This is a genomic window from Klebsiella sp. CN_Kp104 (genome assembly GCF_040064515.1).
Lineage (GTDB): Bacteria > Pseudomonadota > Gammaproteobacteria > Enterobacterales > Enterobacteriaceae > Klebsiella > Klebsiella aerogenes.
The window spans coordinates 112,492-170,162 of the sequence record NZ_JBEAII010000002.1 but is presented as its reverse complement, the minus strand read 5'-3'; the positions used below and the strand labels follow the sequence as shown (position 1 = coordinate 170,162).

The window sequence follows — 57,671 nt, the reverse complement described above, 5'->3', positions numbered from 1 at the left end:
CAGGTCTGCACCAGTCGGTCGGTAACGGCGCCATGAGTAATGCCATCACGGAGATTGATAACACCGACCTGGTGTTTATCTTCGGTTACAACCCGGCGGATTCCCACCCTATCGTGGCGAATCACGTCATTAACGCCAAACGCAACGGGGCGAAAATCATCGTCTGCGACCCGCGCAAAATTGAAACCGCGCGCATCGCCGACATGCACATCGCGCTGAAGAACGGCTCGAATATCGCGCTGCTCAACGCCATTGGCCACGTCATTATTGAAGAGGATCTGTACGATAAATCCTTCGTCGCCAGCCGTTCCGAAGGCTTCGAGGAGTATCGCAAAATCGTCGAAGGTTATACGCCGGAGTCGGTGGAAGAGATAACCGGCGTCAGCGCTCAGGAGATCCGCGCCTGCGCCCGGATGTACGCCAGCGCCAAATCCGCCGCCATCCTGTGGGGCATGGGCGTCACCCAGTTCTACCAGGGCGTGGAGACCGTACGGTCGCTGACCAGCCTTGCGATCCTTACCGGCAACCTCGGCAAGCCGAGCGTCGGCGTCAACCCGGTGCGCGGGCAGAACAACGTCCAGGGCGCCTGCGACATGGGCGCACTGCCGGATACCTATCCGGGCTACCAGTACGTTAAGTTCCCGGAAAACCGCGAGAAGTTTGCCAGAGCCTGGGGCGTCGACAGCCTGCCGGAACATACCGGTTATCGCATCAGCGAGCTGCCGCACCGCGCCGAACACGGCGAAGTCCGCGCCGCCTACATTATGGGCGAGGATCCGCTGCAGACCGATGCCGAGCTTTCCGCGGTGCGCAAGGCGTTTGAACAGCTGGAACTGGTTATCGTCCAGGATATTTTCATGACCAAAACCGCCGCCGCGGCCGACGTCATCCTGCCGTCCACCTCGTGGGGCGAGCACGAAGGCGTGTATACCGCAGCGGACCGCGGCTTCCAGCGCTTCTTTAAAGCGGTGGAGCCGAAGTGGGATCTGAAAACCGACTGGCAGATCATCAGCGAAATCGCCACCCGGATGGGCTATCCGATGCACTACAACAACACCCAGGAGATCTGGGATGAGTTGCGGCATCTGTGCCCGAACTTCTACGGCGCCACCTATGAAAAAATGGGCGAGCTCGGCTATGTCATGTGGCCATGCCGCGATGAGTCCGACGCCGACCAGGGGACGTCGTATCTGTTTAAAGAGACATTCTCTACACCGAGCGGTAAAGCCCAGTTCTTCACCTGCGACTGGGTCGCGCCGGGAGATAAACTCTCTGAACAGTATCCGTTGGTGCTCTCAACGGTGCGCGAAGTCGGCCACTACTCCTGCCGTTCGATGACCGGCAACTGCGCGGCCTTAACCAGGCTTGCCGATGAACCCGGCTATGCGCAAATCAACACCGCCGACGCCGAACGGTTAGGTATCGAGGATGAAGCGCTGGTGTGGGTCAATTCGCGTAAGGGTCGCATCATCACCCGCGCGCAGGTCAGCGATCGGCCGAATAAAGGCGCAGTGTACATGACCTACCAGTGGTGGATCGGCGCCTGTAACGAGCTGGTGTCGGAGAACCTGAGTCCGATAACCAAAACGCCGGAGTACAAGTACTGCGCGGTTAACGTTGAGCGGATTGCCGATCAGCGCGCGGCGGAACAGTACGTGATCGACGAGTACAACAAGCTGAAAGCCCGCCTGCGCGAAAGCGCGATGGGTTAAGGTTCGACGGCCATACCCGATATCCGGAAACCCTCCCCGGTGGCGCTTACGCTTACCGGGGCTACCAACCAAATACCGAACCGTAGCCCGGATAAGGCGCTATGTGCCGCTATCCGGGAATCCTCCCCCGGTGGCGCTTACGCTTACCGGGGCTACCAACCGAATACCGAACCGTAGCCCGGATAAGGCGCTGTGCGCCGCTATCCGGGAACCCTCCCCCGGTGGCGCTTACCGGGGCTACTAACAAAACAGAAGCCCCGTTACAAGATCACGATTTAATCGCGTGTTGAATGGAATCAATAATCGGCTGATAGCCGGTACAGCGGCACATATTGCCTTCTAATACATCCTTTATTTGCGCTTCGTCCGGATGCGGCTCTTTGGTTAATAATTCGGTGGCGCTGACCAGTACTCCCGGCGTACAGAACCCGCACTGCACGCCGCCCTTCTCAATAAATGCATCCTGTAATTTTTGCGTAATCGGATTATCGTTTAACCCTTCGAGCGTCTCGATCTCCGCTTCATCACACTGTTCGGCCAGTACCAGACAAGAACAAACGGCGTTACCGTCCATCAGCACCGTGCAGGCGCCGCATTCGCCAATCGAACATCCCTCTTTGGTGGCGGTAAGATGCAATGTATCCCGCACCAGATCCAATAGGCGCATATTGCCTTCTACTTTTGCTTCCACCAGCTTGCCGTTTACCTTCACTTTAATTGTGCTCATAGCTCTATCCTGTACAGGGCGCTCTGGCGCCCTGATTGAATCATTAAATCCCTGAGGCCCGTTGCGCCTCGGCCATCATGTCGCGGAACATATTAACGAACACCGGCTGCTTATATGCCGCCGACCAGCGCTTACCGATGGCCGCATAGATAAGCTTGTCCAGCACCTCGCAGGCGCTGTTAATCGTGTCGCTATTTAACGGTTTCCCTAGCAGGCAGCGTTCAATATCCAGTAACCGCTGCGGCTTACTGAACAGCGCGCCGTCCACCAGACGGCAGTAGCTCACCGTGCCATCATCAGCAAAATCGAGCAGCGCGCTCAGGCTCTGACGGGTGATGTTGAGCGCGTTGCGCCGCCCTAACTGGTGATAGAAACCTTTAGCCCGCGGACGCGCCGGCGGCGGCAGTATCACTTTGGTCAAAAGTTCATCCGGCTGGCGCTGGGTCTTGTAGCCGGACAGCAAAAACTCGCCCAGACCGAGGGTGCGTACGCCATTTAGCGAGCGCAGCTCGATGCGCGCGTCATAGAGGATGGCAGGTGGAATGGAATCGCCGCAGGGCGCGGCGTTGACGATATTGCCGCCGATGGTGGCGCGATTACGGATCTGGTGCGAACCGACGGTATGACAGGCCTGCGCCAGCAGCGGGTAACGTTCGCGCAGCAGCGGATGATCGGTAATACGGTTAAAAGTCATCGCCCCGCCAATGATGACCTCATGGCTGACCGGATCTTCGCTCACCTGCGTCAACTCCGGCAGACGGGAAATATCAACCAACCGCAGCGCGCGGGTTTGCAGACGCCCCTGCACAATCACATCGGTACCGCCGGCGATAGCCGTTACGCCCTCTTGCGCCAGCAGGGTTAACGCCTCCTGCAGGCTTTTCGCGCGAGTCACTTCCACGTCAGTGAGGCGCAGCACCTGCTTCTTGTTTTCTGCCTCCAGCATCATTTCGCTTTGGCGAACCGGCTTTTTCAGGTTGTAACCGAGGATCACCTGTTCGAGGGTCAACGGTAATTTATTAAACCGCGTCTCGAGGGCAAAACTCACCGCGTTATTGATGGCCGCCGCCGCGAGTTCAGTAGCTGGCTCGCCGATCCCCTTCGCCCCCAGAGGCCCAGCGATATCCGGGTTTTCTACGCCGATAATTGTCATCGGCGGAATATCTTTCATCGTCGGCAGCAGGTAGCTGTCGAAGTTTTCCGATTTGACCTGGCCATTTTCAATGTTGAAATCTTCCAGCAGCGCGTAGCCAAAACCCTGCGCCACCCCACCGTAAACCTGACCTTCAAACCCCACCGGGTTGAGTACCCGGCCCACGTCATGGGCGGCGGTAACATGCAGCAAATCGGTTTTACCGGTGCTGGTATTCACCCGTACCTCCGCCACCTGGCAGCCGTAGACCCAGGTAAAGTACGGGCTGCCGCAGCCTTTTTCTTCATCCCAATGAATGGGCGGCGGCACAAACCAGCCGTACTCGGTCAGGCTGACGCTGGCCCATTTGGTTTTATTAACCGCGGTTTTGAAATCAATACGCCGTTCACTGTCCTGGACGTTGATGATAAAGCCATCCTGCCACAAGGTTTCAGCCAACTCGCGGGTACCGATGCTGTCGCCGACGACGCTGAGAATGCGGCGTTTTATCTTGTCCGCGGCGTCAAGAATCGCCCCACCGCCGACCATAGTCCCACGGGTTGCCGCCGTCGATCCGCCGTCGCCGATAACCGAGGTCGGCGGTTCCATAAAATGCAGTTCCGATAGAGGAATACCAAAGGCTTCCGCGGCGATTAGCGACATCGCGGTTTGCAGACCCTGACCGTTTTCAGAAACCGATGTCGCCAGATTGACGCTGCCGTCCTCATTCACCTGAATGAGCGCCGTCGAGGTATCTACCCCTTCCGCGCCGATGGAACAACCACGGTAGCTCAGCGCCAGGCCAATGCCATAGCGATAAACGCCGCCTTTTTGGTTCAATTCACGATAGTGCTGGCGTTTTGCCGCAAATTCCGAGGCATTCACCGCCTTACTCAGGACTTCAGTCGCCGAGACGGTGTGTTTATCAAACCGCTGCCCGGTGACCGAGGTATCGCCCTGACGCAGCGCGTTCACTTCACGCACCGCCACCGGCGAGAGATTGAGCACTTCGGCAATTTCATCCATAAAGGATTCGTTGGCGTAAACCACCTGTGGTGAACCGAAACCACGCATCGCCGAGGTATAGCTGTTGTTGGTATAGACGGCTTTAACGTCGATATGGACGTTATCAATATTGTACGGCCCAGCGGCCTGCACCGAAGAACGCCATGTGACGAACGGGGAGGACGCCGCATAGCCGCCGCTGTCGGCAAGAATATCGATTTTGATCGCCAGAATGCGTCCGTTGTCGTCCACCCCGGCGCGATACTTCATTTTATAAGGGTGGCGCTTACAGCTTTCGATAATGGACTGCTCGCGGGTGTAGGTAAATTTCACCGGACGACCGGTCAGGCGCGTCATCAATGCGGAACGGCAGGCCAGATGATCGATGATGTCATCTTTGCCGCCGAACGAGCCGCCCATCACCGCGCGTTTGACGTTAATCTGGCTCTGCGGGCAGCCCATAAACTTAGCCACGAAACTGCGTACGCGGTGCGGGTTCTGAATGGAGCCGGAGATAATCAGGCTACCATCGGTGGGATCAAGCCAGGTCAGTACGACTTCCGGTTCAATGTAAGCGTGTTCCTGGAAGCCCACTTCATATTCACGTTCAATCACGTGACTGGCTTCGGCAAAGCCTATGGCGATGTCGCCCTTAACGGTGTGGTGATGGGCGGCGATATTATCGCTGCGCTCCGGGTGAATTCGCCGGGCGTCCGGCGCCAGCGCGGCTTCTACGTCCGTTAGCGGCTCATAGGGCGTATAGCGCACATGTATTTTATCCGCCGCTTCGCAGGCGGCTTCATAACTGGTTGCCGCCACCACAGCGACGACATCGCCGTGGAAGACTACCTCGTCTTTGACGATAGGCAGATAATCTTTGACGATAATCCCCACGACCGGAGTACCGGGAATATCTTGCCAGGTGGCAATTTTTACCACGCCTGCAACATTCAGCGCCTCGCTAAGATCTATCGCCTCGATTTTCCCGGCGGGTATATCCGCAAAGCGGCAAACGCCATACAGCATGCCCGGTAAGGTAATATCGTCGCCATAAACGGCCGTTCCTTTGACTTTCGCCAGTCCATCCACGCGCCGTAGCGGCGCTGAAGGTGAAGCACACATAACAGTCCCCTCAATGATTATCCGTTGCGGGCAATCCCGGGTTTGCTAAACGTCGCGCTACCCATAACCCATGGGAAAAGCCTCATCACCGATAACAAATCCAAGATTTGTGCCAGAAATCAATGAGGTGCTACGTAAGCTTCGTTTTTGTGAGTCGCCGCGCAAAACACGGCTAAAGTGCGGAGAAAATGGCGCTACGAAGGCCGCGGCCCGCAGGCCAGAAACATTTCGCCGCCATTTTTATCAAAGTGATAGCCCGGTTTTCTCAAATTAATAATTTGCCCGTGTGCTAAACGGTATAGATACGGATCTCGTGTTCACGGAAAGCATCCCGGTATTTACGGCTGATGTTTTCCTCCACGACCAGCACGTCAATGGCGCTGCTTTCAGCTACCACAAAACGCGCGACGGCGGGGATTTTATCTGAGGTTAAGCCAACGATAATTTCACTGCACTGTTTGATAACCGCTTTCTTAAATTCACAATCGGCGTGATCAAAGCCGGTTAGACCTGACTCCGGAGCCATTGCGCAGCCGCCAATAAATCCCTGATCGAAGAGGATCCCCTGCACCTGGGCCACCGCCGATGCGCCGACACAACCGCCAGCCGCGCGTTGCACCAGACCTCCGAGCATCACAACCTCGTAAAGCGGTTTTTTAAGCAGAACCGCCGCAATTTCCGGGGAATTGGTAACCACGGTTAAGGCCAGTTCGCCCGGTAGCGCTTCCGCCATTGCCAGGTTGGTGGTGCCGGTATCAATAAAAATACAGCCGCCCGGTTTCACTAGCTGTGCGCATTTCTGTGCGATTCTGCTCTTTGTTGCCCTGTTTTTCTCTTTACGTTCGTTGTACTCCATGGATTCCGGCAGGGTCATCACCGCGCCGCCGTAGACTTTCTTACAATATCCGTCTTTGCTCAACTCATGAAGATCGCGGCGAATAGTGTGTTCAGAGACCTGTAAGCGCTGGGCCAGATCGGCGCAGACGACCCTACCGTCCTCCTGCAGGATCTGACAAATCAGCGCTTGTCGTTGCTGAGGGAAAGCTGCATAATCGAGCACAACAACTCCTTAAAATAAACATAACGAGCAGAAAAGAGCATAATCGTTCACTTATGCGCATGCTGTCAACCCGACCCTTTACGAGGTAAACCATGAAAGTTGCCCATATCGCCCTCTGGACCCGCCATCTTGAGCAGCAAGCACGCTTTTGGGTGGAGTTTTTTGCCGGTGAAATCAACGAAAAATACCGTAGTAAAACCAATCCTGGTTTTGAATCCTACTTTGTAAAAATTAGCTCTGACGTGGCCATTGAGTTAATGACCAAACCCGGTTTACATGACTCGACCCACGATAACAACCATACGGGATGGGTGCATCTGGCGATCGCCGTCGGCGGCACGGAACAGGTGAATGCGTTAGCCAAACGCGCTGAAATGGCGGGAATTTTAGTCTCTGCCCCACGCACCACCGGCGATGGCTATTATGAGGCGGTTATCAAAGACCCTGATGGAAACCTGGTGGAAATCGTCGCATAGTAAGGCAAATCCACATGAAGGAGTCGACCGTGGCACATTATCGCGTCATTGATAAAGCGAGCTGGCCTCGCCTGGATCACTTTACGTTCTACCGTACCTTTGCCAATCCCAGCTTCAATCTGTGCGTGCCGGTAGAAGCGCAACAGTTATACACCTGCGCGAAAGACCGGGGCGTTTCCTTCTTTCAACTGGCATTATTCGGCCTGTTGCGCGCGGCCAACGCCGTACCGCAGCTGAAACAGCGCCTGCACAACGACGATATCATCGAATATGACGCCATCTCGGTGATGACGCCAATCATGACCGCCAGCGAAGGTTTTCGCCAGGTATGGTGCGATAACGCCGCTGATTTCCCCGCGTTTAGCGCCGCCGCGACGCCGCGCATTGAGGCTGCAAGAAGCACCAACCCCTCACCGCTTATCGTGGAAGAAGAAAATTTCTTTTGTGCCAGTTGCCTGCCGTGGCTGCACTTCAGCGCCATGACCCATGCGGAATACTACGTGGGCGCGGCGGTACCCGCCCTGACGTGGGGAAAACTGAAAAATGGCATCATTCCGGTTGCCGGCCGGTTTAATCACGCTTTTGTTGATGGCCTGCACGCCAGCCGTTTTTATGCCGAAGTCGAATATTATTTCGCCAACCCGCAGGCCCTGTGGCTGCCGGTTGAGGCCGGCGATTAGCTGCCGCGGCATAAAGAACAATCTACTATGACTTCCCCGAAAACCGGCATTATATTGCCGGTTTTTTGCTAATGCGAAATGGCTATAAACCATAGCGTTTCGTTGTTAGACAGTATTCAGCGCGCCTCTTATCTTCGTCATGAATTGTAAATAACAACGCAATCATTTGATGAGGTAGCACTTTTGTCCAGATTACGGCAAGGATTAAAAACCAGACAAACGCGCTTCGCGCTGGCGCTGAAAGTGGCGCTGCTCGGTAGCATGGTGGCATTTTCTTCTGTCGCCAACGCCGACGATATTCTTAAAGAAGGGATCACTCCCGCAACTGATGCCAGCCAGATCCCGGCCAGCGCCAAACTGCGTAAAGACACGGTGGTGGCCGGCATTTCCGAACCGCAGGGGATCTTTAACCCTTACTTCTTCGTCAACGGTTGGGATGAGAACGTCACCAACGTTATTTTTTCACGCCTGATTGACTGGGACAGTCAGGGTAAGCTGGTGCCGGGGCTGGCTGAGAGCTGGACGGTGAGCGCGGATAACAAAGTCTATACCATCAAATTACGCCCTAACCTGACTTTCAGTGACGGATCGCCACTCACCGCGGAGGATGTCGCCTTTACGCTGACCGTTCTGCTCGACCCGAAATATGACGGCGATACCGATATCACTCTGGCCAATATCGCCGGCGGCGCGGAATATAAAGCCGGCAAAGCCGATAGCGTGAGCGGCCTGAAAGTTATCGATCCGCTGACCCTGCAGGTTACTACCACCCAGCCGGGCGCGACAACGCTGGCGAAAATCGGCGGTCCGGTATTATCGAAAGCCTGGTACGGCAAAGGGTATCAACGCGGAAATCTGGATTATCTGCGTTCTCTGCACGGAAAACCGCTGGGTAACGGTCCTTATGTCTACGATAAATATATTCCCGGTCAGGAGATTCGCTTCCACGCCAACACGCATTTTTATCGCGGTACGCCGCCAACGCTGCGCTTTATCTATCGCGTGACCAATCCGTCTACCAATTTCCAGCTATTTCAGACCGGCGAAACCGACTACGACGCCTTCACCTCGCGCCCGGATGATATTGAGCAGCTTAAGATGCTCGGTTTTGCCAATATCAACCTGTACGGCTCCAGCGACTACAGCCAGGTGGAGTTCAACCTCCATCGCCCGGCGCTGCAGGATAAAAAAGTGCGTCAGGCGCTGATTTACGGGCTGGACCGCCAGAAGTTAATCGACGTGGTGTATCAGGGATACGGCAAGGTAGCCATTGAACCGATCGCGCCTATTTCCTGGGCCTTCAATGCGCAGGGCGTCAACCCCTACCATTACGATCCGGTGCAAGCGAAAAAACTGCTCGATGAAGCGGGCTGGCTGCCTGGCGCCGATGGCATCCGCGTGAAAGACGGTAAGCGACTGGAATTGACCCTGCTGGCGAGCAAAAAAGTCATTAACGATGCGCTGATCCCAATTGCCAAAGAGAACTGGCGGCAGATAGGCGTGCTGCTGAAACCGCAGGTGGTTGATTTCAATGCGCTGATGGCGCAGCGCAAAGCGGGTAATTACGATCTGGCGTCGTTTAGCACCAGTACTCTCAACGATCCGCATGACGGCGTGTGGGACTTCTACAGCAGCGAGGCCAAAGAGTCGGGCTATCACAACGCTGAAGTCGATAAGCTTATCAATGCGGGCAACGCGGTGCTGGATGTCGAACAACGCAAGCCTATCTATCACCAGCTGTATCAGGTGCTGGCCGAGGATCCGCCGGTTATCCTGCTGGGATACCGGGAGATTCTTTCCGCCAGCAGCGCCCGGGTGACCGGCTTTAAGCCGGATATCTATAACGGCCTCACCGGCAGTTTGCCGGACGTGAAAATCGTGAAGTAAATACCCCAGCCGCCGGCCCCCCCGGCGGCTGATGTGAGAATGTTATGAAAAATTTCATCCTGAGGCGCCTATTGCAAACGCTGCCGATGCTGCTGCTGGCCTCCTTTATCATTTTTATGCTCTTTGCCAAAACCCCCGGCGACTTTATCGATGGCAACATTACCCTGACGGCCGCCCGCGCCGCCGAACTGAAGGCGATATACGGCCTCGACCAGCCGCTCTTCACCCGCTACCTTCACTGGCTGGGGCAACTGCTGCGCGGGGATTTAGGCTTCTCGCTGCAATACCAAATTCCGGTCAGCCAGTTACTGAACCAGTACATCTGGAACTCCTTCCTGCTGGCAAGCGTGGCGCTGGTCTTCTACTGGGGTATCGGCCTGACGGTTGGCGTAGTCTCCGCGCTCAGACCTAATTCATGGTTCGATCATCTGGTGAGTATCGCGGTGTTCGCCGCCATGTCCTTCCCCACCTTTTTCCTCTGCTTGCTGCTGATTAAGTGGTTTGCCGTCGACCTCCACTGGCTGCCGGTAGGCGGGATGACCAATACCGGTAGCGACGATAGCGGCTGGCGGTATGTGCTGCAGGTCGCCGCTCATCTGGTACTGCCGGTACTGGCGCTGGTGATGCTGCAGGCCGGCAGCCTGACGCGCTATTTTCGCGCCAGCATGCTTGACGTGGTGAAGATGGATTTCATTCGTACCGCCCGAGCTAAAGGGCTGCGAGAACGCACGGTTATCATGAAACACGCGCTGCGCAATGCGCTACTGCCGGTCATCACCCTGCTTGGCTTCGAACTGCCGGGATTGTTCTCTGGCGCCATCATTACCGAAAAAGTATTTAACTGGCCGGGCGCCGGGCACATTCATATCGATTCGCTGGCCGCTCGCGATTATCCGGTATTGATGGGGTTTACCCTGTTTCTGGCGGTGCTGACGATCATCGGTAATTTACTGGCCGATGTGCTCTACGCGTGGGCCGATCCGCGCATTCGAGTGAGGTAATGATGATAACTTCCCTGTTTGGTTACCGTCGCCGCCTGCGCCAGGCGACAATCCCCGCGCTTGCGCAAATAACCCCCTCTCCATGGCGTCAGGCATGGCGCCAACTGCGCCGCAACCGGATGGCGATGCTGTGTTTAATCCTGCTTGCGGTGATGGCCACGTGGTGCGTACTCGGACCGATATGGTCGCCGTGGAAAGATGACGCCACCGATGCGCTGATGGTCAACAAACCGCCCGGCGCCGAACACTGGCTGGGGACCGATTTTCTTGGCCGCGATATCTATACGCGTCTACTACTGGCCGGGCGCATTTCGCTGATAATCGGCCTGCTGACCATGCTGCTGTCGGTAACGCTGGGCTACCTGCTGGGAGCGCTGTCGGGCTACGTCGGCGGGCTCACCGATAAACTGATTATGCGGCTGGCCGATCTGGTGATGACGATCCCCAGTCTGCCTTTATTAATCGTCGCCGGCGCGATGCTCTCCGAGCTCGATTTTTCGCCGGATTCCCGCATCTGGATGGTGGTGATTATGCTCAGCCTGCTGGAGTGGCCAAAGCTGGCGCGGCTGGTGCGCGGGCAGTGCCTGTCGCTACGCGAGCGCGATTTTATGCTGGCGACGCAGGTACTGGGGTTATCAGCGCGCCGCCGCCTGTTTGGCCACCTACTGCCCAATACCATCCCGATACTGGTGGTGATGGCGACAATGGCGGTCGCTAACGCCATTCTGAGCGAATCGGCGCTGAGCTACCTTGGCCTTGGCGTAGTACCGCCGACGCCGTCGTGGGGCAATATGATGGATGCCGCCAACAGCCTGATTGATTTTCAGCGGCGACCCTGGCTATGGATGCCTCCGGGGATTGCCATCTTTATTACCGTCATTGCTATCAACGTGCTGGGTGACGGCCTGCGCGACGCAATGGACCCGAAAATGAAACAGAGGCTGAAATGAGCGCACCATTAATTTCTTTTAAGCAACTTTCGGTCTCTTTCGCTGCTGAAGGAAGCCGGGTGCGCGCGGTACAGGAGGTCTCTTTTTCGATTCAGGCCGGGCAAACGGTAGGTATCGTCGGTGAGTCCGGCTGCGGCAAAAGCGTGACCGCCATGTCGCTAATGGGCCTATTGCCTCCCCAGGCCGCGCGCATTGACGGCGGCGAGATCCTTTTCGAAGGACGCGATCTGCTCACGCTGAAAGCGCGTCACATGGCCGACCTGCGCGGCAACCAGTTGGCGATGATCTTCCAGGAGCCGATGTCGGCGCTCAACCCGGTACTGACCATAGGCGAACAGCTCTGCGAGCCGCTCATCCGCCACCGCGGCGACTCGCCGCAAGCCGCCTGGCAGCGTGCAATACACCTGTTGAACGAGGTGGGACTGGCGCGCAGCGAAAGCCTGATGGCGTACTATCCGCATCAACTTTCCGGCGGTATGCTGCAACGGGTGATGATCGCCATGGCGCTGAGCTGCGGGCCGCAATTATTGATAGCGGATGAACCAACTACCGCGCTGGATGTCACCGTGCAGGCGCAGATCCTGCGTCTGATACGTGACCGCGCGCGCGAAAGCCAGATGGCGATGCTGCTGATCACCCACGATCTGGGGGTAATCGCGCAGATGGCCGAAAGGGTCGTCGTAATGTATGCCGGGCGGATTGTCGAACAGGGAACCACCGTCGAGGTGCTGCGCCAGCCCCAGCACCCCTATACCCGCGGACTTATCGCCTCGCGTCCGGTGCCGGGCGCGCGCCGCCGCCGGCTTTACTCCATTCCCGGTCAGGTGCCGGATCTCGCGCAACTGCCTGCGGGCTGCGCGTTTGCCGATCGCTGCGAACAGGCAACCGCACGCTGCCGTCAGGACACCCCGCCACTTTTAGGGTCCTCGCATCAGGCGGCCTGTTTTTATAGTCAATTCGCGGAGTCGGTGGTATGAACCAGCCCTATTTAATTGAAGTTAATGGCTTGAAAAAGTATTTCCCGCTGCGCGACGGCCTGTTCGGCCAGCAGACCGGCGAACTGCGCGCGGTCGATGACGTCAGTTTTAATATCCGTCCGGGAACGATTTTCGGCCTCGTCGGAGAATCCGGTAGTGGTAAAACCACCGTTGGTCGAACCTTGCTTGGATTGTATGAAAAGACCGCCGGCAGCATTAAATTCCGCGGTCAGGAGTTATCCGAACTGTCAGCGGCGGCAATGCAGGCCCTACGACCGAAAATTCAACTGGTGTTTCAGGATCCCTATAGTTCACTGAACCCACGCATTCGCATCGGCGAGGCGATTGGCGAGGCGATGCTGCAGCATAAACTATGCACGCGCGCTGAACTCTATGAGAAAGTCATTGCGGTGATGAAGATATGCGGGCTGGCGCCTCAGCATTACCACCGTTTTCCGCATGAATTTTCCGGCGGTCAGCGGCAGCGCATCGGCATCGCCCGCGCGCTTATCCTCAATCCGGACTTTATCGTCGCCGATGAACCCATTTCCGCACTCGATGTGTCGATTCAGGCGCAGATTATCAATCTGTTTGCCGACCTGCGCGACGAGCGTGGCGTCACCTTTCTATTCATCTCCCATGACCTCGGAGTCGTGGAGCATCTGTGCGACGACGTGGCGGTGATGTACCTCGGTCAACTGGTGGAAACCGCCAGCCGCGATGCGCTGTTTAGCCGCCCTCTTCATCCCTATACCCAGGCGCTGCTGGCCGCGGTACCCACCCTCGATCCTGAAAGCGAACCACAGGCGGTCGTTCAGGGGGAAATCCCGGATCCGTCGCGCCCGCCTGAGGGCTGCCGGTTTTCGTCACGCTGCCCGCAGGCAAGTGACCGCTGCCGCAGTCAGGCGCCGACGCTTCGTGAAATTTCGCCTGGACACCTGGTCGCCTGTCATTGGGCAGGATAGTGATGACCAGCATGAGGCGAGGCATATTTTCTACGGAGTATAAAAATAAGAAAACATGACATTGTTAAGGTTATGCGCACGTCATATCTTCAAAGCGTGTACTTCACTTTAAGGAACACCCTTATGATTAAGCGTCGCACTCTCAAATCTGCACTTGCGGCGGTTATTTCGCTCGCCGTCCTTGCCGCACCAGTTTATGCCAACCCTGGTAATGGCAACGGGGGTGGCGGAGGTCATGGCAATAGCGGCGGAGGTGGCAACCACGGTAATAGCGGTGGAAACCACGGCAATAGCGGTAACCATGGCAACAGCAGTGACCACAGCAACAAAGGCCAGGGAAATGATAAGTCGAAAGAGGATCACGGTAACCGTAAAAACTACGGCAAACCCGACCATGTCGACTCTGATATTAGCTTCTCGCGAGCCCGTTCTCTGGCGGTGAATTATGGTCTGGTAGGTTATCAGGCGCTACCGCCGGGTATTGCAAAAAATGTGGTTCGCGGCAAACCATTACCTCCAGGTATTGCCAAAAAAACGTTGCCGGCATCTATGATTAACGATCTGCCTTACTACCCGGGTTATGAATGGCGTGCAGTAGGCGATGATTTAGTGCTGGTTGCGTTAAGTACCGCAATCGTCACTTCCGTCATTAACGGCGTTTTTGATTAATTTTTTCACCTTTCAGGCTACACGCCGAACGTCAAAAAGGCCCATCATCAGGATGGGCTTTTTTTTGCTTTATGCGACAGGGAATAATGAGGATCCAGACGGACTGGCGGAAAGCGCTAAGAATATTGCCGTGCAATGGATTTTACTGATTTGAGAGTAGAGAAAACCACGGGTTCGCCGATGTCTCTGGCCTACGTCAATGCCGCAGGGCAGCGTATTGCGCAGAGTGATATTCAAAGAGTGAAAGTCCAGCATTGCCCCCTGCTACCTCCCCTGGCTGTCAGCCAGGAACAGGTCCCGTTTACCGGGACCTGTTTCGTTTAGAGAGGTTATTCCTCCAGCGCGTAGGCGATGATATCGTCCCCGACGTCCGGCGAGTGGCTGGCGCCGCCGGCGGAAATCAGCACATACTCTTTGCCGGTTTTCGGCGATTTGTAGACCAGCGGCGCCGCTACCGCGCCTACCGGCAAGCGAGCGCGCCACAGCTCTTTACCGCTGGCGGAATCCAGCGCCCGCAGGTAGTTATCCTGGGTACCGGCGAAGAACACCAGGCCCGAGGCGGTGGAGGTTGGGCCGCCCAGCGTCGGCATCCCCAGCGGGATATGCAGATGGGTTTTCATCCCCAGCGGACCGGTATCTTCCACCGAGCCCATCGGCACCTGCCACAGTAGCTGACGGCTGTTCAGGTCAATAGCGCTCATGGTACCAAACGGCGGGGTATTACAGGGCACGCCCAGCGCGGACTGCAGGATGTCGATACGCACGCCGCCGTAAGGCCCGGCAACTTGCGGGCGAACGGTACCCATAAAGCCAGGGACTTCGTCGGTGGAGACTTTGTATTTCGCCATCTCTTCCTTGCGCACCAGCGACATCCGCAACGGCATACGCATATCGTTGACGAACAGCGTACCGGTACGTTCATCGATGGTGATGCCGCCCCAGTTCATGCCGCCGAGCAGGCTTGGCCACTCGATATACGGTTTCTCTGACGGCGGCGTATACATGCCAAGGTAGGTCGACTCTTTAAAATCGATACGGCACATCAGTTGGTCGAACGGCGTCACGCCCCACATTGATTTTTCGCTCAACGGCTCGACGCCTAACTGCGGCATGCCGGTAGAGAACGGCTGGGTGGCAGACAGATGTTCGCCCTCCGCCCCCTGATGAGCGACGGGCAGCTCTTCAACACGGGTCACCGGTTTGCCGGTGCGGCGATCGAGCACGTAAATCTGTCCGGTTTTGGTGGTCTGGATCAGCACCGGGACGTCCTCGCCCTGCTCGTTTTTCATGTGGAACAGTACCGGCTGCGATGGGAGATCATAATCCCAGATATCGTGGTGAACGGTCTGGAAAACCCATTTTGTTTTACCGGTACTGGCATCCACCGCCACCACCGCGGAGCCATATTTCTCTTTCGCTTCATTACGATCGCCGCCCCAGTAGTCCGGCGGACCGTTGCCGGTCGGCAGATAGACCAGATTCAGCTCTTTATCAAAGCCGGGAATGGTCCACACGTTCGGCGTTTCGAGGGTATAAACGCGGCCTTTTTCCGGGTCGGTGATATTTTCCGGCTTGCCAACATCCCAGGCCCAGACGACTTTACCATCGCGTACGTCAAAAGCGCGTACGACCCCGGATGGCTCGCCGTGTACGATATCGCGTACCCAGCCGCCCAGCACCGCAATATGCCCCATGATCACCGGCGTTGAAGTCGGATGGTAGCGTTTGCTGTTTTCGGTGTCGCCCATGCCCTGCTTCAGATCCACGCTACCGTGGTCGCCGAAATCAGCGCACAGTTCGCCGGTTTTGGCATTCAGCGCCAGCAGGCGCGCATCCACGGTCGATACCATGATCCGCTGCGGACACTGTTGCAGCGCCGGGCTCGCTTTTTCTTCCGCGCTGAGCGTATCGTCGCTCTGCACGTCATAGTAACCCACACCGCGGCAGGTCACATGTTCCGCCGTCTGCGCGTGCGGGTCAAAGCGCCAGCGCGCCTTGCCGGTATCGGCATCAATGGCGGTCACCACGTTGAGCGGCGTACAGGAATAGAGCGTATCGCCAATTTGCAACGGCGTATTTTCATCAACGCCAATGGCCGGGCCGGTCAGGCGGCGGCCTGTGTGGTAGGTCCAGGCGACTTTCAGCTTATGAACATTTTCCGGGGTAATATCGGTATACGGCGCGAAACGGGTGCCGGAGGCATCGCGGCCAAAGAACTCCCAGTTATCGCTTTTTGCCGCCTGCGTCGCACTATTGTCGCTCGCCGCTTTCGCGACGCCATTGTGGATGCCGCCGTGCGGATAGAACGCCGAAACCAGCGTCGCCAGCAGCGCGATAAAAATAACCGTGGCGCTCCAGTTCGCCAGACGCACGCGAGCCACCGGCATCGCCGCCGCCAGCCACAGGGCCAGCATTAGCATCAGCGCAGGAACCACCAGACGAGGGATCAGGCCCCAGTAGCTGAGCTGCACTTCATACAGCGCCCAGACCAGCGTTAACAGGAAGGTAATAACAGCAAGAGGCAGCGCGTATTGACTACGAGTGAAGTACCCAACGGCGATGATAAGATAAGCGAGACCGGCTAACAGATACCAGGCGCTGCCGCCGAGCGAGAGCAGCTTGCCGCCCCAGATAGTTAAGAAAATCCCAATGCCAAAACTCAGTAACACAAAAAGCAATCGGTAGATGGTGAAGAAAATCCTTCGACCATGACCTTTTTGTTCGTCCATATTTCATCCCATTCGACAGATGTCGATATAACCAAAGCATTTATTTTTAAAGCGCCGATCGATAAGCGATGCCGCTCAGCGCAGTTAACCTGTTGGTTGGACGCCCCAAACCAGGGCGAAGAACGTAAGAAAGTATATGGACATGTAAATTTTATGTAAAATTTAACCGCATAAAATGTTTAGAATTTTTTAATTCATAAAATGAATTTGATAGCTCTTATCGTTGAAAACTACGAAATACTCAGTCTGGGCACGGTATTAACGTAATGTGCGGCAATCGGCCGATGAGATGCATCGCCCTACGCTTTGCCCTATAATTGATGACGGTTAAAACTGAACTTATGTGGGTAACTCATGGAAATTGATCTCGACAACCTGGTCTTTAGCGGCCTGGAAGAAGCGGAAGAGCGTAACGCTGAACGCCTGGACGAAGCGGATAAAAAAGCGCAGGCGATTGTTGCCGATGATGATTGCGGCGATGCCTGCAAAATCTAATGATTAAACCGGCTAACCAGGCCGGTTTTTTTCGCCTGTAACTGCCTAAGCGGGCAAAAAGCCCTTTAGCGTTTCCAGCAGCGCCTGCGCCGCCTTCGACAACTGCATATGTCCGGCATGAATAACGCCAATACACTTTTCAATCGGCGGATCGCTTAACGGTAGACAAACCGCTCCCAGCGACTGCATCTGCGACTGGCATAACGCGGGCACCGCGCTGCCGCCCAGACCGCTGGCGACCATCCGCCCGACGGTGACCAACTGATGACTTTCCAGCGCCACGTCCAACTGGCTACCGCTACGCGCCAACTCTTCTTCCAGCATCAAACGCACCGCCGATGGCCGCTGCAGGGTTATAAAATCCAGGGTCAGCAGTTCACGCCAGCTCAACTGCTTTTTACTCGCCAAAGGCGACGTTTTCGGCACGATCGCCACAAAGCGATCCACCGCCAGCGGCGTAAACAGCAGATTGTTGCCGGGCGATGGCTCAAACGCGATCCCCATCTCCACCCGGCCTTCGCGCACCATCTCAATGACCTGCTCATTAATCACGTCATGCACCGTCACGTTGACTCCCGCATAGCGGTCGCGGAAGGCTTTAAGCACTTCCGGCAGCACGTTAGCGGCAAACGACGGCATCGCGGCGACGGAGATCTTTCCCCGCTGCAGGGTGAAACTTTGCCGCATCGCCTCTTCGGCATTATCCCAGTCCGCCAGCAGCTGGCGGGCCATCGGCAGAAAAGTTTCTCCCTCCTGGGTTAAGGTCACTTTGCGGGTGCTGCGCTGCAGCAATGCTCCGCCAAGCGCCTCTTCCAACCCCTTAATGGTCAAACTCAGCGCCGGCTGCGACAGGTTCAGGCGCTCGCTGGCGTGGGCGAAGTTAAGAGTGTGAGCTACCGCTAGAAACGCGCGTAACTGTTTGACACTCATTCTCATTTTTCTACCTGTTAACTAATTGAAAGAATTTAGTTAACGATAAATTAATAAAAAAACCAAATGAGTGGGTCACAAATTCAAAATTATCAAATCAGTCCGCGCCCTTAATGATAGAGCCATCGCAAGGCAGGAGAAAAATGATGGCAGGACTGGATAAGCGCGTCGCCAGCTATGAAGCGGCGCTGGACGGATTAACCGATGGCATGACGTTACTGGCCGGCGGCTTCGGCCTGTGCGGCATCCCGGAAAACTTAATCGCCGAGGTCAAACGCCGCCAGGTACAGGGCCTGACGGTAGTTTCTAATAACTGCGGCGTTGATGGCTTTGGTCTCGGCATGCTGCTGGAAACGCGCCAGGTACGCAAAGTCGTGGCCTCTTACGTTGGCGAAAACGCCCTCTTTGAACAACTGGTACTAAGCGGCGAACTGGCGGTGGAACTGACCCCGCAAGGTACGCTTGCCGAGAAAATTCGCGCCGGCGGCGCCGGGATCCCCGGATTCTATACCGCGACCGGTTACGGCACGCCGGTAGCGGAAGGTAAAGAGGTGCGTCAGTTCGACGGTAAACATTACATTCTCGAAGAAGCTATTCGCGGCGATTTCGCCCTTGTGAAGGGCTGGAAAGCCGACTGGTACGGCAACGTGGTTTATCGCCACACCGCGCAGAATTTTAACCCGTTGATGGCCACCGCCGGACGGATCACGGTAGTGGAAGTCGAAGAAATCGTCGCGCCGGGCGAACTCCCCCCCTCCGCTATCCATACGCCCGGTATTTATGTCGACCGGCTGATCGTCGGGCAATTCGAAAAACGTATTGAACAGCGCACGCTGCGCGCCGGAGGGAACTGATATGTTAACTCGCGAACAAATGGCGATGCGCGTCGCCCAGGAACTGCGCGACGGCGATTATGTCAATCTCGGTATCGGCATTCCCACGCTGGTCGCTAACTATATTCCTGCCGGTATTGAAGTGATGCTGCAGTCGGAAAACGGCCTGTTGGGGATGGGCGAATTTCCCGATGAGTCAACGATTGATGCCGACATGATTAACGCCGGCAAGCAGACCGTTACCGCGCAAACCGGGGCGGCAATTTTTGACTCCGCCCAGTCCTTCGCCATGATCCGCGGCGGCCACGTCGATCTCACGGTCCTCGGCGCTTTTGAAGTCGATGTCGCGGGTAATATCGCCTCGTGGATGATCCCGGGAAAAATGGTGAAAGGCATGGGCGGCGCCATGGATCTGGTGGCCGGCGCGCAAAACATCATCGTGGTGATGACGCACGCCTCGAAAAACGGCGAATCCAAACTGCTCCCGCAATGTACCCTGCCGCTCACCGGCGCGGGCTGTATTCGCCGGGTACTCACCGATCTCGCGCTACTGGAAATTAGCGACGGCGCCTTTGTTCTGCGCGAATACGCCCCTGGCGTCAGCATTGACGAAATTGCCCGTAAAACGGCGGGACGGCTGGTCATTGCCGATGACGTCCGCGAAATGCGCTTCACTAAGGAGGCAATATGAAAGAAGTCGCTATCGTCTGCGCGCTACGTACGCCAATCGGCAGTTTTCGCGGCGCCTTGTCTTCCCTTTCCGCCGTCGAGCTTGGCGCCGCCGTAGTGCGTGGTCTGCTTGAACGCACACAGCTACCGGCCAGCGCCGTTGACGAACTGATTTTTGGCCAGGTATTAACCGCCGGCTGCGGACAGAATCCGGCGCGACAAACCGCGCTGCGCGCCGGGCTACCGGTTGAAACTCCGGCCGTTACCGTCAATCTGGTTTGCGGTTCCGGGCTGAAAGCCGTGCAACAGGCGGTACAGGCCATTCGCAGCGGCGAGGCGGAGATAGTGATCGCCGGCGGCCAGGAGAGCATGAGCAATGCCCCATATCTGGTTCAGGGCGCGCGCGATGGCCTGCGCTTCGGCCATGCCAGCATGCAGGACAGCATGATTCAGGACGGATTATGGGATGCGTTTAACGACTATCACATGGGCATCACCGCCGAGAATCTCGCCGACGCCTTTGATATCTCCCGCCCCCAGCAGGATGCCTTCGCCGCCCTTTCGCAACGCAAAGCCGCCGCCGCGATAGCCGCCGGGCGCTTTCAGGCTGAGATAGTGCCGCTTAGCGTCCCTCAGGGTAAAAAAGCGCCGCGCATGGTGGACGCAGACGAACAGCCGCGCCCGGAAACCAGCGAACAACAGCTGGCGCAGTTGCGCCCTGCCTTTCGCACGGAGGATGGCAGCGTCACCGCGGGCAATGCCTCTTCGCTCAACGATGGCGCCGCGGCAGTCTTATTGATGAGCGTCGATAAAGCGCGGCAGCTTGGCTTGCCGGTGCTGGCGCGAATTGTCAGCTCTGCGGTGGCCGGCGTCGATCCGTCCGTGATGGGTATCGGCCCGGTAAGCGCTTGCCGGAAGGCGCTGCAGCGCGCCGGTTGGTCGCTGGACGAGGTGGATCTCATCGAAGCCAACGAGGCCTTTGCCGTACAGGCGCTGGCGGTTGGCAAATTGCTGGAGTGGGACAGCCAGAAAGTCAACGTCAACGGCGGCGCTATCGCGCTCGGCCATCCGATTGGCGCCTCAGGATGTCGCATTCTGGTTAGTCTGCTGCACGAGATGCAGCGCCGCGATGCCAGCAAAGGCCTGGCGACGCTTTGCGTCGGCGGCGGTCAGGGTATCGCGATGACCATCGAACGTTAACAGGAGCCACTATGTTTACACCACAACTGGCGGTACTGGGCGCCGGCCTGATGGGCGTCGGCATCGCCTGTCATTTTGCCCGCCACGGCCACACCGTACGCCTCTACGACACCGACCCGGCGCGCGTTAGCGAGATTCCAGGCGTCGCCGCCGCCATTTTGCGCGAGCTCGAAGAGTGCGAGCAGTTTGATGCCGCTCAGCGTACGGCGGTGCTCTCGCGCCTCTCCGGCACCACGGCATTAGGCGATCTTGCTGACGCGACCTTGCTGATCGAAGCGATTCCGGAACGTCTGGCGCTCAAGCACGCCTTATACCGCGAACTGGAAACCTTAATAGCCGACGAAGCCATTATCGCCAGCAACACCAGCGGACTACCGCCCGATCGGTTGGCGCAGGGTATGCGGCATCCGGAACGCTTGTTAATCGCCCACTTCTGGCATCCGCCGCATTTTATCCCGCTGGTGGAAGTGGTGCCGGGCAGCGCAACCCTGCCGCATCTCGCCAACCAGGTCAGCGATTTTTTATCCTCCTGCTCGCTGGAAGCGGTAGTACTCAACCGCGCCGCGCCGGGGTTCGTCGGCAACCGACTACAGTTCGCCCTGCTGCGCGAAGCGCTGCATATCGTTAAGAGCGGCATCGCTTCGCCGGAGGTGGTCGACAAAGTGATGCGCGCCTCGCTCGGCCGCCGCTACGCGATGGTCGGGCCGCTGGAAGCCGCCGATATGACCGGTCTGGCGACCGTCCAGGATATCTGCCAGCACCTGCTGCCGGAACTGGCCACAGGCAGCGACATGATGTCGCTGGTCGCCGACAAGGTTGCGCAAGGCGCTACCGGCGCCCGCAGCGGGCAAGGTTTTTATCGCTGGGATGAGACCCGGCAGAAACGAATACAGTCGCGCCGTGAGCATCAGCTGCGCTACGCCCTGAAACCGTAACTTCTCGTTTTGTACCCCGACAATAACAATGATAGTGAGGAGTCGTAATGAGTGTGTTGATTGTCCTGGCCGCGTTGGCATTACTGATGCTGGCTGCGTATCGTGGATACAGCGTTATCCTGTTTGCCCCTATCGCCGCGCTTGGCGCGGTCCTGCTTACCGACCCGAGCGCGGTAGGCCCGACCTTTACCGGCCTGTTTATGGAAAAAATGGTCGGTTTCGTGAAGCTCTATTTTCCGGTATTTCTGCTCGGCGCCGTCTTTGGCAAGCTGATTGAACTATCGGGCTTCTCGCGTTCCATCGTCGCCGCCGCGATTCAAATTCTCGGGCGTCGACATGCGATCCCGGTGATCGTGCTGGTCTGCGCCCTGCTGACCTACGGCGGCGTTTCGCTGTTCGTGGTGGCTTTTGCGGTCTATCCCTTTGCCGCCGAACTGTTTCGCCAAAGCGGAATCCCGAAGCGACTGATCCCGGCAACCGTCGCGCTGGGCGCATTCTCATTTACCATGGATGCCCTGCCGGGCACCCCGCAGATTCAGAACATTATCCCCACCAGCTTTTTTGGCACCAACGCCTGGGCCGCCCCCTGGCTTGGATTGATAGGTTCATTGTTTATCATCACCTTCGGTTTACTGTGGCTGGAACGACAGCGGCGTAAAGCGCTCGCGAATGGCGAGGGTTACGGTACCGATCTGCAAAACGAGCCGCAGACGCCGGATAACATCAATCTGCCGCATCCGCTGATCGCCATTGCCCCGCTGCTGCTGGTTGGCCTGCTGAACCTGCTGTTTACCCGCTGGATCCCGCAATGGTACGGCGCCAGCCACGAGCTAACGCTGCCAGGGCTTGCCAAACCCATCGTCACCGAGGTCGGCAAAATCACCGCTATCTGGGCCGTCGAGGCCGCGCTGCTATCCGGTATCGTCGTGGTGCTGGTGTTCGGTTTTCGTAATATTCGCGGCCGTCTGGCGGAAGGCAGCCGTACGGCGGTCGGCGGCGCGATCCTCGCGGCGATGAATACCGCCTCGGAATATGGTTTCGGTGCGGTGATTGCCGCCCTGCCGGGTTTTCTGGTGTTGTCGAAAGCACTGACCGCCATTCCCAATCCCCTGTTAAACGAGGCGATTAGCGTAACCGTACTGGCGGGGATCACCGGCTCCGCCTCCGGCGGGATGAGCATCGCGCTGGCGGCAATGTCCGATACCTTCGTGGCCGCCGCCCACGCCGCTAATATTCCGCTTGAGGTACTCCACCGCGTCGCTTCAATGGCCAGCGGCGGCATGGATACCCTGCCGCATAACGGCGCCGTCATCACGCTGCTGGCAATCACCGGCTTAAGTCATCGCCAGGCTTACGGCGGCATTTTCGCCATTACGCTTATCAAAAGCCTCGCGGTTCTGTTTGTCATTGCCGTGTTCTATTTAACCGGTATTGTCTGATGCCTGATTTAAGGAGTAACGAAATGAATTTGAACGGTAAAACAGCGCTGGTCACCGGCTCCACCAGCGGTATTGGTTTAGGCATTGCCAAAGTGCTGGCGCAGGCCGGCGCGCAGCTGGTGTTGAATGGTTTTGGCGACAGCACGAGCGCGCGAGCCGAGGTTGCCGCGCTGGGTAAAATTCCCGGCTATCACGATGCCGACCTGCGCGACGTCGGGCAAATTGAAGCGATGATGCGTTATACCGAAAGCGAATTTGGCGGCGTCGATATTGTGATTAATAACGCCGGTATCCAGCATGTGGCGCCAGTGGAGCAGTTCGCGGTGGAAAAATGGAACGATATTCTGGCGATAAATCTGTCCAGCGTCTTCCACACCAGCCGACTGGCGCTGCCGGGCATGCGCGAGCGCAACTGGGGGCGGATTATTAATATTGCCTCCGTGCATGGGTTAGTCGCCTCGAAAGAGAAATCCGCCTATGTCGCCGCCAAGCATGGGGTGATTGGTTTTAGCAAAACGCTGGCGCTGGAGACCGCGCGTACTGGCATTACCTGCAACGCGATTTGCCCCGGCTGGGTACTGACGCCGCTGGTTCAGCAGCAGATCGATAAACGTATCGCTGAGGGGGCCGACCCTGAGCAGGCCAGAGCGCAGCTGCTTGCCGAAAAACAACCCTCCGGCGAATTCGTGACGCCTCAGCAACTGGGGGAAATGGCGCTATTTTTATGCAGCGACGCCGCCGCGCAGGTTCGCGGCGCGGCGTGGAATATGGATGGCGGCTGGGTGGCGCAGTAATTATCTTCCCAACGGGGAGCCTGTCTGTTCCTCCCCGGTTGGTTCGTGCTATTCACCCTTCATATCAAACCGCGATTGAGCAAAGGCCTTGTAGACTTTATCGTTAGTAAACGGCGGGAAGGTCGCACTTTTTGCCGCCTCACGCAGCGCGGCACAATAGGCTTTATTTCCCTCAGCCGTATTCATCTTTTCCAGAGTGCCATCCTGGGCGAATTCTAAATGCAGGCGGCACTTTTTTCCCCGCCACGAGTAGCGGTCAGCAAGTTGCGACTCGAAGGCTTCTTTGATCCCCCTCGCCTGCTGACCATACTCATCCTCATCGCTAAAACGCCCGGAGTCACAGCTACCGAGGGCAGAGGTTTTATGACAATCCGACGGGTGTAGCGGCGCACAACCGCTTAGCGCAACGACTGCCGCGACAAATATCCATGCTTTTTTCATCATACATCCCTGTTGGTTTCAGCAATAAAAAACTGCCATTACTGTACCGCAAACCGGAACGATCGCAGCCTGCTATTTCTCAGGGGCAATAATCAAAACATCTCTAAAAATCGCTTCACTGTGCGCGAACGCTCGAAGCGCCGCCAGGCGATGGCAATATCGGTCTTGACCGGCGTCCCCTGTATCGATTGATAGCTGACGTTGGGCAGCGCGATACAGGTCATCGACTGCGGCACCAGCGCGAAACCAAATCCGGCGTTAACCATACTCAGCGACGATGAAATCTGCGACGACTGCCTGGCGCGGTTCATATCGATCCCGGCGCGCAGGCAGCTATTGAACACCAGCTCATACAAACCCGGCGCCACTTCGCGCGGGAAGAGGATCGGCGCGACGTCCCGCAACTGTTCCAGCGCCAGCGTCGGTTCCGCTGACAATGGATTATCGCGCGGGAGCGCAATGACCATTGGCTCTTCATCAATGATACGCAAGTTAAACGCCTTACTGCTTTCACACGGCAAACGGACAAAGGCGATATCGATCTCCGCCTCGCTCAGCGCCGCCATCAAATTTGCCATGTTGCCCTCCAGTTGATGGAGGATGACGCCTGGGTGATCGAGCTGAAAACGGTGCAGCAACGTGAAGATTTGTGGATGGAAAGCATCAGAACTGGTAATGCCTAACGACAGGCTGCCGTTCATTCCGCGGGCAATGCCCTTGGCCTTTTCCAGCGCCGCATCGCTCAGCGCGAGGATTTGGCAGGCATCTTCATAAAAGGACTCCCCGGCTTCGGTCAGCTCCACCCCGCGGGTTAGCCGACGCAACAGCGGAGTGCCAACCTCTCGCTCAAGCCGCTGAATTTGCTGACTTAACGGTGGCTGTGAGATACCCAGTTCTTTCGCTGCCCGGGTGAAGTGCCGCGTGCGGGCGACGGCGACAAAATAGCGTAGATAACGAAGTTCCATATCGAAAACGTCTCAAACCAGCATGGTTTCTATATTGGAACTGTGAGCTGAATCGGGTCAACCTTTATTTAACCTTTCTTATATTTGTTGAACGAGGAAGTGGCTCATGAATCATGCTTCAGATTGCACCTGTGAAGAGAGTCTGTGTGAAACGCTACGCGCGTTTTCCGCTCAGCATCCCGATAGCGTGCTGTATCAAACTTCGCTGATGAGCGCCCTGCTCAGCGGCGTCTACGAAGGTACCACCACCATTGCGGACCTGCTGAAGCACGGTGATTTCGGGCTCGGCACTTTTAATGAACTCGACGGCGAGCTGATCGCGTTTAGCAGCCAGGTTTATCAATTGCGTGCCGACGGCAGCGCGCGTAAAGCGCGTCCGGAACAGAAAACGCCGTTTGCGGTGATGACCTGGTTTCAGCCGCAGTACCGTAAAACCTTTGACCATCCGGTCAGCCGCCAGCAGCTGCATGAGGTTATTGACCAGCAAATTCCTTCCGACAATCTGTTCTGCGCGCTGCGAATCGATGGTCATTTCCGCCACGCCCATACCCGCACCGTGCCTCGTCAGACGCCGCCCTACCGGGCGATGACCGACGTGCTCGACGATCAGCCGGTTTTCCGCTTTAACCAGCGTGACGGCGTACTGGTCGGTTTTCGTACCCCGCAGCATATGCAGGGAATTAACGTCGCCGGCTATCACGAACACTTCATTACCGATGACCGCCAGGGCGGCGGCCACCTGCTGGACTACCAGCTCGACCATGGGGTATTGACCTTCGGCGAAATTCATAAGCTGATGATCGACCTTCCCGCCGACAGCGCGTTCCTGCAGGCCAATTTGCATCCCGATAATCTCGATGCCGCCATCCGTTCAGTAGAAAGTTAGGAGGTTCACATGGACAAACAGTATCCGCAGCGCCAGTGGGCGCACGGCGCCGATCTGGTCGTCAGCCAACTGGAAGCGCAAGGCGTACGGCAGGTCTTCGGGATCCCCGGCGCTAAAATCGATAAGGTTTTCGACTCGTTGCTGGACTCCTCAATCCGCATTATTCCGGTGCGCCACGAGGCCAACGCCGCCTTTATGGCCGCCGCGGTCGGGCGCATTACCGGCAAAGCGGGCGTCGCGCTGGTGACCTCCGGACCCGGTTGTTCCAACCTGATAACCGGGATGGCCACCGCCAATAGCGAAGGCGACCCGGTGGTGGCGCTGGGCGGCGCGGTCAAACGCGCCGATAAAGCCAAACAGGTACACCAGAGTATGGACACGGTGGCGATGTTCAGCCCGGTCACCAAATACGCGGTAGAAGTGACCTCGCCGGATGCGCTGGCGGAAGTGGTTTCTAACGCTTTTCGCGCCGCCGAACAGGGGCGCCCGGGCAGCGCCTTCGTCAGCCTGCCGCAGGATGTGGTCGATGGTCCGGTGACCGGCAAAGTCCTGCCCGCCAGCAGCGCGCCGCAGATGGGCGCCGCGCCTGACGAGGCAATCAATCAGGTTGCGAAGTTGATTGCCCAGGCGAAGAATCCGGTGTTCCTGCTTGGATTAATGGCCAGCCAGACGGAAAACAGCGCCGCGCTGCATCGTTTGCTGGAAACCAGCCATATTCCGGTCACCAGCACCTATCAGGCCGCCGGGGCGGTCAATCAGGATAACTTCTCGCGCTTCGCCGGGCGCGTCGGGCTGTTTAACAATCAGGCCGGTGACCGCTTATTGCAACTGGCCGACCTGGTTATCTGCATCGGCTATAGCCCGGTGGAATACGAACCGGCGATGTGGAACAGCGGCAACGCGACGCTGGTACATATCGACGTACTGCCCGCCTATGAAGAGCGTAACTACACGCCGGATGTCGAGCTGGTGGGCGACATCGCCGGCACGCTGAACAAGCTGGCGCAAAATATCGATCATCGGCTGGTGCTCTCGCCGCAGGCTGCTGAAATCCTCCACGACCGCCAGCATCAGCGCGAACTGCTCGATCGCCGCGGGGCGCAGTTGAATCAGTTTGCTCTGCACCCGCTGCGCATCGTTCGCGCCATGCAGGATATCGTGAATAGCGACGTCACGCTGACGGTCGATATGGGGAGCTTCCATATCTGGATCGCCCGCTATCTCTACAGCTTCCGCGCCCGTCAGGTGATGATCTCCAACGGTCAGCAGACCATGGGCGTCGCCCTGCCGTGGGCCATCGGGGCCTGGCTGGTCAATCCGCAGCGCAAAGTGGTCTCGGTCTCCGGCGATGGCGGTTTTCTGCAATCCAGCATGGAGCTGGAAACGGCGGTCCGCCTGAAAGCCAACATCCTGCATCTTATCTGGGTCGATAACGGCTACAACATGGTCGCCATCCAGGAAGAGAAAAAATATCAACGCCTGTCCGGCGTCGAGTTCGGTCCTATGGATTTTAAAGCCTATGCCGAATCCTTCGGCGCGAAAGGGTTTGCGGTGGAAAGCGCTGAGGCGCTGGAGCCGACGCTACGCGCGGCGATGGACGTCGACGGCCCGGCGGTGGTCGCCATCCCCGTGGATTACCGTGATAACCCGCTGCTGATGGGCCAGCTACACCTGAGTCAAATTCTTTAAGTCATCACAAAAGGAAATGGAAATGAAAAAAGTCGCACTTGTCACCGGCGCCGGTCAGGGCATTGGTAAAGCTATCGCGTTACGCCTCGTGAAGGACGGTTTTGCCGTGGCGATCGCCGATTACAATGACGTCACAGCGAAAGCCGTGGCGGATGAAATCAACCAGCACGGCGGCCGGGCAATCGCGGTCAAAGTCGATGTTTCCGACCGTGAGCAGGTGTTTGCCGCCGTCGAACAGGCGCGAAAAACGCTGGGCGGATTCAACGTCATCGTCAATAACGCCGGGGTCGCGCCATCAACGCCTATCGAATCCATTACGCCGGAGATTGTCGACAAGGTCTACAACATCAACGTTAAAGGGGTGATCTGGGGGATTCAGGCGGCAGTCGAGGCCTTTAAAAAAGAGGGGCACGGCGGCAAAATCATCAACGCCTGTTCGCAGGCCGGCCACGTCGGCAACCCGGAACTGGCGGTCTACAGCTCGAGCAAATTCGCCGTACGCGGTTTAACGCAAACCGCCGCTCGCGACCTGGCGCCGCTGGGTATTACCGTTAACGGCTACTGCCCGGGGATTGTGAAAACGCCGATGTGGGCCGAGATCGATCGTCAGGTATCCGAAGCGGCGGGTAAACCTCTGGGCTACGGAACTGCCGAATTCGCCAAACGCATCACCCTCGGCCGCCTGTCTGAGCCAGAAGATGTCGCCGCCTGCGTCTCTTATCTCGCCAGCCCGGATTCCGATTATATGACCGGTCAATCGCTGCTGATCGATGGCGGGATGGTATTCAATTAATAAAAAATAAGCTCTGACATGGTTTGCCCCTGCCTGTTCGCAGGGGCTTTTTTTCGTCTGTTACGGCTGCATTTTGCCGGGTAGCGGCTACGCCTTACCCGGCCTACCGTTCGCGCGGTCACTGCCATTTGTAGCCCCGGTAAGCGACAGCGCGACCGGGGAGCAGTGCAGAAAAAGCAAATATTTACCGCGCCTGCTGCTGCGCCTGAGCCAGTTGGCGGGCAATCGCCTCGCGGCGGGCATCGCCCTCCGGCAACAACATCAGCAACTGCTGTAGCGCCGCTACCGCCTGCGGATAGTCTTCATTACGTACCGCACTGAGCGCCAGCATCTCCAACACCGGCAGGTTTTTCGGCTGCCGCTGATGCAGATCGCGCAGCAACAGCTCGCCCATCCGCATCTGCGCGTTATCGCCCGCCCGCACCAGCGCGCTGGCGTAATCAAAACTTGCCGCCGGGTCATCCGGCGCCAGCTTATGCGCCCGCCCGAACGCGCCGATCGCCGTCTCGCCATCGTTTAGCAGCAGACCGAGCCGCCCAAGCAGTTGCCAGCCGGCGAGATCGTCAGGGCTAGCCTGCAGATGGCTGCGCAGCCCAAGCCTCAGCTGGGCCAACTCATCCATCCGCAGCGGCGCTGCGGTAGGATCTTTCGCCTGCGCCAGCAACGCGGGATAATGGCGCTCGCTCTGTCGCCACAGCAGCACCTGACCCACATCGCTGGTTTTCAGATACAGCCCGCCGCTGACGAAGACCAATAATAGCGCCCCCGGTAGCAGCAACCAGCGGCTAAGCGGCCGAACGCGCGTCTGTTCCTGCGGCGAGATATCCGCCAGCAACGTACGTTGCAGCTCGACGATCATCGCCTCATTACTATCAGTATGCTCCTGCTCTAGTTCGCGCAGTCGGGACTGGTACAGCGAGCGGTTAATGTCATTGCGATCCGCTGCTGTTTTCTGTTGCCGCGACCGGCGGTAACGCGGATCGAGCATACAGCACAGCCCACCCAGCGCCATCAGTACGCCGCCGTACCAGATCCAGCGCACGAACGGTTTGTAGTACAGACGCACCGCCCAGCTGCCATCATCCAACTCTTCTCCCAGCGCGGCGTAAAGATCGCGGGTAAACCCGCCGCTGATGGCCGCTTCGGTCATCATCATCCGGCTGGCGGTGTAAAAGCGTTTTTCGGCATACAGCGTGGCTTCCGGGCGACCATTGCGGCTGACGGCAATCACGCCCTCGCCGCCGCTCCAGTTCGGCCCAACGATATTACGCACGCCCTTGAAGACGAAGTGATAACGATGAATATCGAGGCTGTCGCCAGCCCGCATGCGGACATCGCGCTCGATGCTGTAGTTCTGGCTGAAGGTGATGCCAATGACGGTTACCGCCACGCCAACATGGCCGAGCACCATACCCCACTGGCTACGCGTTAAGGTACGCAGACCGCGCCAGAAACCGTGGCGATGCGTGGCCCGTTCATGGACTTCAATCAGCGCGAAGATAAGCACCCATAGCGCCATCATCAGGCCGATGACCGCCATCGCGGTGATGCGGTCCTGAAGAAGCCATGGTAACGCAAGTGAAAGTGACAACGTCACGACAAGTGATATCGCCAATCGTTTAAGCTGTTTACCTGGCTCATCGCGGCGCCAACGAATCAGCGGCCCCAGCCCCAGCAGCAGCGCAAACGGCGCCATCAGCGCGGTGAACATGGTATTGAAGAACGGTTCGCCGATCGATATCGTCCCCAGCCCCAACGCTTTATGCACCAACGGCAGCAGCGTGCCTAATAGCACCACCAGCATCGCGGCCATCAGCAGAATATTGTTGCCAAGCAGGAACGACTCGCGCGACCAGAGCGTATGTTCCACTCGCGCCCGCACTCGCCCACCTTTCACCGCATACAGCAGCAGCGAGCCGCCAATCGCGAGGGTCAACAAGGCCAGTATAAACATCCCGCGCGCCGGATCGGAGGCAAACGAGTGCACCGATACCAGCACGCCGGAACGCACAAGAAAAGTCCCCAGCAGGCACAGCGAGAAAGCCGCCAGCGCCAGCAGTACCGTCCAGGCGCGGAAGCTGCCGCGCTTTTCGGTCACCGCCAGCGAATGCAGCAAGGCGGTGCCGACCAGCCACGGCATAAACGAGGCGTTTTCCACCGGGTCCCAGAACCACCAGCCGCCCCAGCCCAGTTCGTAATAGGCCCACGCCGAGCCCAGCACGATCCCAAGTGTCAGGAACATCCACGCCGCCTGCGTCCACGGGCGCGACCATCGCGCCCACGCGGTATCCAGCCGCCCCGCCAGCAGCGACGCAATCGCGAAGGCGAAGGCCACCGAGAAGCCAACGTAGCCCATGTAAAGGATTGGGGGATGAAAAATCATCCCGATATCCTGCAGCATAGGATTGAGATCGCGGCCATCTACGGGATACAGCGGCAGGCTGCGGCTGAACGGATTGGAGGTGAACAGGATAAAAAGCAGGAAACCGAAGGCGATCATTCCCATCACCGCCAGCACCCGCGCTACCGCGTCGGGTGGCATCTGGCGACTGAAGAGCGCGACGGCGAACGTCCACACGCTGAGCAGCAGCACCCACAGCAGCAAAGAGCCTTCGTGCGCTCCCCAGGTGGCCGCCACCCTGTACCACACCGGCAGCGCGCTGTTGGAGTTTTCCGCCACATAGCGCACGGTGAAATCATTGATTACAAAGGCATGCACCAGCAGCGCAAACGCGCCGATGATGCAGATAAACAGCGCGCAGGCCAGCGGCCGGGCTAATGCCATCAGCCATCGTTCCTGGCGCGCTGCGCCCCATAGCGGAAAGATACTTAGCAGCAGCGCCAGCCCTGCCGCCAGACACAGCAGATAGTTGCCCAGTTCCGGCATCATGGCTGTGTCCCCTGTTGTTCAGGTGTCATCACGTTTTTTACCTCAGGCGGGGCGAATCCAGTGCCCCGCCCCGGCCCAGTTACTCTGCAGCAGCCGGCAGTTTCGAGACGTCGGCGTTACCTAACGCCTTCTCATCGCGAATCATCGACTTATCTTTTCGTACTTTCGCCACATCGCTGGCGCTCACCGGCGGCGCGTTGTTGCCCCAACTGGTGCGGATGAAGTTGACCACATCCGCGACCTGTTGATCGTCAAGACGCCAGCCGAACGATGGCATGGTCAGGTTCGAGACCGCATCCTTCACCGCCGGCGTGGTGTTGCCGGTCAGAATGATGTGAATCAGCGAGGTCGCATCTTCGGTCTGCACCACCGGGTTGCCTTTCAACGACGGGAACGCGCGTTTATAACCGACGCCATCGGTACGGTGGCAGGCGGCACAGTTATCGACGTACAGCGCCGCGCCGGTTTTGCTGTCATCGCCTTTCCACAGATCTTTCGCCACGCTATCTTCCACCGGAGCTGGCGTCTGTTTACCGCCGCGCGGCGGTAACGACTTCAGATAGCGAGCAATAGCGGTGATATCGTCATTCGAGAGATACTGCAGGCTGTGCTCAACCACGTCGCTCATGCCGCCGAAGACCACGGATTTATCATTGCGCCCGGTTTTCAGGAACTCGGCCAGTTCGGCCTCGCTCCAGCTCCCCAGCCCGTCGCGATTTTCACCGCGCAGGCTGGATGCCACCCAACCGTCAATCGGCGCATTGCTACCCGCCAGGTAATCATCGCCTTCGCTTTCGCTAAGCGCTTTTTCCTGCATCGTCAGGCTACGTGGGGTGTGGCAGGCGCCGCAGTGGCCAAGCCCTTCCACCAGGTAACGGCCGCGCTCCAGTACCGGGTCCACCTGCGGATTGGCGACAAAGTCGCTCGGGGACGGAGCGAAGATGCCGCGCCAGAACGCCAGCGGCCAGCGCATCGACAGCGGCCACGGAATGTCCGTATCTTTGTTAGCGACATTTACCGGCTCCACGCCGTGCATAAAGTAGGCGTACATGGCGCGCATATCCGCTTCGTTGATACGGGCGAAGGAAGGATACGGCATCGCCGGATAGAGCGTTGAGCCGTCTTTACGCACGCCTTTACGCACCGCGTCGTCAAACTCTTCGAAGGTATAACCGCCAATACCGTGCGCTTTGTCCGGCGTGATGTTGGTGGAATAAATGGTGCCGATCGGCGTTTCCATCGGCAGACCGCCGGCAAAAGGTTTGCCCTCTTTACCGTTGGTGTGGCAGGCCACGCAGTCGCCGGCGCGCGCCAGATATTCGCCCTGCTTAATCAGATTGCTGTCCGCAGGCGCCTCTTCGGCGAACGCCGCGCAGCTTAACGCACCGAGAACCAGTGCCGATAACCATTGCATTTTCATGATTTGCTTTCCCTTATGCCTGCACCAATGGACCCGGATTTCTCAGGTACTGTTCGCGGATAGCCTTCGCCGACCAGTAGGCCAGCGCGGCAACGGTCCCCGTCGGGTTGTAGCCCAGCCCCTGTGGGAAAGCGGAAGCGCCGATGACGAAGACGTTATGCACGTCCCAGCTCTGCAGATAACGGTTCACTGCGCTGGTTTTCGGATCTTCGCCCATCACCGCGCCGCCGTTCATATGGGTGGTCTGGTAGCTGGTGGTGTCAAAGTGGCTATTGGCGTTTTTCGGGCTGCCGAGCATATATTTCGGCTTCATCGCTTTGGCGATCGGCGCCATCTTATCGAACATAAACTGCGCCATCTTGATGTCGTTTTCCTGCCAGTCGAAGGTCATGCGCAGCAGCGGCTGACCAAAGACGTTTTTGTAGTTCGGATCGAGATCGAGATAGTTCTGGCGATAGGACTGATGCGCGCCGTGGGCATCCATCGACAGGTGGTGGGTGTAGGTGTCGGCCACCGCCGATTTCCATTTACTGCCCCACGCCGGGGTACCCGGAGGCACCGGCACGCCGGAGATAGGCTTGGTCCCCGCCTGGTTGACCCAGAACGGCGAACCGCCGACGAAGCCCGCCGCGCCGTGATCGAAGTTATCGGCGTTGAAGTCATCGACGCCGACGCCGTTACCGCCCGCACCGATGAACGGGTTGGTGAAGGTATCTTTATCGAAAATGGCCTTGATAGTGGTCATGTTCTGATAGGCGAAGTTACGTCCGACCACCCCTTCGCCCGTCTCAGGATTGTACGGTTTACCGATCCCGGAAAGCAGCATCAGATGCACGTTATGGAACTGGAAGGCGCCGATAATCACCAGATCCGCCGGCTGTTCCATTTCACGGCCCTGACCGTCGACATAGGTCACACCGGTGGCGCGGGATTTATCGTCGGTCAGATTGACCTTCAGTACGTTGGCGTTGGTACGCAGTTCAAAGCGTTTTTCCTGGCGCAGCGCCGGCAGGATGTTAACGTTCGGCGAGGCTTTCGAATACATGTAGCAGGCGTAGCCGCTGCAGAAACCGCAGAAGTTACACGGCCCCATCTGCGCGCCATACGGGTTGGTATAGGAGTCGGAGGTGTTTGCGGAAGGCAGGTTATAGGGATGATAGCCCACTTCCAGCGCCGCTTTTTCAAACAGCTGCGCCGACCAGGTATTTTTCTGCGCCGGTAGCGGGAAATCGTCCGAGCGATCCGGCGCAAAGGCGTTACCGCCGCGGCCTTTACCGACAACCTTCCCTTTAACCGACCAGGCGGTACCGGAGGTGCCAAAGACTTTTTCCGCTTTATCGAAGAACGGTTCCAGTTCGTCGTAGGTGACGCCGAAATCCTGGATGATCATATCCTGGGGAATAAAGTTTTTGCCGTAACGCTCTTCATAATGGCTGCGCATACGCAGTTCGATCGGATCGACGCGGAAATGCACGCCGGACCAGTGCAGACCCGCGCCGCCAACACCGGTCCCCGGCAGGAAGGCGGCCAGTTGGCGATAGGGTACCGCCTGCTGGCTGGTGTTGTGACGAATCGTCACCGTGCTTTTAGAGAGATCCTGGAACAGCTTGCGGCGGATGTTATAGGTCAGCTCATCGATAACCTGCGGATAAGCGCCGTCCGGCCAGGTATCGCGCATCGGGCCGCGCTCCAGCGCGACGACGTTGAGCCCCGCTTCCGTCAGCTCTTTGGCCATGATCGCGCCAACCCAGCCGAAGCCAACGATCGCTACATCGGTTTTTTTCAATACGGTCGCCATGATTACGCCCTCTCCCCATTAATTGATACCGGCGGGAAGGGATAGCGTTCGCCTCGTTCAACCCAGTCCATAAAGTCGGCGCGCGCGCCGGGAAAATTAATCAGCGTCCAGCCGACCATGCCTTTATTGCCGCCATGGATAGGGTCGCTGAAGAAGCCTTCGCGGGTGTTTTGCAACAGATAGGAGAAAAACAGCGAGGCCGGCAGCTGTTTGAACTGCGCCTTGCCGGATTCCCACAGACCGAGCGCCTCATCCTGCTGTTCGCCGCTCAGTTCAGCAAAACTCTTGTGATACTGGTTTTGACACCACTCTTCGGCATCGGCGATACCGAGGTTATAAATCTGTTTTGGTACCAGCGGCAGCTGGTAGCCCATCTCTTTCGGCACGTCGGGGTTAAATGGCCCCTGCATATACCAGATGGAACCGGTGGCATAAGGGGTATTGAGCTGGCGGTCGATAAACTCCGGCACACCGGCCTCTTTGGCACCGGGACCGAGTTCATCGGCCGGGATTAAGCGAGCGACGGCGGCGTTGATAAACAGCCACTCGCGATCGTTGAAGAATTGCGGCTTCCAGTCGCTGGATGTCGCGTTGCCACCGGCTGAGGGTGCGGAGGACGCCTGTGCCGTGGCGCTCGCCGCCACGCCAATGGCGCCCACGCTGCCGCCGCCGATGACTACCGTTGGAATCAAGGCCATTGATTTTACTAAAAAATCACGCCTTGAATTGTTGGTTTTCTCGCTCGACATAATCACATTCCTGTCAATTAAAAATACTGTTTTGTCGCTTACAAGCCCAGCAAATCCCGCTCTGGTACCGATACCATTGAACTGTTGCGAAACAGACCGTCTGGCTTTGGCCAATAAGACGTACAATAAATCGCCAATAGCGATAAGATTTATAGGGTTATCGTTTGGATATTAGACGATTCTCAACGCAACGCGGGAAAATGGCGCAAATATTCACCGGGTTGTCACGATAAGATCGGGCATTTAATAACCTGAGTGCGGTAAGTCATGCGGAAATTTCGCGCCTTTGGTTTTACCAAAGCGCCAATAAAAGGTGATATGTATCACATTTGTTATTTTTTGTTTATGGTACATGGCAGATTAAGCACCTGTAAATACTCGCTTAATGAATAATTAAACAATTCGAGCTGTTAAATTAGTTAATCACCGTTGTTAATTAAATCAGTATCTGTGCCCTTCTCATTTTAACGACACGGTGATGTCGTACAGATATTCCCAACCACAAGGAGAATTTATGTTCGATCATGTCAAATTTGGCGTCAGTGATTATGCCGCGAGCAAGGCATTCTTTTTACAGGCGCTGGCGCCGCTCGGCGTAACGCTGGCGGGCGAAGGCGAGCCGGCTTACGGCGCGGAGCTAGCCGGGGCGAATGATGCCTCTTTATGCCTCTATCAAAGCGAAGATAAACCCGCGCCGCTGCATATCGCCTTTTGCGCCGAGAGCCGCGAGCAGGTTGACGCCTTCTGGCACGCGGCGCTGGCCGCCGGAGGCAAGGATAACGGCGCGCCAGGGCTGCGGCCTAATTACCACGCCAATTACTACGCCGCCTTTGTCATTGCGCCAGATGGACACAATATCGAAGCGGTGTGTCATCTGGCGCCCTGAGCAAAGTTTATCGCTGCGGAAAAATCCACACATCATCCGCGGGCAGCGTCAAGTGACAATGTTCGGCGTCACGTAGGGCCGTGCCGTAGGCGCGGATGGCAAAGTCATCGCCCTCGGTGCGGAACAGATATTCCCACCGATCGCCGAGGTACATGCTGGTCAGCAGCGGAAGTTCCAGGCTGTTATCCTGCGGCGAGCAGTCAAGGCGCAGCCGTTCGACGCGGATCACCGCCGTCGCCGGCTGACCGACGCTGACCCCCTCGCCCGCGCGGCCCCATAGCGCCCAGCTGGCGCCTTCAACCCGCGCGCGTCCGTTCTCCAGGGCCGTCACCTTACCGTGCAGGCGGTTATTGCTGCCCATAAACTCGGCGGCGAACAGGGTGGCCGGATTGCCGTACATCTCCTGCGGCGTCCCCTGCTGTTCAATCACGCCGTTGTTAAGCAGCAAAATGCGATCGGAGATCGCCATCGCTTCATTCTGATCGTGGGTGACCATCAGCGCCGACAGGCCTAGCTTGATAATGAGCTCGCGCAGGAATACCCGCGCCTCTTCGCGCAGCTTGGCATCGAGGTTGGATAGCGGCTCATCCAGCAGAATAACCGGCGGGTTATAGACCAGCGCCCGCCCTATGGCCACGCGCTGCTGCTGGCCGCCGGAAAGCTGGTGCGGGTGCCGGTTGCCCAGATGTCCCAGACCTAGCTGATCGAGTACGCTCTGCACCCGCTGTTTAATCTCGCCGCTGGCCACCTTACGCAGTTTCAGCGGATAGGCCACGTTGTCGAATACCGTTTTATGCGGCCACAGGGCGTAGGACTGGAACACCAGCCCGAGATTACGCTCTTCTGCCGGGATTTCGCTACGCGGACTGCCGTCATAAACCACGTTATTGCCGATGGTGATCCGCCCGGCGGTCGGTTTCTCCAGCCCGGCAACCGCGCGCAGCAGCGTGGTTTTCCCGCTGCCTGAAGGGCCGAGCAGCGACACCACCTCCCCGCGTTTGAGCTCCATCGACACCCCTTTCAGCACCGGGTTGTCGCCATAGGTCAGATGCAGATTGTCTACCGATAACTCAATCATGTAATTTCACTCCAAAGCGCAGGGCGATACCCAGACCGACTACCACCAGCAGAATATTGATAAACGATAGCGCCGCGACGATATCAATGGCGCCCGCCGCCCACAGAGAGACCAGCATCGACCCGATCGTTTCGGTGCCTGGCGACAACAAATAAACGCCGGTTGAATATTCGCGTTCAAAGATCAGGAACATCAGCAGCCAGGAGCCGATAAGCCCGTAGCGCGCCAGCGGAACGGTGACGTGGCGGGTGATTTGCCCGCGAGAGGCGCCGGTGCTGCGCGCGGCCTCCTCCAGCTCCGGCGCCACCTGCAGGAGCGTTGATGAAATAAGGCGCAGGCCGTAGGCCATCCACACCACTGTATAGGCCAACCAGACGCTGAATATGGTGTTGCGCAGCGCGCGCAGTTGCACGATAAGGTGTTCGCGCAGCCAGTCGGCGACCGGCAGCGCCGAGAGCCAGCCGTTTTTCAATGACTGATCGAGCCACATCGGCACAAACAGAAACACCCACAGAAACGCCAGACCGGCCAACAGGCCCGGCACAGCGCGCGGTACCAGCACGCTGTAGTCGAGAAAGCGCGTCACGTTATCCGGTTTACGGTGCATGGCGATACCGACAAACAGATAGCACACCACCGCCAACGCGCCGCCGATAATCCCGATCGCCATCGAGTTGACGATCGCCCGCAGCAGATTCGGCTGCTGCCAGATGTTGCGGAAAGTCGCCAGCGACAGCTCATCCCATAACGAAACGCCAACGCCCCAATTGGAAATAAAGGCCCGTAGCGCCACACCCAGTAGCGGGACGCCGATGGTTACCGTCAGCCACGCCACCACGACCGCGCCAGCGACCCAACGCCATTTCCCCAGCGGCAAGGCGCGCGCCTGCGACGCTTTACCTTTCATGGTCACGAAGCGATTGGCGGTACGCATCAACCGGCGCTGCAACATCACCAGCGGAATGGTAATGCAGATTAATACCACCGCGACCGCCGCCATCAGATGGTAAGAAGGCGTTCCCAGTTTATTAGTCAACTTATAGAGATAGGTCGCCAGTACCATGTTGCCTTCCGGATCGCCGAGCACCAGCATCAGGCCAAAGACCTCAAGGCCGAGGAAGAACAGCAGCACGCAGGCGTAGAGAATGGACGGCCGTACCATCGGCAGGCTCACCGAGGTCATCACCTGCAGCGGCGTGGCGCCGACGGTACGCGCCGCCTCTTCCACGTCCGAACCGACGCTGCGCAGCGCCGAGGAGATATAAAGATAGGCATGCGGGACGTGCGTTAAACCGGCGATTACCACGATGCTGAACATCGAGTAGATATTCCAGGGCACAAAACCAATCCACGCCAGCGCCCACTGCGACAGGAAACCGACCGGCCCGGCAGCCACCACGTAACCAAAGCCCAGCACCATCGGCGAGACGAAAATCGGCACCAGGATCAGCGGCTCAATAAAGCGCCTGCCGGGTAAATCGGTACGTACCATTAAAAAGGCCAGAATGCCGCCCAGCGGAATCGCGATAATGACCAGACCAAAAGCGAGGATAAATCCAGAGCGTAAGGCCAGGTAAAAATCCGGGTCGGTAAAAATAAAACCGAAGGCTTCGAGGCTCCACTCTTTCGAGCGGGCAAAAAATGGTGCGGAAAGAAAACTTTGCGCCACGATAAATAATAGCGGAACGTAAATTACCAGTGCCGCTATCAATACCACCATGCCACGCGGTAGCCCTTGCCACTTTCTGCGTAAAATGTTCATCTTTAATTCCCCTGGCAAAGTGCAGAGATAAATTATCAAGAAGAGATAATGAGTACTTATTTACTGAATACTGATACGATCATTCCCCCGGATACATTCCAGGGGAAGTTTCACAGGTAATTACTTTATTTCGCAGCAGCGGCGCGCCATTGCTTAATAAATTCCAGACGCTGTTTGGGTTGCAGATATTGCAGCAGGCTTTCATCCACCGGAATCGGCTTCAGCGCATTGCCCAGTAATTTCGTCATCCCGTCGATATCATTTTTACCTTCAATGTCGTTGCGAATTGACGGGATATCGCCCTGAGAGGCAAGAATCGTTTGCCCTTTTTCCGACAGTACATAGTCGAACCACAGTTTCGCCGCATTAGGATGCCCTGCTTCCGCGGTGATAAATGAGACGCGGGACAGCACCAGCACGTAGTCTTTCGGATAGGCGATGCCTAATGACGGGTCGGTTTTAGCGCGCGCTTCGGCATAGGATCCCAGAATGTTATAGCCGATCAGGTTTTCACCGGAGGAGACGCGCTCCATCATGGTGCCGGTAGAGGACTGCACCGTCAGGCCGCCTTTGGCGATATTCGCCAGGTCGGCAAAGTAATTGCCGTCAGCCTTGCTATCCTGCACCGCCAGCATAAAACCAAGCCCCGATTTCTCGATATCGTAGGTGGTGACTTTGCCTTTAAATTTATCAGCCTGCCCGGCGATAAGCTTGGCCAATGCGGTATGTGAATCCGGTACTTCATTTTGTGGGATCAGCCGTTTGTTATAGATAAAGACCACCGGCTCATAGGTTGTGCCATAGGCTTTTTGCTGCCAGACCGCCCATTTCGGCAGCTTGCCGACTTCTGGTGAAGCATACTCTTGCGCATAATCGGTGGCTAATTTCAGCGCCGTGTCCATAGAAGAGCTCCACACCACGTCGCCGCTCCCGCCGCCGGCAGCTTGTTCACTAATATAACGGTTGTACAGTTCGGTGCTGTTCATATCGTTATATTCAACTTTAATCCCAGGATATTGCGCTTCAAAGCCTTTAATTAACGGCCCTGCCGCTTTGGTGTCCGTTGTGGAATAAACCACGACTTTGCCCTCTTTCACCCCGGCATCAACGACTTTTTGATAATCTGCCGGGTAGCCCTGCGGCACCTCCGCCAGCACGGAGTACGAGAAGACTGTCGTCAGTGAAACCACTAAACCGCCGATTTTCTTATACATAAAATCAACCCTTAAGCATCAATAATTAAACACAAATTTAACATATAGTGCTACAACCCCCTCTGCAACGCTGGGGGGAGGGTTTTTATGGCTTTTGTGACAGTGGTGTAGTTTAAAAAGTGGTGTTTATGGAGTTTATTCAGCGAATAGAGAAAACAGCGAGCGAGGTCACAGATTAATGCTGCAGCGTCACGAAGCGATTACCGCCAATGGCAAAGCCTTTATTTGCATTTCTTCAGGACCATTCGAATAAAGAAAAACAGGCGCAGTGTCATTACGAGGATGGAGTAATAAATGTACCTTTTACATATTCACCTAATATTACATTCAAAACCATTTTGCCGGGCGGTTTCGTCAAAATGAGCCATGCCAATAATCTCCCTATTCAGTGAGAGATATTTATCGCCTTGATCTTCTGCGCCTTGCGGCGCAGCATGGAACGGCAAACGCAACAAAACAACAACATACATCGAGGAGACTATCCGTGCCTACAGGACATCGCTTTCGCCCCACGGAGCTACACCACTTCGTCACCACTCTGTTCACGCAGCTGGGCAGTACACCAACCGAAGCCGCGCTGGTCGCAGACCACCTGATCGCTGCCAACCTTGCCGGACACGATTCGCACGGCGTCGGCATGATCCCGAGTTACGTAAAATCCCATAGCGAAGGATTTTTGCAGCTTAACCGTCACGCCAGCGTGATGAAAGACGCCGGCGCCGTCGTCACCCTTGACGGTAACGCCGGCTTCGGTCAGGTCGTTGCCCATGAAGCCATGCAGTTGGGGATTGAAAAAGCCAAACAGCACGGCCTCGCCGCGGTAGCGCTGCGCAATGCTCACCATATTGGGCGCATCGGTTACTGGGCGGAACAGTGTGCGGCCCAGGGGTTAATATCCATTCATTTCGTCAGCGTCGTCGGCGATCCGATGGTGGCGCCATTTCGTGGCAAAGATAGCCGCTTCGGCACTAACCCGCTCTGCGTGGTCTTCCCGCGTGAAGGCCACCCGCCGCTGCTGCTCGATTACGCCACCAGCGCCATCGCTTTTGGCAAAACCCGCGTCGCATGGCATAAAGGTGAAGCGGTGCCCGCCGGCTCATTGATTGACTCTCGCGGCGAGCCGACCACCGATCCGGCGGTGATGCAGACCTCGCCGCTTGGCGCCCTGCTCACCTTTGCCCAACATAAAGGCTATGCTCTGGCGACGCTGTGCGAGGTACTCGGCGGCGCGGTCTCGGGCGGGCAAACAACCCACCAGGACAGCCTGCAGGGCTGCGTCGACGCCATCTTCAACTGCATGACCACCATTATCCTTAGCCCCGAAGCCTTCGATGCGCCGCAGATGCAGCGCGAAACCGAGGCCTTTATCGACTGGTGTAAACAGTCGCCGCACGATGCCGATACGCCTATTCTGGCGCCGGGTGAGTGGGAAGCGGCCAATCGTCAGCAGCGGCTGGCAAACGGTATTCCGCTCGATGCCAGTAGCTGGCAGGCGATCTGCGCCGCCGCGCGGCAGGCCGGGATGTCGCAGGAGACGTTGAACCAACTGCAGCAGAACATGGAAGTCAACACTTAACCTCAATCCCCGCGGGGCGATCGTCAGCCACGGCGTCCCGCGTCATCGTCACTTATGACGACGTCCGTGATTTTCCCGCGTCTTCATCACCTTCATCCCGCGTCATCAGCGCTATCTTCACTTTGGCACGCATTATGCAATCGATTTGCATCGCACGACGATCGACGTCGCGCGTTTGCTGACGGTAGCCTGCCGGGCCCGGCGCGCTATCGCCCTATCTTCACTGTTAACAGGTCTGTTACTGATGAATAAAATTACCAGCGTGTGCCCCTATTGCGGGGCGGGTTGTAAACTCAAATTGGTTGTCGAAAATGATAAAATCATTCGCGCCGAGGCCGCCGACGGCGTCACCAATCAAAACCAGCTATGTCTGAAAGGCTACTACGGCTGGGATTTCCTCAATGACACGCAGCTTCTCACACCTCGCCTCAAGCAGCCGATGATTCGTTATCAGAAAGGCGGCCCATTCACCCCGGTCAGTTGGGAAGAAGCGATTCGCTACACCGCCGCTAAGCTCCGCGAGATCAAGGCCAAATATGGCCCGCGCGCCATCATGACCACCGGATCGTCCCGCGGCACAGGGAATGAAACTAATTACGTGATGCAGAAATTCGCCCGTGCGGTACTCAATACCAATAACGTCGACTGCTGCGCCCGCGTTTGCCACGGGCCGTCGGTCGCCGGGCTGCAGGCTTCGCTCGGCAATGGCGCGATGAGCAACTCGATAAGCGATATTGAGAACTCAAAATGTCTGCTGGTCTTTGGCTATAACTGCGCCGATTCTCACCCTATCGTGGCGCGAAGGGTACTGAGAGCCCGCGACAACGGCGCGAAAATCATCGTCTGCGATCCGCGGCGCATTGAAACCGCCCGCATCGCCGACCAGCATCTGCAGCTCAACAACGGCAGCAATATGGCGCTGGTCAACGCCTTCGCCTATGTCCTGCTGGAAGAAGATCTCTACAATCACGATTACGTTGAGCGTTATACCGAAGGGCTGGAGGCCTATCGTGAGGCGGTGAAAGACTACTCTCCCGAAGCCGTGGAAGCACTGGTCGGCGTCCCGGCGCTGGCCATTCGCCGAGCGATGCGCACCTTCGCCGCCGCCCCTTCCGCCACCATTATGTGGGGAATGGGCGTAACCCAGTTCGGCCAGGCGGTTGATGTCGTCCGCGGTCTCGCCAGTCTCACGCTGCTGACCGGCAACCTCGGGCGGGCTAACGTCGGCGTCGGCCCGGTCCGTGGACAAAATAACGTCCAGGGCGCCTGCGATATGGGGGTGTTACCCAACCAGTTCCCGGGCTATCAGGACGTCACCGACGCCGCGGTGCGAGCCAAATTCGCCAATGCCTGGGGCATCGATCCGGCGCTGATGGATACGCAAATCGGCACCCGTATCACCGAAGTCCCGCATAAAGCGCTGGCGGGAGAAATCAAAGCCTACTACATCATGGGAGAGGATCCGCTGCAAACCGAGGCCGATCTGGGTCTGGTACGCAAAGGGATGGAAGCGCTGGATTTCGTGGTGGTGCAGGATATTTTTATGACCAAAACGGCGGAAGTGGCTGACGTGCTGCTGCCGGCGACGTCCTGGGGCGAGCACGGCGGCGTCTTTACCTGCGCCGACCGCGGCTTCCAGCGTTTCGAACAGGCTATTCCGCCCACAGGTAACGTGAAACGCGATTGGGAAATTATCAGCCTGCTGGCCAGCGAGATGGGCTATCCGATGCATTACGCCAGTAACCAGCAAATCTGGGATGAAATGCGCGAACTCTGTCCGCTGTTCTACGGCGTAACCTGGGAGAAAATGGGCGATATGGGCCACGTGCAGTGGCCGTGCCCAACGCTCGATCACCCCGGTACGCCATGGTTGTATCAGGATAATCACTTTGATACTCCATCGGGCAAAGGGCAACTGTTCGCCGCGCCGTGGCGCGCGCCGGCGGAAACGCCGGACGATGATTTCCCGCTGGTGCTCTGCACGGTGCGCGAAGTCGGCCATTACTCCTGCCGTTCAATGACCGGCAACTGCGCGGCGCTGCAGTCGCTGGCGGACGAACCTGGCCGGATCCAGATGCACCCTGCCGATGCAGAGCGGGCGGGTATCGCCGATCGTCAGCTGGTATGGGTGAGTTCGCGGCGCGGCAAAGTGATGACTCGCGCCGATCTCAGCGAGCGAATCAACCCCGGCGCGGTGTATATGACCTACCAGTGGTGGGTCGGCGCCTGTAACGAGCTGACCCAGGATAATCTGGATCCTATCTCGAAAACCCCGGAAACAAAGTACTGCGCGGTGAAGGTAGAGGCTATTGCCGACCAGGACTGGGCGGAACGGTACGCGTGGACGACCTATAGCCTGATGAAGGCGCGGTTAAAGGCGGCGGCTAACGCCTGAGGGTGAATTCAGGGAGAGGCTTAGCTTCTCCCTGGAATCTGACGTTGTCCGGATTGACATAAAAATAGGTCTTCTTTGGCAGGCCTGCTTTATGAAAATCTGTTGTCCCGTTCAGGGATCTGCCAGCAGGGACTGAAGTATAAAGCCGCCCACCCGTCCTGTGACGCCGGCAAACAGGGCTTTCTCCTGTTCGGTAAGTTTAGACATGGTGTGTTTTCCTCAATTCAAGCGCATGGCATGACGGACGCTGTCAGGTGTTTTTCCAGTCCACCCCTGGAATGCGCGATAAAAGGAATTGGGATCTTCGAATCCAAGGAGGAAAGCGATCTCTGCGCCGGACATCGTGGTATTTGCCAGGTAGTGTCGGGCAAGGCTCTCCCGCACCATATTGACCAGGGCGCGAAAGTTTTCCCCCTCCTCCTCAAGCCGACGTTGAAGCGTACGCTTACTCAAGCCCAGTCGTTCCGCGGCCTTCTCAATGGTAGCCGCGTTACCAGGCAACAGCTCCAGTAAGACAGCACGCACGCGTTCCGCCGTCGACGCCGTCGAATCAAGTTCACTGAGCCGTCGGCGAAGATCGGGTTCGAACGCGTGAAACATGCTTTCGTTGACCGTCAGGAATGGACGCAAAGCATCCACAGCGGCGAAAGCGATTGCTGGATACTCTCCCTTTTGCACAGGTACGCCGAAGAAATTCTCGTAACGCCGGAGATAACGACTGGACGGAAGTTGCGGCAGGATAACGCGATGCGCCTTAATGTGCTCACGGGTAGCCAGTCTGGCTAGTCGCACGAAAAACGCAATCTCGGCCACTTGCAGCGAGTAAGGTACCTCGGTTTGTATCGACAACCAGCGAGGCGTCACGACCAGCTCGCCTGCGTCACCCGTATTGACTTCCAGGCTCATGGGCGCCACCAGTTGCTTGTATTTGGCGAGGCGCTGCAAAGCCTGTACCAGATTCGCGCTGCACAGGGCAGCGAACAGTGGTGGGTTGAAAGAATCAGCCGAGAGAGTCTCGACGAGGCGTAAGGGAAACATGGCATCACTTGCCTCAGCCTCTAAAGCGCGCCAGAAACGAAAATAGTCTTCGCCAGAAAGCCCCTGTCTTGTACGGGAGAGTAAATCGTCTGGAAGGCCGGCCCGACGTAATACATGGCCAGGCTGAACACCTAAGTCCTTCAGTATTGCCAGCCAGCCAATATCCATGGGAAAAGTTTTGTTTTGCACCTTCAGAACTCCGTCACTATTGCTCATTCAACCGACGCTCAGAGTATAGAGCAGTCGTGCGCTTAACCCCCGTCAAACCGCGCCACAATGACTGCACGTTGCGCCAATCTGTAACATCCGCGACTCAACTCCCTGTGCTGGCATCTCTCGCATTAAAATTGGCGCGGATTGCCAGAGCGTTGTCGTGGCTTGCTTCCTATAGTGAGATGTAAACATCACACCAGCCAGGACACGTTCCACCTGTCCTGGCGGTCCAATCTGAACAATAGAGAAATTCCCATGAATGCTACCGAAGCTATCGACCAACTGGATCCCCAAAAATGGACCACAACATCTCCCGCAGAACGTTTGCGTCTGCTGGAGGAAGTCCGTGCAAACCTGAAGAAGTACGGTGATGACCTCGCCTTCGCCGACAGCAAGATGAAGAACGGCATCCTCGGTGCGCCTCTTTTTTCATACCCAATGTCTAAGGTTGCTACCGTCGTTCCTATGGCGAGTACCGTCTCGGCAGCCATCATCCTTTATGAATCCATTCTCGACGGCAAGATGCCACAGCCGCTGAGTGTGGAAAAAGTGAGTGAGGATCTCTACGACATTTATGTCTTTCCGCAGGAGCGGAAGGACAAGTTGATGTACGCGGATCAGAAGAGTCGCATCCGTGTGAAAGGCGCACCGAAACAAATCAATCCGATGGAAAAGCCCGCGGGTATTATTGCCGTGCTGGGTGCCGGTAACTACAGCTCAGCGCTCGAGGTGTTGAAAGCGATCTTCTTCGAGAACTGTGCGGTCGTACACAAACCGCATCACCTGAACGAAGAAACCGACAGGATTTGGGCAAAGATCATGCAGCCGCTGATTGATCGGCGCGTTCTGAGCTTCTGCGATGCCGATCGGGGACATGATCTGACAGTAGACCCCCGCCTCTCGAGGATCTACTTTACTGGTGGAACCGCGACGGCCGAGGCTATCATGTCAGCGACAGAGACGCCGCTGATCTCCGAATGCGGCGGTAATAACCCATGCATCATCGTGCCGGGCGACCGGCCATGGACAAAGAAGGAAATTGAGCACCAGGCAGTGCAGATAGCCACCATGGCAAAGTTCAATGGTGGCGCGAACTGCGGTCGTCCCCAAACACTGGTGACAAGCAAGCACTGGCCGCAGCGCAAGGAATTCCTCGACGCGCTGCGGGTCGCTATCTCGGAGACTACTCCGGCCATGGGTATGTACTACCCTGGCGCCGACAAGGTCGTGGATGGTTTTCGACAGGCCTATCCCGATGCGGAAGTACTGAGCCCCGAGGGCGGCAAGTATCCGCATACCGATGTCATATTACTCACAGACGTTGAGCCCGGTGGCTACGCCACTTCACATGAAGCGTTCAGCCTGGTGCTCGCTGAAGTGCCGCTTGACCTGCCAGCCAATGCCGCGCACTTTCTCCCCGGCGCCGTCAAGTTCGCCAACACCCAGCTCCTGGGCACGCTCGCCAGTGCGATACTTATCGATGAGGACACCAGAAAGGCCCATCAGAAATTACTTGAGCAGGCGGTGTCTGACCTGGAATATGGTGCGGTCGCCATCAACAGCATGCCGTCCTTCATTTTTCTCAACCCCTATCTGACCTGGGGTGGAAATGAGGCAGGCAAGACGTTCGTTTCTGGTCGCGGCAACTTTGGCAACCTACTCAATTACGAGAACGTTGAGAAATCGATCATGGAGACAAAGTTTATGTCACCAGGGCACATGCTCTACACCAACAAGCGAGCGTTCGACAATATGGCTGGAAACATGGCGAATTTCGCAGTCGAGCCTACCTGGATGAACCTGACCTGTCTGATGGGGGACGCCATCCGCGATAGCTTCCGTAAAAAAGATTTCTGAGTCAGTAGAACGCATCGGCCTGAAAGGCATTATCCATTGCCCCTTACTCGACTATCTTCTAGCGAGTCTGCTTCGTAGCCTGAGCAGTGAATGTGACCTTGAGGACATGCATAGGGTGAGCTCCACAACAATAAATCGGAACTCATCGCGGCTTTCCACAATAAATCGTGGTGCTCGAACGGCTTGTACGCCAGTTCGAGCGCTATCAGGCCAGCACCGGTCGTGGCATTCTGCACCTGAAAGTGAGGCTAGCAACAATAGACATGGCGACATCATCACTATTGTGAATTTAATTACACCATAGTAAATTAATGGGATTATTTTTGTAGGTAATTACCCAAAAACATGTCCATTTTAAGGAAAAAAAGATGATAAAAATCAGAATGTCACGACCTTCTGAAGCGGAAGACATCATCCAAATTTGGAAAAGTTCTGTCGATGCTACGCATGATTTTCTGACAGCTCACGACCGGCAAGAGATCGAAAAAGAGGTGGTCGGCTTTTTTTCAGAAACCCCTGTATGGGTAGCGACAAATGATGAAGACCAGCCACTCGGATTTATGTTCTTACATGATGGTCATCTGGAGGCCCTGTTCGTAGATGCTACTGCTCGCGGGCTTGGCGTCGGAAAACAGTTGATATCCCATGCCCTTGCTCTTCATCCTGATTTAAGCGTCGACGTCAATGAACAAAACCAACAGGCTGTCGGGTTTTATCACCATATGGGCTTTCAGGTTTCAGGGCGCTCCGGGCAGGATAGTCAGGGAAGACCTTATCCCCTGCTGCACCTGCGTAAAGGGCATGGCGTCTAACCGTTTGCCAGGGAAATATCATCTGTTTTTTTGGCTAAACGCAACGATATATGTACAGCTCTGTTCGCTATCCGGGTTGGTCATTTGGCACTCGCCTGCAAAGGTAAGAGCAAGACAGTCACCCGCTTGCAAATGATGAGTCTGATGATTGATCCTAAAATCAAGGTTGCCGCTCAGCATCCAAAGTGTTTGCCCGCAAAGATGCTCAATAGCGGAAGCGGGGATCGTCAGTTGCCCCAGTGCAGGGATTTCAACTTTTATCAGTTCCGGACTGGCGCCCGCCGGGGACAATGTCCAACGAATAATGCCTGATTGTTCATCTGTCCAATGCTGCTGCTGGTGAGCGAAGCGAACCAGCGAATTCTGATGTTCCTCAAGCTCGGCGAAAAGTTTTGATAGCGTAATATTCATGGCGTTGGCTAACCGACTTAGGATAGTTGCACTGGGACTGGAGACGCCTCGTTCAATCTTACTAATCATCGCCTGGCTGACGCCTGAGCGTTGAGCAAGTTCCGTTACCGTCCAGTTACGAGCTTTCCTGTGCTTTAGTAATAACTGTGCAATGTCGCTATCTACTATCTGATTTTTCTCTGTTTTATCCATTTCACCCTCACTTTCGCCAGCCTGATTATGCCATTACCTAAATTAGGCTGGAATCATTGATTGTGTCAGTGTGAAAAAGTCAGGTTTCAATGGATGGACAATTATCTTTAGCACCCACGTCATCAGAAGAGCATGAGTTTGCGATGCACACTCCCGGCACAACGCGGATAAGTTAATCCGAGTTCTTCGTTTCATAGCAACGTCCCCCCCTTGATTAAGGATAGCGTTGCATCGACCCGTTGAACTCACAGCGAGGAGTGAACATTGTGCTTAAATAATGATGACTCTGGCAGGATGGGTTTTCAATGCCTGGAAGGTAGCCACTAATTCAGGTGACGTAAATGTGTAGCAATCCCCCACTTTAGGCCAATACATTTTCCATTAATCAGGTCGATAACAGAATAACTTGCATTGGGATGAGCATAGCGAGGGAAACTATCGACAGTCCCTTCTTTAAGAATTGCCAGAGTGCCCTGACTGACATGCCCGTGAGACACAATACATATTGTTTGTTGATGTGATGAGGTATCTTCCAGGTTTTGTAAAAAACGCATAACTCGCTGAGAAGCATGCGCCAGTGACTCCCCCCCTGGTGGACAATACTCTGCATCAAGCCTGAATAATGCATTTGCATAGTTTGGATGTTTTTGTCTGAGTAGTTCTAACGGCATACCTTCAAACTGACCAAAGGCCTGCTCTTTAAGGGCCGGTTCAGCCGTCAGTGAACAATGAAAGTGTTCAGCCAGGCTTTGCCCCATTTGCCAGGCACGCCCAAGCGGAGAAGCGTAAACACGCTCTATTTGATACTCACTTGCACTAAACGCTGCTAGTAGAACGGATGTTTCACGCAAACCCCGACAGGTCAAGGAGCTATCGCTGTGCCCCTGAATAATTCCTTCCCAATTCCACTCTGTTTCTGCGTGTCGAACAAGTATCAATTTCATCGTTAGCTGGCCATGCTCGTTGTTGATCAAAATGTCCCAACTGCGCGATGTCAAACACACACCGTTGAAGCAGCGGAAGGCTTTCCTGTTGTGGAAATAATGAACAAGTGTAGCTTATTGCCGTTATGCAGCGGCTCTGAGTGTGGGGCGCTGAATTTTATCCGTAGTTAACTTCCGCTTTTGGCACGGAGCGGACGTGTTAACGAAGCTGAAGGTCCGCTGGGAGCGCTTAGCGGACATGCCATCAGCTTATCAGCCACCTTTACGAGCATTCCATTCATCACGTGTGATTTCCCATAGCTCGGAATCCAGCAGACCGCTAACATATGCTTTCTTTTCAGTCCTAATGAGCCGCATGCCACTGCTTTGTGAGATACGTTTGGAGCGGTTATTGAGAGCCGCTTTCGGCGCACGCAATATAGTCTTATTTAAGGAATTGAACCAATAATCTGTAGCTGCGTTACAGGCCTCACGCATAAAACCTTTGCCCTGATGCTCCGGTGCTAACCAAAATCCTCGGTTGTTATCCTCAACATCATAAAGACAGATTAAACCTACCATGTTGTCAGGTGTTTCACGATGCCTAATAGTCCAGATCCAAGCGATTCCATTTGCTATATCAGGCAAGGCAACGTTATTGACATAATTCTCGGCGCCATTATCCGGATAGGGCCACGGTACTGATGAGACCATGTACCGAACAATCTCCCAGCGAGGATAAAGTATCTGAATTTGTGAGGCATCTTCTGAGGATAATGGTTTTAACAGTAAGCGTTCTGTATAGAGAATAGGTATTGGCATCAGCACTTTTCCTTCCTGAACTTAGTGTCTATTACTGTTTAAGCCATTAAATAGCTATCTCAATGTATCTTGATATACAGAAAATATCTATACAATAGGAGGCGCGGTTAACAAGCAGTCAGGGGCAGTTTTTGGCACTGCGCGGATGAACCAACTGAGTTTAAGCTCCAGTCTGAGCGAAGAGCAAACCACACTATCTGAGGTAACGTATTACTGTTAATGGTGACCCCATTAACGCTAATATTATTATTACTTTTTTCATCAACGGTTAGGCAGATACATTAATGGTTAAGCTTAGGGAAATAGAAATGAAATATCCAGGCGCAGGGGCCTGGCAAATGGGAGACAGTCCAGAACTGGCAAGCGAGCTTGCTAACCTTATTAAAAAAGGAATCAAAACGGCCTCTTGTGGATCTTTTGCCTCTTACCAACAGGAAGAATCTGCTCCGAGGATTGGCAGCTATAACATAATTCTTGATGGACAGAATGTCCCGGTATGCGTGATCCGGCTGGTTTCGCTACAATTGGTGCGTTTTTGCGATATTAATGAGGAGTTCGCTCGCAAAGAGGGTGAAGGCGATTTAAGTCTTGAATACTGGAAGAAAGAGCATCAGCGATTTTTCATCCGTGAAGGTCATTTTTCTGAGGATATGGAGTTGATCGCAGAAGAATTCGAAGTGGTTGAGGTGCTGTAATCGGAGATAAAATTGCTGATGTTTATCTATCACCCTTTTCATAAACGTCCGCTCCTGGCACAGAGCGGAAGGGCTAACGGCCCGCCGTCAGTAAGTAACGGATGTTTGCAAGCACTCTTACTGCTGACAATGATCGCAGCCAAGATAAGATAAGGGGTGTCACTCAATCTATCCAAGGTACAGGTTCACCAATATAAGTGTGTGTGCAGCAACGGCAAGTCACCTTAACATCATTTCTCGTAATCGAAGGGTTTACCTGTTGCAGAACTCCATTCTCATCAACAAACAAACCCGGGTAAAAACTGCTTTCGCCAATGCAGACTAAATCCCTTCGCTGATGCTCATGTAGCGCGACCAACCAGAATACCGGCTCGGTGGTATCAAGACGTCCACATACTTCACTGAATATTTCATTCCACGGTTTGCCAATCTGTTTGATCAGAAAATAAAACAATGGTGCGTAGTCTCGGCCACGCTTCTGTCTACCATGCATTGTCTCGCGCTTTACCAGTAGCTCATCTCCGACTTTTTTGCGATTGCGTTCCCACCGATACTCAGCACCTGGATTATTAGAATGATGCAGCGTCGTTGTGTTGACGCTGCGATATAGTTTACGGGACTTATTCTGTTGATGAATACGCATAGCTCGATCTCGTGCATCCTTTCATTTGTGGGTCAGTAGCCCCTTTTGAACCTGGATTCAATAGTGTGTGGTTGTATAAAAAACGGTCATACTTAAAGGCTGTCTCATTCTGCTCAAATATCGTCCTACTGACAACTACCAAAGGGCCGCTCCTGGCACTAAGCGGACCGCCTGAAGCATTGCGAGGTTTGCTGTGAGCAAACAGCGGTCGGCCCATCCAGCGTAGGAACGTAAAAAAACCGCGGTGAGGCGGTTTAGCTGTCTAGTTAGGAAGTTGCGCTTGCGAGTCGTGCGGCAAATCCGATGAAGAACATACCCACCAGCGCGTTTCCAATGGTTGATAATCTACGGTTGCCTTTCAAACGGCTTAGCAGATAAGAGCCGCAGAAAACAAGGAAACCGAAATAGACAAGAGTAATCGCGAACATTACCGCAGCAAGAATGATAAACGCCATCCAGGAATGTTCAGCCTGAACATTGATGAACTGGGCGAAGAAAGAGATATAGAACAGCAGTGTCTTTGGATTCAGTAGCGTAACCAGCATTCCACGCCCGATAATCCCCTTAGCATCAGCTGAAGATTTCTTTTCCTCACTCGTTTCGACAGTGGGCTTAAAGATAGCGCGTATCGTCTGGACACCGAGATAGAAAAGATAGGCAGCACCTGCGTATTTGATGGCGTTAAATAAGGCTGGAGTTGAGCTTATGACTGCGGCCAGCCCACACCATGCCAGCAGAACCAGAAGTACGTCACTCATCAGAATGGAAAATATTGCAGCAAAGCCTTGTTTGACGCCGCTCGTAATGCTTGTTTTGATCACGAACATGGTCTCAGGGCCAGGAGCAAGCACTATCAGTGTCGCACCAAGCAGATACGTCCAGAAATTCACGATACCAAAATCAGCAAACATTTTTACTCCAGTTCTCTCGTTTTTATCGAGGCTATTCTAACGTAACCAGCGTTAATGAAAACATAACGGCTGCTTTCTACTCAGCCAATTTCCACTTTTGGCATAGCGCTGACGAGCAAATGTTTATTAAGACTGAATAGCGAATTTCGGACGGATTAACAGGCGTACATTTTTATTACGGTATGTAACATGGCTCTGGTATTGAAAACCAAATCGCTCAGCTAAATAATTTGAACGTTGGTTTTCTTGCGCAATAATACAGCATACCGGGGAGGTAAATGTCTGGTCTGCCCAACCTAAAATCGCTGCCAATGCTTCATTGGCGTAACCCTTGCCGCGCATTTCAGCGATGATTGTCCATCCCGCTTCTGGATATTTTAATGTTGGCTCAATATTGCGATGCGCATCCTGAAACCCAAACGCGCCAATATAAAGATGGGTTGCTTTTTCAAAAACAGCCCAGTATCCATAACCTAAAGCTTGCCAGTGACCTATGTAACGTAACAAACGAGCCCATACTGCTTCTGCCGTGGGAACTTCTCCGCCATTTATCTTAACCATTTCTGGATCAGCCCAGCATGCCTGAAGAGCAGAAAAATCCTCTAACGTGAAATGTTTTAGAATTAAGCGCTCAGTCTCTAGCTGAGGTGCCTGCTGCAAAATCATTATATCCCCTTGAATAGTCAGGTTACATAGTCTGGTTTATTAGTATAAATTGCAGCCAGCCTATAGCATTAACATAAAATCAACAATGTCTTCTTCCCACAATAAATCATTTGTACACATCACTAACGGCAATCGATCAATAAAAATGATGCTCCAGAACTAAATTGTCCGCTCCTGGTACAAAGCGAACCAACCAACTGAATTTAAAATCCTGTCTGAGCGAGAAGCGGACACAGGATTTACCGGTTCTGTATAACCTAACGGATAGATTTTGATACTATGCCGGACCCGCTAAACAACATGCGGATACCCAGGCCAATCATGACAACACCTGTAAATCGTTCCTGCCATTTGATAACGCCTGGGTGTTTACCTAGCCAGTTACCAAATGTGCCTGATGCCATCGCGACTGACCCCAGAGACACGATTCCTGCCAGCTTTTGGATACTGCCAAGGACAAGCAATTGCAGCCAAACTGGACCCGCTGCGGGATCAACAAATTGAGGAAGAAAAGCAAACATGAACAGCAGGGATTTTGGGTTAGTCAGGCTGTTCAGAGCGCCTTCCTTAACGGCATTCCAGTCAGAAATTTTTGCCGTTTTTCGCAGCCGCGTATCAGTACCTGAAGTCGCAATCATTTTTATGCCCAGCCACATCAGATAAGCCGCACCGATCCACCGTAACAGATCCAGCGCAACCGGCCAGGCATGAACAACGGTTACCAGCCCGAGGACAAGAAAAGAAACTTGCACAAAACCTGCTACAAATACATTGCCCAGGACCGTAAGCAGCGCAATACGTCTTCCCTGACCGACACCTCTGGCGATAGTCAGCATCATGTCTGGCCCAGGAGAAATCTCCAGCAGCGTCAGCGCGAGAAGGAAAGTTATAAACGTTTCGATGGAAGGCATCGTGATTGAGTCCAGAAAAATATTTCCGCTACGTTACCTCAGTCCGATTCATGCCGAAAGCGGAATATATTGCAGCGTCCGCCTTTGGCACTACACAGACATTTCAACTCTCAGTGATGCGGCAGCATTTTGTCCTTTTGATCAAATTACGCCCCACTACCGACCCGAAGGCCGGTAGCTGTTGATACAACCCATTACCACGCGTTATTTGAGATTCTTGCGGAAAAAGTCCGTCAGCTTGTCGAAGGGGATCACGTCCGTGCGGTCATACAGATCGACGTGCCCAGCCCCCGGAACGACATACAGCTCTTTAGGCTGACCGGCGCGCTTAAAGGCGTCCTCGCTGAACTCTTTTGAATGGGCCTGGTCACCGGTAATAAAGAGCATCGGACGCGGCGAAATGGTTTCAATATCATTGAACGGGTAGAAGTTCATAAACTTACCGATACTGCTCAGCATCGGTTTTGTCGTCAGTTCCTCTTTCTCGCCCTGCGGGGTATAACCGCCGCGTTCGGTACGGTAGAAATCAAAGAACTCGCGCTGAATTTCCGGCGTGGAAGCGTCCAGCTTATTCACCGTGCCCGGAATGTATGCTTTCTCTCCTCCTTTGAACTCGGCAAACCGCTGCTCAATGGCCGACTGGATAAAGGCCTTACGCTGTTCCAGCGTTTGGGAGTGGTTAAGGCCGTTACGGAACGCGGAGCCCATGTCATACATGCTGACGGTGGCGATAGCTTTCATACGCGGGTCAATTTTCGCGGCGCTGATGACAAAACTTCCGCTGCCGCAGATGCCCAGCACGCCGATATTTTCTGGATCAATAAACGATTGTGTACTGAGGTAATCCACCGCCGCGCTGAAATCATCCGCGTAGATTTCTGGTGAAATCAGGTGCCCCGGCTTGCCTTCGCTTTCCCCCCAGAACGAGAGATCGATCGCCAGCGTAACAAACCCCTGCTCCGCCAGCTTCTGCGCATACAGGTTTGCACTTTGTTCCTTGACCGCGCCCATTGGATGACCAACGACGATCGCCGGGTTTTTGGCCTTCTGATTTATCGTTTTCGGGATAAACAGATTGCCGACCACGTTCATTTGATACTGATTTTTAAAGGTGACTTTCTGCTGCGTCACTTTTTCGCTTTTATAAAAGTTATCAGCGCCTCTGGACATATCCGCCGCCGAGGCGGCAAATGCGCTAATGAACATTCCCAGGGCTAACGCAAATTTATTCATGATAGTTTCCTTGTCAGGACGAGTGTGATGAAAGACCCTCGGCAGACGCGTCTGCACGTGAGGTCAGGAAAATCAGTACGGTTGCGATAATCAACATCGCGGCGCTAGCCAGAAAGGTGCTCTGGTAGCCATGATGGTCGAACAGCACGCCCCCCACGGTGGATCCCAGCGCAATGGACAATTGCACCATCGCCACCATCAGCCCGCCGCCCGCTTCGGCATTCTGCGGGAACGTGCGTGGAACCCATGCCCACCATCCCACGGGCGCGGCGGTTGAAATAAACCCCCACAGCCCGAGCAAGGCCGTCACGATGGCCGCCTGGCTGCCAAACGCGATCAGGGTCAGCGCGACGATCGCCATCAGCACAGGAATAGCCATTAGCGTCGGGTAGAATCCGCGCTTCAGTACCCGGCCAATCAGCGTGGTGCCGATGAAACCCGCGCTCCCGATGACCAGCAGGATGAGAGTCACCGCTGAGGCGTCCACCTTCGTGACCGTCTCAAGGAAAGGCCGGATATAGGTAAAGAGCGTGAACTGCCCCATAAAGAAGATCCCCACCCCCAGCATGCCCAGCATGACCACCCGACGGCGTAACAGTATGAAGACGTTGCCGGCCCCCGCTGGCTGGCGGGTAACCGGCATCGAGGGCAGGCTGAGTAGTTGCCAGATAAACGCGACGATGGCGACGGGTAACAGGCAGAAAAAGGCTCCCCGCCAGCCGATGACGGAACCCAGCCAGCTGCCCAGAGGCGCGGCCACAACGGTTGCCAGCGCATTGCCGCTGTTAAAAATGGCCAGGGCCAGCGGAACACGGTGCACCGGCACCAGACGCATCGCTGTCGCCGCCGACATCGACCAGAACCCGCCGACCACGATGCCAATCAGGGCCCGGCCGGTCATATAGGTCAGGTAATTAGGTGCCATCGCAATGACGCCCCCCGAAAGTGCCATGATGCACGTCAGGCCAAGCAGCAGGTTTTTCCGGTTAAGCGTGCCTGCCAGTCGGGAAATAAACAGGCTGGTCACCACCGCAAACGCGCCGGAAATAGCGATCCCCTGCCCGGCCATGCCTTCGGTGACGTTTAGGGACTGCGCCATCGATGTCAGAAGGCTGACCGGCATAAACTCGGAGGCGATCAGGGCGAAGACGCACAGCGTCATAGCAAACACGCCGCCCCAGTGCGCCTGTTGTTTTTCACTTGCTCCGTTCTGGTTTTTGGTTTCAGTTTTCTGATTACGCATTTAGCCTTTCTTTTCTGTTGATAATGCGATGCCCTTCCCCTTCTGAAACGGCGACGTGGGGGATAAGCGCGTGAGTTAAAGAGAACGATGGATATGGAAGGCGCGACGGCTCAATCCGCAGCCCTGAGCCCGGCAGAGAGGAGCATCAGCGGTGTCGTTTTACGGTGTGCAT

At 55.8% G+C, this 57,671-nt stretch carries 50 protein-coding genes (1 of these 50 running past the window's edge); 25 read left to right on the top strand and 25 right to left on the bottom strand.

The features are described 5' to 3' along the window. Positions 1 to 1,712, top strand: partial view of a formate dehydrogenase subunit alpha gene (gene fdhF, locus ABLU80_RS02745; RefSeq protein WP_348849669.1) — the 3' portion only. 436 nt of this gene lie to the left of the window's left edge; only the last 1,712 of its 2,148 coding nucleotides appear in the window; the start codon falls outside the window, past its left edge; its stop codon occupies positions 1,710 to 1,712. A gap of 268 nt (positions 1,713 to 1,980) precedes the next feature. Here the strand turns inward: fdhF (ABLU80_RS02745) and ABLU80_RS02740 are convergent, their stop codons facing one another. The 3 genes from ABLU80_RS02740 to ABLU80_RS02730 form a co-directional block, all read right to left on the bottom strand. After that, positions 1,981 to 2,439, bottom strand: coding sequence for a (2Fe-2S)-binding protein (locus ABLU80_RS02740; RefSeq protein ID WP_015366918.1), 459 nt, complete (start codon positions 2,437 to 2,439; stop codon positions 1,981 to 1,983). A gap of 43 nt (positions 2,440 to 2,482) precedes the next feature. Next, positions 2,483 to 5,698, bottom strand: coding sequence for a molybdopterin cofactor-binding domain-containing protein (locus ABLU80_RS02735; RefSeq protein ID WP_045361186.1), 3,216 nt, complete (start codon positions 5,696 to 5,698; stop codon positions 2,483 to 2,485). Between the two features lie 289 nt (positions 5,699 to 5,987). Further along, positions 5,988 to 6,758 carry a DeoR/GlpR family DNA-binding transcription regulator gene (locus ABLU80_RS02730; RefSeq protein WP_015705204.1) on the bottom strand — a complete coding sequence of 257 codons (771 nt, stop codon included), beginning with the start codon at positions 6,756 to 6,758 and terminating at the stop codon, positions 5,988 to 5,990. Positions 6,759 to 6,850: 92 nt separating this feature from the next. On the opposite strand from ABLU80_RS02730, the gene ABLU80_RS02725 reads away from it, so the two are divergent. The 8 genes from ABLU80_RS02725 (at position 6,851) to ABLU80_RS02690 (ending at position 14,363) form a co-directional block, all read left to right on the top strand. Continuing rightward, on the top strand, positions 6,851 to 7,234 hold the full coding sequence (locus ABLU80_RS02725) for a VOC family protein (protein WP_020079020.1): 384 nt from the start codon (positions 6,851 to 6,853) through the stop codon (positions 7,232 to 7,234). Positions 7,235 to 7,263: 29 nt separating this feature from the next. Then, the gene (locus ABLU80_RS02720) at positions 7,264 to 7,914 is read left to right on the top strand and encodes a CatA-like O-acetyltransferase, family 1 (RefSeq protein WP_260841813.1); all 651 of its coding nucleotides are present in this window, start codon (positions 7,264 to 7,266) and stop codon (positions 7,912 to 7,914) included. A gap of 183 nt (positions 7,915 to 8,097) precedes the next feature. Then, positions 8,098 to 9,801 (top strand): ABC transporter substrate-binding protein, encoded by a 1,704-nt coding sequence (locus ABLU80_RS02715; protein ID WP_348849668.1) that lies wholly within the window; start codon positions 8,098 to 8,100, stop codon positions 9,799 to 9,801. Between the two features lie 44 nt (positions 9,802 to 9,845). After that, positions 9,846 to 10,802 carry an ABC transporter permease gene (locus ABLU80_RS02710; protein WP_020079022.1) on the top strand — a complete coding sequence of 319 codons (957 nt, stop codon included), beginning with the start codon at positions 9,846 to 9,848 and terminating at the stop codon, positions 10,800 to 10,802. A 2-nt stretch (positions 10,803 to 10,804) separates the two neighbouring features. Continuing rightward, positions 10,805 to 11,752: an oligopeptide ABC transporter permease gene (gene opp4C / locus ABLU80_RS02705; protein ID WP_032707879.1), complete on the top strand. Its 948-nt coding sequence runs from the start codon at positions 10,805 to 10,807 to the stop codon at positions 11,750 to 11,752. Then, positions 11,749 to 12,729: an ABC transporter ATP-binding protein gene (locus ABLU80_RS02700; protein ID WP_063445715.1), complete on the top strand. Its 981-nt coding sequence runs from the start codon at positions 11,749 to 11,751 to the stop codon at positions 12,727 to 12,729. The genes opp4C and ABLU80_RS02700 overlap by 4 nt, the downstream gene beginning before the upstream one ends. Beyond that, on the top strand, positions 12,726 to 13,694 hold the full coding sequence (locus ABLU80_RS02695) for an oligopeptide/dipeptide ABC transporter ATP-binding protein (protein ID WP_285177045.1): 969 nt from the start codon (positions 12,726 to 12,728) through the stop codon (positions 13,692 to 13,694). Before ABLU80_RS02700 ends, ABLU80_RS02695 begins: the two co-directional genes overlap by 4 nt. Positions 13,695 to 13,817: 123 nt before the next feature. Further along, on the top strand, positions 13,818 to 14,363 hold the full coding sequence (locus ABLU80_RS02690) for an anti-virulence regulator CigR family protein (RefSeq protein ID WP_015366928.1): 546 nt from the start codon (positions 13,818 to 13,820) through the stop codon (positions 14,361 to 14,363). Between the two features lie 329 nt (positions 14,364 to 14,692). Here the strand turns inward: ABLU80_RS02690 and ABLU80_RS02685 are convergent, their stop codons facing one another. Then, on the bottom strand, positions 14,693 to 17,092 hold the full coding sequence (locus tag ABLU80_RS02685; protein WP_046883923.1) for a membrane-bound PQQ-dependent dehydrogenase, glucose/quinate/shikimate family: 2,400 nt from the start codon (positions 17,090 to 17,092) through the stop codon (positions 14,693 to 14,695). 354 nt (positions 17,093 to 17,446) lie between these two features. On the opposite strand from ABLU80_RS02685, the gene ABLU80_RS02680 reads away from it, so the two are divergent. Then, positions 17,447 to 17,587, top strand: a complete 141-nt coding sequence (locus ABLU80_RS02680) for a hypothetical protein (protein ID WP_015705194.1) — start codon at positions 17,447 to 17,449, stop codon at positions 17,585 to 17,587. A 45-nt stretch (positions 17,588 to 17,632) separates the two neighbouring features. Here the strand turns inward: ABLU80_RS02680 and ABLU80_RS02675 are convergent, their stop codons facing one another. Beyond that, positions 17,633 to 18,523: a LysR family transcriptional regulator gene (locus tag ABLU80_RS02675; RefSeq protein WP_020079025.1), complete on the bottom strand. Its 891-nt coding sequence runs from the start codon at positions 18,521 to 18,523 to the stop codon at positions 17,633 to 17,635. A gap of 140 nt (positions 18,524 to 18,663) precedes the next feature. On the opposite strand from ABLU80_RS02675, the gene ABLU80_RS02670 reads away from it, so the two are divergent. Genes ABLU80_RS02670 through ABLU80_RS02645 form a run of 6 tightly spaced genes read left to right on the top strand, consistent with a single transcriptional unit; the run spans position 18,664 to position 24,387 of the window. Next, positions 18,664 to 19,371: a CoA transferase subunit A gene (locus tag ABLU80_RS02670; RefSeq protein WP_015705192.1), complete on the top strand. Its 708-nt coding sequence runs from the start codon at positions 18,664 to 18,666 to the stop codon at positions 19,369 to 19,371. Between the two features lies 1 nt (position 19,372). After that, positions 19,373 to 20,041 carry a CoA transferase subunit B gene (locus tag ABLU80_RS02665; protein WP_015366933.1) on the top strand — a complete coding sequence of 223 codons (669 nt, stop codon included), beginning with the start codon at positions 19,373 to 19,375 and terminating at the stop codon, positions 20,039 to 20,041. Next, positions 20,038 to 21,219 carry an acetyl-CoA C-acetyltransferase gene (locus ABLU80_RS02660; RefSeq protein ID WP_032707871.1) on the top strand — a complete coding sequence of 394 codons (1,182 nt, stop codon included), beginning with the start codon at positions 20,038 to 20,040 and terminating at the stop codon, positions 21,217 to 21,219. Before ABLU80_RS02665 ends, ABLU80_RS02660 begins: the two co-directional genes overlap by 4 nt. A gap of 11 nt (positions 21,220 to 21,230) precedes the next feature. Next, positions 21,231 to 22,154 (top strand): 3-hydroxyacyl-CoA dehydrogenase family protein, encoded by a 924-nt coding sequence (locus tag ABLU80_RS02655; protein WP_047079720.1) that lies wholly within the window; start codon positions 21,231 to 21,233, stop codon positions 22,152 to 22,154. Between the two features lie 47 nt (positions 22,155 to 22,201). Next, positions 22,202 to 23,593, top strand: coding sequence for a GntP family permease (locus ABLU80_RS02650; protein ID WP_348849666.1), 1,392 nt, complete (start codon positions 22,202 to 22,204; stop codon positions 23,591 to 23,593). 23 nt (positions 23,594 to 23,616) lie between these two features. Continuing rightward, positions 23,617 to 24,387: a 3-hydroxybutyrate dehydrogenase gene (locus ABLU80_RS02645; RefSeq protein ID WP_015366937.1), complete on the top strand. Its 771-nt coding sequence runs from the start codon at positions 23,617 to 23,619 to the stop codon at positions 24,385 to 24,387. Positions 24,388 to 24,435: 48 nt separating this feature from the next. Here the strand turns inward: ABLU80_RS02645 and ABLU80_RS02640 are convergent, their stop codons facing one another. Then, positions 24,436 to 24,828, bottom strand: coding sequence for a cell envelope integrity TolA C-terminal domain-containing protein (locus ABLU80_RS02640; protein WP_260841811.1), 393 nt, complete (start codon positions 24,826 to 24,828; stop codon positions 24,436 to 24,438). Positions 24,829 to 24,920: 92 nt separating this feature from the next. Next, positions 24,921 to 25,793 (bottom strand): LysR family transcriptional regulator, encoded by an 873-nt coding sequence (locus ABLU80_RS02635; RefSeq protein ID WP_196092597.1) that lies wholly within the window; start codon positions 25,791 to 25,793, stop codon positions 24,921 to 24,923. 106 nt (positions 25,794 to 25,899) lie between these two features. Here ABLU80_RS02635 and budA point away from each other — a divergent pair, with 106 nt between their 5' ends. The 3 genes from budA to ABLU80_RS02620 are packed head-to-tail and all read left to right on the top strand — an operon-like array spanning position 25,900 to position 29,161. Further along, positions 25,900 to 26,679 carry an acetolactate decarboxylase gene (budA, locus tag ABLU80_RS02630; protein ID WP_015705188.1) on the top strand — a complete coding sequence of 260 codons (780 nt, stop codon included), beginning with the start codon at positions 25,900 to 25,902 and terminating at the stop codon, positions 26,677 to 26,679. 9 nt (positions 26,680 to 26,688) lie between these two features. Beyond that, positions 26,689 to 28,368: an acetolactate synthase AlsS gene (alsS, locus tag ABLU80_RS02625; protein ID WP_015705187.1), complete on the top strand. Its 1,680-nt coding sequence runs from the start codon at positions 26,689 to 26,691 to the stop codon at positions 28,366 to 28,368. 22 nt (positions 28,369 to 28,390) lie between these two features. Next, the gene (locus ABLU80_RS02620; RefSeq protein WP_015366942.1) at positions 28,391 to 29,161 is read left to right on the top strand and encodes a (S)-acetoin forming diacetyl reductase; all 771 of its coding nucleotides are present in this window, start codon (positions 28,391 to 28,393) and stop codon (positions 29,159 to 29,161) included. 184 nt (positions 29,162 to 29,345) lie between these two features. On the opposite strand, the gene ccmI is transcribed toward ABLU80_RS02620, so the two are convergent. The 4 genes from ccmI to ABLU80_RS02600 all read right to left on the bottom strand — a co-directional run bounded on the left by ccmI (position 29,346) and on the right by ABLU80_RS02600 (position 36,021). Next, positions 29,346 to 32,051 (bottom strand): c-type cytochrome biogenesis protein CcmI, encoded by a 2,706-nt coding sequence (gene ccmI, locus ABLU80_RS02615; RefSeq protein WP_260841809.1) that lies wholly within the window; start codon positions 32,049 to 32,051, stop codon positions 29,346 to 29,348. A gap of 79 nt (positions 32,052 to 32,130) precedes the next feature. After that, the gene (locus ABLU80_RS02610; RefSeq protein WP_026612333.1) at positions 32,131 to 33,474 is read right to left on the bottom strand and encodes a cytochrome c; all 1,344 of its coding nucleotides are present in this window, start codon (positions 33,472 to 33,474) and stop codon (positions 32,131 to 32,133) included. Between the two features lie 10 nt (positions 33,475 to 33,484). Then, a complete protein-coding gene (locus ABLU80_RS02605) occupies positions 33,485 to 35,269 on the bottom strand; it encodes a GMC family oxidoreductase (protein ID WP_015366945.1) in 1,785 nt (594 codons plus the stop codon). Between the two features lie 2 nt (positions 35,270 to 35,271). Next, positions 35,272 to 36,021, bottom strand: a complete 750-nt coding sequence (locus tag ABLU80_RS02600) for a gluconate 2-dehydrogenase subunit 3 family protein (RefSeq protein WP_161798773.1) — start codon at positions 36,019 to 36,021, stop codon at positions 35,272 to 35,274. 511 nt (positions 36,022 to 36,532) lie between these two features. Between ABLU80_RS02600 and ABLU80_RS02595 the strand changes: the two genes are divergently transcribed. After that, positions 36,533 to 36,904 (top strand): VOC family protein, encoded by a 372-nt coding sequence (locus ABLU80_RS02595; RefSeq protein ID WP_015366948.1) that lies wholly within the window; start codon positions 36,533 to 36,535, stop codon positions 36,902 to 36,904. A 7-nt stretch (positions 36,905 to 36,911) separates the two neighbouring features. Here the strand turns inward: ABLU80_RS02595 and ABLU80_RS02590 are convergent, their stop codons facing one another. The 4 genes from ABLU80_RS02590 to ABLU80_RS02575 form a co-directional block, all read right to left on the bottom strand. Continuing rightward, on the bottom strand, positions 36,912 to 37,982 hold the full coding sequence (locus tag ABLU80_RS02590; RefSeq protein WP_271031843.1) for an ABC transporter ATP-binding protein: 1,071 nt from the start codon (positions 37,980 to 37,982) through the stop codon (positions 36,912 to 36,914). Next, positions 37,975 to 39,744, bottom strand: coding sequence for an iron ABC transporter permease (locus ABLU80_RS02585; protein WP_348849664.1), 1,770 nt, complete (start codon positions 39,742 to 39,744; stop codon positions 37,975 to 37,977). Before ABLU80_RS02585 ends, ABLU80_RS02590 begins: the two co-directional genes overlap by 8 nt. Before the next feature lie 125 nt (positions 39,745 to 39,869). Then, positions 39,870 to 40,958, bottom strand: a complete 1,089-nt coding sequence (locus ABLU80_RS02580; protein ID WP_015366951.1) for an ABC transporter substrate-binding protein — start codon at positions 40,956 to 40,958, stop codon at positions 39,870 to 39,872. A 311-nt stretch (positions 40,959 to 41,269) separates the two neighbouring features. Continuing rightward, on the bottom strand, positions 41,270 to 41,428 hold the full coding sequence (locus ABLU80_RS02575; RefSeq protein ID WP_155960689.1) for a hypothetical protein: 159 nt from the start codon (positions 41,426 to 41,428) through the stop codon (positions 41,270 to 41,272). A 14-nt stretch (positions 41,429 to 41,442) separates the two neighbouring features. On the opposite strand from ABLU80_RS02575, the gene ABLU80_RS02570 reads away from it, so the two are divergent. Together ABLU80_RS02570 and fdhF (ABLU80_RS02565) are read left to right on the top strand one after the other, a co-directional pair. Then, complete coding sequence (locus tag ABLU80_RS02570; RefSeq protein ID WP_032711485.1) at positions 41,443 to 42,534, top strand: malate/lactate/ureidoglycolate dehydrogenase; 1,092 nt, start codon at positions 41,443 to 41,445, stop codon at positions 42,532 to 42,534. A gap of 244 nt (positions 42,535 to 42,778) precedes the next feature. Then, a complete protein-coding gene (gene fdhF / locus ABLU80_RS02565) occupies positions 42,779 to 44,929 on the top strand; it encodes a formate dehydrogenase subunit alpha (protein WP_348849663.1) in 2,151 nt (716 codons plus the stop codon). A gap of 219 nt (positions 44,930 to 45,148) precedes the next feature. Here the strand turns inward: fdhF (ABLU80_RS02565) and ABLU80_RS02560 are convergent, their stop codons facing one another. Next, entirely contained in the window at positions 45,149 to 46,156 is a 1,008-nt protein-coding gene (locus ABLU80_RS02560) for an AraC family transcriptional regulator (RefSeq protein ID WP_080959039.1), read from the bottom strand. Between the two features lie 279 nt (positions 46,157 to 46,435). Here ABLU80_RS02560 and ABLU80_RS02555 point away from each other — a divergent pair, with 279 nt between their 5' ends. After that, positions 46,436 to 48,037 (top strand): aldehyde dehydrogenase family protein, encoded by a 1,602-nt coding sequence (locus ABLU80_RS02555; protein WP_047079724.1) that lies wholly within the window; start codon positions 46,436 to 46,438, stop codon positions 48,035 to 48,037. Between the two features lie 368 nt (positions 48,038 to 48,405). After that, positions 48,406 to 48,849, top strand: a complete 444-nt coding sequence (locus ABLU80_RS02550) for an acetyltransferase (RefSeq protein ID WP_045412741.1) — start codon at positions 48,406 to 48,408, stop codon at positions 48,847 to 48,849. Positions 48,850 to 48,867: 18 nt separating this feature from the next. Here the strand turns inward: ABLU80_RS02550 and ABLU80_RS02545 are convergent, their stop codons facing one another. From ABLU80_RS02545 to ABLU80_RS02535, 3 genes are all read right to left on the bottom strand, one after another. Continuing rightward, the gene (locus ABLU80_RS02545) at positions 48,868 to 49,452 is read right to left on the bottom strand and encodes a helix-turn-helix transcriptional regulator (protein ID WP_045366990.1); all 585 of its coding nucleotides are present in this window, start codon (positions 49,450 to 49,452) and stop codon (positions 48,868 to 48,870) included. A gap of 323 nt (positions 49,453 to 49,775) precedes the next feature. Continuing rightward, positions 49,776 to 50,396, bottom strand: a complete 621-nt coding sequence (locus ABLU80_RS02540; RefSeq protein ID WP_072001148.1) for a histidine phosphatase family protein — start codon at positions 50,394 to 50,396, stop codon at positions 49,776 to 49,778. Between the two features lie 252 nt (positions 50,397 to 50,648). Next, positions 50,649 to 51,197, bottom strand: coding sequence for a GNAT family N-acetyltransferase (locus ABLU80_RS02535; RefSeq protein ID WP_015705173.1), 549 nt, complete (start codon positions 51,195 to 51,197; stop codon positions 50,649 to 50,651). Between the two features lie 338 nt (positions 51,198 to 51,535). On the opposite strand from ABLU80_RS02535, the gene ABLU80_RS02530 reads away from it, so the two are divergent. Beyond that, the gene (locus ABLU80_RS02530; RefSeq protein ID WP_161798772.1) at positions 51,536 to 51,892 is read left to right on the top strand and encodes an ASCH domain-containing protein; all 357 of its coding nucleotides are present in this window, start codon (positions 51,536 to 51,538) and stop codon (positions 51,890 to 51,892) included. A 163-nt stretch (positions 51,893 to 52,055) separates the two neighbouring features. On the opposite strand, the gene ABLU80_RS02525 is transcribed toward ABLU80_RS02530, so the two are convergent. The 6 genes from ABLU80_RS02525 to ABLU80_RS02500 all read right to left on the bottom strand — a co-directional run bounded on the left by ABLU80_RS02525 (position 52,056) and on the right by ABLU80_RS02500 (position 57,499). Further along, positions 52,056 to 52,535: a hypothetical protein gene (locus tag ABLU80_RS02525; RefSeq protein WP_285177075.1), complete on the bottom strand. Its 480-nt coding sequence runs from the start codon at positions 52,533 to 52,535 to the stop codon at positions 52,056 to 52,058. 266 nt (positions 52,536 to 52,801) lie between these two features. Next, positions 52,802 to 53,446, bottom strand: coding sequence for a leucine efflux protein LeuE (gene leuE / locus ABLU80_RS02520; protein WP_015366971.1), 645 nt, complete (start codon positions 53,444 to 53,446; stop codon positions 52,802 to 52,804). Positions 53,447 to 53,572: 126 nt separating this feature from the next. Further along, positions 53,573 to 54,112 carry a GNAT family N-acetyltransferase gene (locus tag ABLU80_RS02515; RefSeq protein WP_086630971.1) on the bottom strand — a complete coding sequence of 180 codons (540 nt, stop codon included), beginning with the start codon at positions 54,110 to 54,112 and terminating at the stop codon, positions 53,573 to 53,575. A gap of 257 nt (positions 54,113 to 54,369) precedes the next feature. Further along, positions 54,370 to 55,023, bottom strand: a complete 654-nt coding sequence (locus tag ABLU80_RS02510) for a LysE family translocator (RefSeq protein WP_015705166.1) — start codon at positions 55,021 to 55,023, stop codon at positions 54,370 to 54,372. Positions 55,024 to 55,227: 204 nt separating this feature from the next. Continuing rightward, positions 55,228 to 56,256, bottom strand: coding sequence for an alpha/beta hydrolase (locus tag ABLU80_RS02505; protein WP_045366974.1), 1,029 nt, complete (start codon positions 56,254 to 56,256; stop codon positions 55,228 to 55,230). 13 nt (positions 56,257 to 56,269) lie between these two features. Continuing rightward, a complete protein-coding gene (locus ABLU80_RS02500) occupies positions 56,270 to 57,499 on the bottom strand; it encodes an MFS transporter (protein ID WP_045366972.1) in 1,230 nt (409 codons plus the stop codon). Between the last annotated feature and the right edge of the window lie 172 nt (positions 57,500 to 57,671).

What these genes read in the sequence shown, in the direction of transcription:
- leuE (WP_015366971.1), bottom strand. Translation starts at nt 53,446, where the DNA reads ATGTTTGCTGATTTTGGTATCGTGAATTTCTGGACGTATCTGCTTGGT.
- ABLU80_RS02740 (WP_015366918.1), bottom strand. Translation starts at nt 2,439, where the DNA reads ATGAGCACAATTAAAGTGAAGGTAAACGGCAAGCTGGTGGAAGCAAAA.
- ABLU80_RS02555 (WP_047079724.1), top strand. Translation starts at nt 46,436, where the DNA reads ATGAATGCTACCGAAGCTATCGACCAACTGGATCCCCAAAAATGGACC.
- ABLU80_RS02710 (WP_020079022.1), top strand. Translation starts at nt 9,846, where the DNA reads ATGAAAAATTTCATCCTGAGGCGCCTATTGCAAACGCTGCCGATGCTG.
- ABLU80_RS02530 (WP_161798772.1), top strand. Translation starts at nt 51,536, where the DNA reads ATGGGAGACAGTCCAGAACTGGCAAGCGAGCTTGCTAACCTTATTAAA.
- ABLU80_RS02670 (WP_015705192.1), top strand. Translation starts at nt 18,664, where the DNA reads ATGGCAGGACTGGATAAGCGCGTCGCCAGCTATGAAGCGGCGCTGGAC.
- ABLU80_RS02620 (WP_015366942.1), top strand. Translation starts at nt 28,391, where the DNA reads ATGAAAAAAGTCGCACTTGTCACCGGCGCCGGTCAGGGCATTGGTAAA.
- ABLU80_RS02690 (WP_015366928.1), top strand. Translation starts at nt 13,818, where the DNA reads ATGATTAAGCGTCGCACTCTCAAATCTGCACTTGCGGCGGTTATTTCG.
- budA (WP_015705188.1), top strand. Translation starts at nt 25,900, where the DNA reads ATGAATCATGCTTCAGATTGCACCTGTGAAGAGAGTCTGTGTGAAACG.
- ABLU80_RS02510 (WP_015705166.1), bottom strand. Translation starts at nt 55,023, where the DNA reads ATGCCTTCCATCGAAACGTTTATAACTTTCCTTCTCGCGCTGACGCTG.
- ABLU80_RS02540 (WP_072001148.1), bottom strand. Translation starts at nt 50,396, where the DNA reads ATGAAATTGATACTTGTTCGACACGCAGAAACAGAGTGGAATTGGGAA.
- ABLU80_RS02535 (WP_015705173.1), bottom strand. Translation starts at nt 51,197, where the DNA reads ATGCCAATACCTATTCTCTATACAGAACGCTTACTGTTAAAACCATTA.
- ABLU80_RS02605 (WP_015366945.1), bottom strand. Translation starts at nt 35,269, where the DNA reads ATGGCGACCGTATTGAAAAAAACCGATGTAGCGATCGTTGGCTTCGGC.
- ABLU80_RS02660 (WP_032707871.1), top strand. Translation starts at nt 20,038, where the DNA reads ATGAAAGAAGTCGCTATCGTCTGCGCGCTACGTACGCCAATCGGCAGT.
- ABLU80_RS02645 (WP_015366937.1), top strand. Translation starts at nt 23,617, where the DNA reads ATGAATTTGAACGGTAAAACAGCGCTGGTCACCGGCTCCACCAGCGGT.
- fdhF (WP_348849663.1), top strand. Translation starts at nt 42,779, where the DNA reads ATGAATAAAATTACCAGCGTGTGCCCCTATTGCGGGGCGGGTTGTAAA.
- ABLU80_RS02515 (WP_086630971.1), bottom strand. Translation starts at nt 54,112, where the DNA reads ATGATTTTGCAGCAGGCACCTCAGCTAGAGACTGAGCGCTTAATTCTA.
- ABLU80_RS02550 (WP_045412741.1), top strand. Translation starts at nt 48,406, where the DNA reads ATGATAAAAATCAGAATGTCACGACCTTCTGAAGCGGAAGACATCATC.
- ABLU80_RS02585 (WP_348849664.1), bottom strand. Translation starts at nt 39,744, where the DNA reads ATGAACATTTTACGCAGAAAGTGGCAAGGGCTACCGCGTGGCATGGTG.
- ABLU80_RS02590 (WP_271031843.1), bottom strand. Translation starts at nt 37,982, where the DNA reads ATGATTGAGTTATCGGTAGACAATCTGCATCTGACCTATGGCGACAAC.
- ABLU80_RS02695 (WP_285177045.1), top strand. Translation starts at nt 12,726, where the DNA reads ATGAACCAGCCCTATTTAATTGAAGTTAATGGCTTGAAAAAGTATTTC.
- ABLU80_RS02665 (WP_015366933.1), top strand. Translation starts at nt 19,373, where the DNA reads ATGTTAACTCGCGAACAAATGGCGATGCGCGTCGCCCAGGAACTGCGC.
- ABLU80_RS02580 (WP_015366951.1), bottom strand. Translation starts at nt 40,958, where the DNA reads ATGTATAAGAAAATCGGCGGTTTAGTGGTTTCACTGACGACAGTCTTC.
- ABLU80_RS02635 (WP_196092597.1), bottom strand. Translation starts at nt 25,793, where the DNA reads ATGGAACTTCGTTATCTACGCTATTTTGTCGCCGTCGCCCGCACGCGG.
- ABLU80_RS02525 (WP_285177075.1), bottom strand. Translation starts at nt 52,535, where the DNA reads ATGCGTATTCATCAACAGAATAAGTCCCGTAAACTATATCGCAGCGTC.
- ABLU80_RS02700 (WP_063445715.1), top strand. Translation starts at nt 11,749, where the DNA reads ATGAGCGCACCATTAATTTCTTTTAAGCAACTTTCGGTCTCTTTCGCT.
- ABLU80_RS02680 (WP_015705194.1), top strand. Translation starts at nt 17,447, where the DNA reads ATGGAAATTGATCTCGACAACCTGGTCTTTAGCGGCCTGGAAGAAGCG.
- ABLU80_RS02505 (WP_045366974.1), bottom strand. Translation starts at nt 56,256, where the DNA reads ATGAATAAATTTGCGTTAGCCCTGGGAATGTTCATTAGCGCATTTGCC.
- ABLU80_RS02685 (WP_046883923.1), bottom strand. Translation starts at nt 17,092, where the DNA reads ATGGACGAACAAAAAGGTCATGGTCGAAGGATTTTCTTCACCATCTAC.
- ABLU80_RS02545 (WP_045366990.1), bottom strand. Translation starts at nt 49,452, where the DNA reads ATGGATAAAACAGAGAAAAATCAGATAGTAGATAGCGACATTGCACAG.
- ABLU80_RS02640 (WP_260841811.1), bottom strand. Translation starts at nt 24,828, where the DNA reads ATGAAAAAAGCATGGATATTTGTCGCGGCAGTCGTTGCGCTAAGCGGT.
- ABLU80_RS02575 (WP_155960689.1), bottom strand. Translation starts at nt 41,428, where the DNA reads ATGTATGTTGTTGTTTTGTTGCGTTTGCCGTTCCATGCTGCGCCGCAA.
- opp4C (WP_032707879.1), top strand. Translation starts at nt 10,805, where the DNA reads ATGATAACTTCCCTGTTTGGTTACCGTCGCCGCCTGCGCCAGGCGACA.
- ABLU80_RS02650 (WP_348849666.1), top strand. Translation starts at nt 22,202, where the DNA reads ATGAGTGTGTTGATTGTCCTGGCCGCGTTGGCATTACTGATGCTGGCT.
- ABLU80_RS02675 (WP_020079025.1), bottom strand. Translation starts at nt 18,523, where the DNA reads ATGAGAATGAGTGTCAAACAGTTACGCGCGTTTCTAGCGGTAGCTCAC.
- ABLU80_RS02655 (WP_047079720.1), top strand. Translation starts at nt 21,231, where the DNA reads ATGTTTACACCACAACTGGCGGTACTGGGCGCCGGCCTGATGGGCGTC.
- ABLU80_RS02595 (WP_015366948.1), top strand. Translation starts at nt 36,533, where the DNA reads ATGTTCGATCATGTCAAATTTGGCGTCAGTGATTATGCCGCGAGCAAG.
- ABLU80_RS02725 (WP_020079020.1), top strand. Translation starts at nt 6,851, where the DNA reads ATGAAAGTTGCCCATATCGCCCTCTGGACCCGCCATCTTGAGCAGCAA.
- alsS (WP_015705187.1), top strand. Translation starts at nt 26,689, where the DNA reads ATGGACAAACAGTATCCGCAGCGCCAGTGGGCGCACGGCGCCGATCTG.
- ccmI (WP_260841809.1), bottom strand. Translation starts at nt 32,051, where the DNA reads ATGATGCCGGAACTGGGCAACTATCTGCTGTGTCTGGCGGCAGGGCTG.
- ABLU80_RS02500 (WP_045366972.1), bottom strand. Translation starts at nt 57,499, where the DNA reads ATGCGTAATCAGAAAACTGAAACCAAAAACCAGAACGGAGCAAGTGAA.
- ABLU80_RS02735 (WP_045361186.1), bottom strand. Translation starts at nt 5,698, where the DNA reads ATGTGTGCTTCACCTTCAGCGCCGCTACGGCGCGTGGATGGACTGGCG.